We start from the raw sequence: 56,600 nt of genomic DNA, 5'->3' as shown, positions 1-56,600 counted from the left end.
TTCGCGTCCGCGACCAAAGCCGCCGCAGCGGCCTGCTCCGGCGACAGCTGCCGCCCCGATTCACGATCTTGCTTGCGAGGGGTCATATCACCCGATGTCATCACTCACAGTGCCCATCCCGCCGGACCCCGAGGGCCCGGCGTGTCGGGCCGGAAACACCGATCTTGAAACAGTCCCGTAGGTGGAAACCGTCGTGCTGGTGGCGGTTTCCACCTACAGGTCAGGACGCGGGTCGTCAGGGAGCGTGGGGAGTGAGGAAGCGGGTTGCCGGGCTGTGTGGGGTGGCCCCGGCTCGTGGGACGGCGGGATCGTGAGAGCTGGGTCGTGGGGTGGCCGGGCCGTGAGGCGGTCAGCGGCAGAGGGCTGGACGGCGGGCAGCCGGTTGCGGGGCGGGGGCGGGTCAGTACCTCGGATGCCTTCGGCATCACCCCGAATAGGGATAAGCCGGGCGGCTCATGTGTCAGGTAGCCGGCTTCTCGGCGTGGCCGCCGAACTGCTTGCGCATCGCGGAGAGCAGTTTGTCGGCGAACAGGGCCTCGCCGCGTGAGCTGAACCGCTCGTACAGCGAGGCGGTGAGGACGTGGGCGGGGACGCCCTCCTCCACCGCGGCCAGCACCGTCCAGCGGCCCTCACCCGAGTCGGAGACCCGGCCGCTGAACGACTCGAGCTTCGGGTCCTCGACGAGCGCGGCCGCGGTCAGGTCCAGCAGCCAGGAGCTGACCACGCTGCCGCGGCGCCACACCTCGGCCACCGCGGCGGTGTCGATGTCGTACTGGTAGTACTCCGGATGAGCTAGCGGGGTGGTCTCGGCGTCGTGCTCGCCGGTGTGGTCCCGGCCGATGCCGGCCTTCTCCAGGATGGCCATGCCCTCGGCGAAGGCGGCCATCATGCCGTACTCGATACCGTTGTGGACCATCTTGACGAAGTGCCCGGCGCCGTTCGGCCCGCAGTGCAGGTAGCCCTTTTCCGCTCTGCTCGGCTCGCCGACCCGTCCTGGCGTGCGCGGTGCCTGGTCGAACCCGGGGGCGATCGCGGCGAAGATCGGGTCGAGGTGCGACACCACCTCGTTCTCGCCGCCGATCATGAGACAGAATCCGCGTTCGAGCCCGAAGACCCCACCGGACGTGCCGACGTCGACGTAGTGGATGCCCCGGCCGGCGAGTTCCTTCGCCCGGTCGACGTCGTCACGGTAGTAGGAGTTCCCCCCGTCGATGATGATGTCACCGGCGGTGAAGTGCTCGGCGAGTGCGAACACGCTCTGCCCGGTGATCCCGGCGGGGACCATCACCCAGGCGGCGCGGGGGGTGGAGAGCTTCGCCGCGAACTCGGCCAGCGTGGTGGCCCCGGTGGCGCCCTCGGCCTCCAGTTGCCGGATCGCGTCGGCGTTGACGTCGTAGACGACGCAGTCGTGGCCGTGGCGTATCAGCCGGCGCACGAGGTTGGCGCCCATCCGGCCAAGGCCGATCATCCCGAGCTGCACGAGGTCTCCTGTTGGTTGGTTGTCGGTCCGGGGGCGGCAACAGCATGATCATTTTTTGCGCCGTCGGAGATCCGGATCCCCAGGTCCCAGAGCTGACGGTGATATGATCATGTTGTGCTGCCCGAGCATCCCGCCGGATGGGCGAAGCCGGTCCGACGGGTCCGGGCGGGCGGCAAGCCCCCGGCTCACTGGCACGGTGCCGTTGGAGGCCAACGAGCCCTTGGCTATTGTCTCCCGGCATCGGGCCCGCCACCGCGTGACCGGTCACCGACTCGATGATCGTTGTGCCACACACGGATGCGCGTTGCGTCGCCCATGATTCCGATCAGACCGCTACCAACAGAAGTGAATTCTGCGCGTCAAGTAGTCGCGCAGCGTCGGACAGGACCGCGAAGGCCTGGTGCCGGAGAAACCCGACGCCCGCGGGAGCCTGTCGAAGGGGTGAGAGCCGGCGAAGGCCTTGGCGGCAGGAAACCAGGAGCCCGTTGCCGTTGCGGTGCCGTCGAAGCACGGTGCCGTCGAAGTGCGGGGCTGCCGAGGTACAGGCCACGAGGAAGCACGAGGAATGCTGCGCGGCCGAGTTCCGCCGCGAAGGCCGCGGTGGCCGGGAGCCCGAGCCGGCGAACGTCCCGTCGCGGGCTCGGGCTCCCGGCCGCTCGGGCGGCTCAGGCGGATGTGGCGGCCAGCGTGTCCTGGCCCGCGGCCGCGTACTTCTCCTCGTACCTGCGGGCGAGGCCGTCGAGGGCGGTGAGATAGTGCCCGACGTTCTCGCGGGCCTGCTCGGCCGGCGCGTCCAGGCCGGTCAGCTCGAAGAACCTCCAGTGCCGCAGCAGCGGCGTGACCACGTCGTCGTGGTGGTTGCGGAGGTTGTAGATGCCGGCCTTGGCGATCCGCTTCGCCTTGGTCTCGAAGTTCTCGATGCCGGTCCCGGGCATCTGGAACGTCATCAGTTCCTCGGCGATGGCCTGCACCGTCTCGGACGGGGTGATCTCCAGTGCGGCGCTGACCAGGTTGCGGTAGAAGATCATGTGCAGGTTCTCGTCCGCGGCGACCCGGGTGAGGAGCTTCTCGGCGATCGGGTCCTGGGTGAACCGCCCGGTGTTGCGGTGGCTGATCCGGGTGGCGAGTTCCTGGAACGACACGTAGGCGATGGTGCGCAGCGGCGTCTTGTCACCGCTGTCGAACCCCTTCTGCATCTGGTGCATGCGGCCACGCTCGAGRCCGACCGGGTCGACGCCGCGGGTGACCATCAGGTAGTCCCGCATCACGATGCTGTGCCGGCCCTCCTCGGCCGTCCAGCGGTGCACCCAGGCGCCCCACGCGCTGTCCCGGCCGAAGATCGTGGYGATCTCACGGTGGTAGCTGGGGAGGTTGTCCTCGGTGAGCAGGTTGACCTCGAAGGCGATCTGGGCCACGTCGGACAGCCTGGACTGCTCCGGATCCCACGGCAGGGTGTCGAAGTCGCGGCCCTGGCTCCACGGGACGTACTCGTGCGGCATCCACTCGGTGGCGAGGTCGAGATGGCGGTTGAGGTTGGCCGCGGCGACGGGCTCAAGCTCGTGCAACAGGTTGATGTCCGGGGTGGATGTCATGCCTGTCACCCTGGCAGGCCAACTGTGTGCCGGACTACGTCCGGCAGGTGTGGACTCCAGCCTCGTGTTCTGTTCTCCGAGAACAGGACCGGGAGCCTCCGGCGGGCATACGGCAGGAAGTTGGAAGAACGTGCGGGACGACCGGCTACCGGTGCGCGGGGCGGTCGGGCTGTCAGGAGGCCGCGCGGGACGGGGCGCGGGGTCATGCGAGACGCGGCGGAGCGGCCTGCGGCAGTGGGCTCAGGGCAGGGTGAGGCTCAGGACAGGGTGGGGGATGACGGGCCGGCCGGGCCGAGYGCGTCGCGGACGTGGTCGACCAGGCCGGCCGTCTGCGCGGTCGCCCCGGCCTGTTCGAGCTCCTGGCACAGGCGGGCGATGTCCCGGCGTGTCATGCCGGAGTCGATCATCGTGGCGCAGGAGACGGCCTGGTGACCCAGGGCGACGGCCCGGTCGGCGTCGCCGGTGCGGATGTTGGCGATCCCCAGCCTGGTGAGGAACTCGACGCGGTCGCGGGGGACCTCCTCGTCGAGCTCGTCGAGATCGTCGAGGGCGGCCTCGAAGTGCGGTATGGCCGCCTCGGGGCTGCCGCCGGACAGCAGTGCCTCCCCGGCCGAGAACGCGACGTCCTTGCGGCGGGCCCAGTACATGTAGGGCGGGCTGTCCTCGGGACGGACCTTGTCGATCAACGTGTAGGCGAGTTCGGTCTCGGCGGCGGCGTCCTCGCTGCTGCCCGCGCGGCTGTGCGCGACGGCCAGGTCGGCCGCGATCACGGCCCGCTCGATCGCGCTGAGCAGGTAGCGTGCCCCGGCCTGGGCGCRGTGCAGCAGGCTGACCGCGTCCGCGGGCTGCCCGTACCAGGTGACCTGCTCGGCCATGCAGCGCAGGATGTTGGCGCCGAGAGCGGGCGCGTTCGCCTCGTGGGCGGCGCGCAGCGCGATCAGCCAGCAACGCTGGGCCGTGCCGTACTGGCCGATGTCGTACATCGCCCACCCGGCCAGCCGGGCCAGCTCCGCCGCGACCGCGTAGAGCCGGGCCTGGTGGGCGTCGCTGTGGGTACCGACCCGCAGCAGGCGGACGGTGATCGAAAGTTCGGTGCGGGACAGGGCGTACACGTCGTTGCCGCCGAGGACGTCGCTCATCCGCCGCAGGGCGTCGACCCGGTCCTCGAAACCGCACACGAGCGGGTCGTCGACGAGTTGGCCGGTGGGCACGATGCCCTCGTGGTGCGTGCGTGCCGCCAGCCACCGTTGCGCGGCGGAGTCCAGGGACGGCCCGGAGACGGGCAGGAAGCGGTGGGGGCGCCTGGCACGGGTCATCGCCACGAGTTCGCGGGTGAGCCCGTCGTGCGTCCACAGCAGGTCCAGGCCGGTGTTCGCGGGTGCGATCTGCTCGTGGACCGGCTGGCCGGCGGGCTGGTGGCTGACCGGCCGGTGATCAGACTGCCGGTGATCAGACTGCCGGTGGCCGGCGGTGTCGGGGTGGCCGGCGTTGTTCCGGGCGTCGACGGGGTTCCGGGTACGGCCGGCAGTTTCAGGCCGTCGGCGGAGTCCGTCCGGATCCCATCCTGGGTGTGCCTGCGTTGTCACGGCGGGTCTCTCCCGTCTCCGTACGGAACTACTGTCAATCGTAGCCGTGCGAATACAGCGTCCCTTTACGGGGTTGCTGCCCTTCTCCGGGGGGAGCGGGTTTCAGATCTTCGCGTCCGATCCGTTGATCGGACGAAAGATCCGGAACGGCTCCGGGAATCCTGCGGCTCGTTCTGGTCGGCGTGGGATCGGGATGTTGGTCGGCCTGGCGAATCCAGGGTCGCGCACCTACCCCGTGCCGGGCAATCCCGGGGGCTGTGTTATAGGCGGCCACTGGACGGTGTGCGGGCCCGGCGGTGGCCAGGCTGTTCGCCCGCCCGTTGGCCGGGGGCAAGAGCGTACGGATATAGGCGGACCTCCAGAACGAACAGACGCCACGAGCCGATCCGGTGTTCTGCGAGCACAGGGTCCCACTACCCATGGAACCTACCACTTATGCCACGTATGACCAGTGGGCATCCCCACTGGGAGGCGTCACCCGGTGGTGGTGTGGTTACATGTTACGCCCAGTTCGTCCGGGCGAAATCATTTTTTCAGCTTCCGGCCGGCGTCGTCGATTCTTCTCAAAGAATGATTCCGCAGCCGTTCGGTCCTGTTTCTGAGTACGGTTTTTGCGATGTTTTTCGTTTGTTTTTATTCTGTCGACACCGTGTCAGATCACCCCTCCGACCTGCGCGAACAGCACGGAGTAATGCTCTGATATCTGTTGGTAGTCGCAGTGTCGTGCGGTTGACAGCAAGTCGCGAACGTCATTTCTGAGATGTTTCCCAGACGTTTCGCATGCGATTTTCCGGATGGCCTGTGCACCTCATTGGTGCCTCATCCGTACCGCATCGGCGCTCTTGCCCCACCTGGCCCCCACCCGGGCCCCCACCCGGGCCCCCACCCGGGCCCCCACCCGGGCCCCCACCCGGGCCCGTGCCCGGGCTCCGGCCGGCTCGTGGCGGGTCACAGGCCCGGCCGAGGGCCGGTTCGGACCGCCCGAGCAGGGAGCACGGCGGAGAAGGACGAGCGTCAGGAGCGCGCCGGCTCGGACCGCCCGAGCAGGGAGCGCCCGCCGGTCCGGACGTCCGGCGCGCCCAGACGGGCCGCGTCGGCGGTCTGGTCGTCGGCCTGCTGCTGGGACTCCCGCTCGGCCGCCACCCGCGCCTGGTAGTGCCCGATCTCGACGTCGATGGTCTGCCGGTCCCAACCCAGCTCGGGCGCGACGAGTTCGGCGACGTCCGCGGCGGCCTCCAACCCGCGGTCCCAGGTCTCGATCGAGATCCGGGTGCGGCGGGTGAGCACGTCGTCGAGGTGCAGCGCCCCCTCGTGGGAGGCGGCGTACACGGCCTCCGCCGCCAGGTAGGTGTCGGCCCCGCGCACCGGTCGGGCGAGCTCGGGCCGCTGCCGGACGAGCGCCAGGACCTCCTGGGTGAGGGTGCCGTAGCGGGTCAACAGGTGCTCGACCCGGGCCACGTGGATCCCCGCGGAGCGAGCCAGCGCCTCCCGCGCGTTCCACAGCGCCGGGTAGCCGTCGGCGCCGAGCAGGGGAACCCGGTCGGTGCAGGAGGGCGGCACGCTGCGGTTCAGCCCGTGTGCCACCGCGTCGACCGCGTCCCGGGCCATCACCCGGTACGTGGTGTACTTCCCGCCGGCGACCATGGTCAGGCCGGGCAGCGGTGAGACCACCGCGTGCTCCCGGGACAGCTGGGAGGAGTCCTCCGACTCGCCGGACAGCAGCGGCCGCAGCCCCGCATAGACACCGGTGATGTCGTCGGTGGTCAGCGGCGTGCGCAGCACCCGGTTGACGTGGGTGAGCAGGTAGTCGATGTCGGCGCTGCTGGCCGCCGGGTGGGCGAGGTCGAGGTTCCAGTCCGTGTCGGTCGTCCCGACGATCCAGTGGCTGCCCCAGGGGATCACGAACAGCACGCTGCTCTCGGTGCGCAGGATCAGCCCGGTGGTGGCGTGGATCCGGTCCCGGGGCACCAGCAGGTGGATGCCCTTGGAGGGCCGCACCGACAGCTGGCCGCGCCCGCCGGCCATCGCCTGGATGTCGTCGGTCCACACCCCCGCGGCGTTGATGGTCTGCCGGGCGCGGACGTCGATCTGGCCGCCGCCCTCGAGGTCGTGGACCCGCACCCCGGCGACCCGGTCGCCCTCGCGCAGCAGGCCCGTCACCCGGGCGCTGGTGGCGATCAGTGCACCGTAGTGGGCGGCGGTCCGGGCGACGAACATCGTGTGCCGGGCGTCGTCGACCTGGGCGTCCCAGTACTGGATCGCGCCCACCAGGGCGTCCGGGCGCAGCGCGGGGACGGCGCGCAGCGCCGCCCGCCTGGTCAGGTGGCGATGGCGCGGCACCGCCCGGCGGGCACCGCCGAGGGTGTCGTAGAGCACCATCCCGGTGCCGACGTAGGCGCGTTCCCATCCCCGGTGGGTCAGCGGGAACAGGAACGGGACCGGGCGGACGAGGTGCGGGCAGAGCGTGTCCAGCAGCAGCGCCCGCTCCCGCAGCGCCTCACTGACGAGCGCGATGTTGAGCTGTTCGAGGTAGCGCAGACCGCCGTGGATCAGCTTGCTGGACCGGCTGGACGTGCCGGACGCGAGGTCGCGCGCCTCGACCAGCGCCACGGACAGCCCACGGGTGACCGCGTCGAGCGCGACACCGGCGCCGGTGACGCCACCGCCGATGACGACGACGTCGACGACGTCGGATTCCATCTGGAGCAGGGCGTCACCACGGGTGGTGGGATTCAGCCGTGCCGGAGCGATCATCGTGTTCCCCGTCCCCGGAGCGTGGCGGCCAGAGCTGGCGCGGACAGGTCACATCGTGCCTGCCGTGGACGAGGCCCGCATGGTAGCTTGCTCACAGTGATCATTTTCATACGGTAATCGATTGCCTGCGCTCACGGGCCGGCGCCGTGGTCCACGCCACCGGTACTGACGCTGACCTGGACCACCTACTGTCTACTGTGTTCTTCCTACCGTGTTCTTCGCCCGGTGTCCGCCGCCGACGGCTCCCCCTGTCGGCTTCCGCGCCTCGTGGGAGGCCGTCCGATGGACCTCAGCTTCACCCCCGACGAGGAGCGCTTCCGCGCCCAGCTGCGGGCCTGGCTCGCCGACAACGTCCCGCCGCCGTGGCGGTCGCCGTCGTTCTGGGCCAGCCTCCCGGAGGCCGACGCGTTCGAGCTGCGCAGGGACTGGGAGCGGCTGCGCCACCGCGCCGGCTTCGCCGGCATCTCCCTGCCGCGGGAGTACGGCGGCCGCGGCGGGACGCCGGGCATGCAGGCGATCCACGACGAGGAGAGCGCGCGGGCCCGGGCGCCCCACTCGGTCAACCAGATCGGCCTGACCTTCCTGGTGCCCACCGTCATGGCGGTCGGGACCGACGAGCAGAAGCGGGAGATCATCCCGCCGCTGCTGCGCAACGACGTCATCTGGTGCCAGGGCTTCTCCGAGCCCGGCGCGGGCTCGGACCTCGCGGCCCTGCGCACCACCGGCGTGCGCGACGGCGACGAGTTCGTCGTCACCGGCCAGAAGGTCTGGACGACCAACGCCGCGCACGGGGACAGGATCTTCATGCTCGTCCGCACCGAACCCGGGTCGCAGCGGCACCACGGCCTGTCCATGCTGCTCGTCGACATGCGCCAGGACGGGGTCGAGGCCCGGCCGCTGCGCCAGATGAGCGGGGTGAGCGAGTTCGGCGAAGTCTTCTTCACCGACGTCCGGGTGAAGGTGACCGACTGCCTCGGCGGGGTCGGCAACGGCTGGGCCACGGCGATGCTGCTGCTGTCGTTCGAGCGCGGCGCCTCCGGCCTGGCCCAGTACACCGCCTTCCGCCGCCAGTTCGACGAGATCGTGGCGGCGGCTCCCCCCGGCCGGCTCGACGACCCGGTCCTGCGCCAGCGGCTGGCCCAGCGGATCGTCGACCTCGAGTGCCTGCGCTACCACGCCATGCACGTGCTCACCCAGGTCGAGCAGGGGGAGGAGCTCGGCGCCGGGTCGTCGTTGACCAAGCTCCAGTGGTCGCAGACGCACCAGCAGCTGTGGGAGACCTTCGACGACCTGCTCGGYCCGGAGGCCACCCTGGCCCGGCCGGATCCCGACACGGACCTGCGCGCCATGCACCGCGAGGCGATGTGGTCACGTTCGGTCACCATCTGGGGTGGATCGTCCCAGGTGCAGCGCAACATCGTCGCCGAGCGTGTCCTCGGCCTGCCCCGATAGCGTCCCGGGCATGTACTTCGCGCTGACCGAGGAGCAACGGGCGCTCGGCGACACCGTCCGCGACTACCTGGCGGACAGGTTCGACCTGACGGCCGTCCGGGCGGTCTTCGAGGACACCGGCGGCGACGGCCATCCCGCCGAACTGTGGAAGACCGCCGGGGAGCAGGGCTGGCTGGCCGTGCTCGTCCCGCCGGAGCACGACGGGCTCGGCCTCGGCCTGGTGGACGCCCAGGTGGTCGCCCGGGCCTTCGGCGTGGGCGTCGTCCCCGGGCCGTGGCTGCCCACCGTGCTCGCCGGGGAGGCCGTCCGCCTCGCCGGCTCGCCGGAGCAGCGGCGCGCCCTGCTGCCCCGGATCGCCACCGGCGACCTGGTGGCCACGGTGGCGCTGCGTGGCCCCGCCGGCCGATACGACCCGACGGGTGTGCGGGTCACCGCCGACGCGGCGGGCCGGCTCACCGGAACCGCGCTGCCCGTCGAATACGCCGAGGTCGCGCGGACCGTCGTCGTGGCCGCCACCGAGACGTCCGGGCAGACCGGGCTGTACCTGGTGGATCCGCGTTCGCCCGGCGTCACCGTCGACGGGCTGGACAGTTACGACGGCACCGTGCGCACGGCGTCGCTGGCTCTCGACGGGGCGGACGCGCGGCGGCTGCCCGGGTCGTCGGCCGCCGTCCTCACCGAACTGCTGGACCGGGCCGCCGTGCTCACCGCGGCCGACCTGGTCGGCCTCGCCCGTCAGGCGCTCGGGCGCACCGTCGCCTACGACCGTGACCGGGTGCAGTTCGGCCGGCCGGTCGGCTCCTTCCAGGCGCTCAAGCACCATCTCGCCGACCTGCACGTGGCCGTGACCATGGCCGAGCACGCGGTGCTGTACGCGGCGCACGCGCTCGACGTCGGGCTCGCCGACCGCCGGCTCGCGGCCGCCGTGGCCAAGAGCAAGGCCGGTGACGCCGCCCGGGAGGTGACCGGGACGATGATCCAGTATCACGGCGGGATCGGCTACACCTGGGAGCACGAGGCCCACTTCTTCTACAAGCGGGCCAAACGCGAGATCTACAGCTACGGCGACCCGGACCACCACCGCGAGCGCATCGCCGCCCTCACCCTCGGGACGCCATCCGCACCGGCCTAGCCCCGTTCTCCGCACATGCCGCATCGCCGCTGGTCAGAGCGTTGCGCGGGTCGCTACTCTCGGCGATCACCGCAGGTCGGCGCGAGTGATGCGCGGAAGGCGGGCCTAGCCTCCGCCGGCTGTGCCGTCCGTACCGGCTTCGTGATCACGCAGCGCCGGGCCGCGCGTCGAACCGCGCCGGTGCGGGGACGGGCGGCTGCCACGGCTGCCGCGGCGGCCGTTTCATGATCTATGCGACTTTGTCGTTCTGTACGCTTTCAGGTCCTCTGGGCGTACAGAACGACAAACTACTGGCGATCTTCGCCGACGGTCGATGATCGTTGATGTTGTTCGGTGTCGGTGTCGGTGTCGGTGTCGGTGCGGTCCGGCGTGTCAGGTGTCGATCGCGGTGAGGGTCTGGCGGACGAGGGCCTCGGCGGTGGGGAGCGCGGCCTGGCGGTCGGCTGGTACGAGGCCGATGCGGGTGCGGCGGTCGAGCAGGTCGTCGGCGTCCAGGGCGCCCTCGTGGCGCAGGGCGAACAGCAGTTCGGCGCCGGTCACCTCGACGCCGGCACACAGCGGCGCGAGCAGCCCGGGGTCGCCGCGGGCGCCCGCGACCACCGCGGGCGCCTCGGCGCCGTAGCGGGCGACGAGCCTGGGCGGGGCGGCCACGGTGGCGAGCTGTGACCAGCTGGCCGCGCCGACCAGCGGCAGGTAGCGGGTACGGCACGGCCCGGCGTCCAGCTCGCCGGCGCGGACGAGCGTGTCCACGGTGTCGGCGGCCATCCGGCGGTAGGTGGTGAGCTTGCCCCCGACGACGGTGACCATGCCGTCGGACGAGGTGATCACCGCGTGCCGCCGGGACAGGTCCGCGGTGCGCCCGGCCGCGCCCGCCAGCAGCGGCCGCAGCCCCGCGAAGGCGCCCAGGACGTCGGCCCGGCCGACCGGCACCGTGAGCACGCTCGACAGCACGCCGAGCAGGAAGTCCAGCTCGGCGGCGGTCGGCACCGGCACGTCGACGACCGTGTCGACCGGCTCGTCGGTGATCCCGACGTAGACGTGGCCGCCCGGCTGGGGCAGCGCGAACACGTACCGGTTGCGCTCACCGGGCACCGGGATGATGATCGCCGTCCGCAGGCCGTCCAGGGCGCTGCCCGCCACCACGAGGTGGGTGCCGCGGCTGGGGCGCAGCCGCGCGTCGGCGCACAGGTCGCCGGCCCACACGCCGGTGGCGTTCACCACGCTGCGCGATCTCAGTATCACCGGCGAGTTGTTCACGGTGTCGACGGCGGTGGCGCCGCTGCCGTCGGCCTCCCGTACCCGGCAGCGGGTGATGACGCGCGCGCCGTGCCGGGCCGCGGTCCGGGCGATCGCCACGACCAGCCGCGCGTCGTCGACGAGCTGGCCGTCCCAGGTCAGCAGCCCGCCGCGCAGTCCGGGGGCACGCAGGGCCGGCACCATGTGCCGGGCCTCGACGGCGGTCAGCCGCCGTGGCCCGGGCAGCACCGTCCGCGGGGTGCCGGCGGCGCGGCGGAGGATGTCGGCGACACGCAGCCCGGCGCCGGCGGCAAGGGCCGTGGCGGTGGGGAAGCCGTCGGCCAGCGGGAGCAGCATCGGCAGCTGCCGGACCAGGTGGGGCGCGGTGGTGCCCAGCAGGACGGCCCGCTCCCGGGCGCTTTCGTACGCCAGCGCGAGGTCGCCGCCGGCCAGGTAGCGCAGCCCGCCGTGGACGAGCTTGGAGCTCCACCGGCTGGTGCCGAAGGCCAGGTCGTGGGCTTCCACCAGGGCCACGGACAGCCCGCGGCTGGCCGCGTCCAGCGCCACCCCGGCGCCGGTCACCCCGCCACCGATCACCAGTACGTCGACCACGGTGCCGTCGGCGAGCTCGGCGAGGTCCCGCTCGCGCTGCCGCCTGTTCAGCGACGCCATCGGGGATGCCTGGCGGGCGGCCGGCCGACGTGACGCGGTGGTCTGACGTGACTCTGACGTGACGCGGGGGTCTGACGTGACGCGGGGGTCTGACGTGATGCGGTGGTCTGGTGTGATGCGGTGGCCTGGTACGACGGTGAGGAGGGCCCGCCTGGCGCCGCCGTCCGGCCGGCGGCGGATCGTCGGCGGGGTGGCGCGTCCAGCGTGTCACGGTGGTTGTCACGATGGCGCTGTGACGACATCTGTCACAGTGTATGTGGTGACAGCTTCGACAACGAACCGTAGCGGGACGGTCTGGTGGGGCTGGGGCGCCTCCGACGCGCACACCCCCCTGGCCGAGGACATCCGTTCCCTGCTGGAGGCGGCTTTCGCGGTCGCCCGCCAGGACACTCCACCGGTAGGGCTGGACGAGCTGCGCCTGCCGGCGTCGTCACTGTCCGTCGAAGCGAGTGAGGCGCTGGCTGGCGTGGTCGGGCCGGCGTGGGTACGGGTGGACGCCGGCAGCCGCGTCCGGCACTGCCGGGGCCGGTCCACCGCCGACCTGCTGCGCCTGCGGGCCGGCGACGCCCTCGACGCCCCCGACGCCGTCGTCCTGCCGGCGGGCCACGACGAGGTGCTCGCCGTGCTGCGGGTGTGCGCCCGGCTGCGGCTGGCGGTGGTGCCCTTCGGCGGCGGGACGTCGGTGGTCGGCGGCCTGGCCCCGGCAAGGGACGGGTTCGCCGGCGTCGTCGCGCTCGACCTGGCGCGGCTGGACCGGCTCACGGCCGTCGACGCTGAGTCACAGGTCGTCACCTGTGAGCCTGGTCTGCGCGGCCCGGCCCTGGAGGCCGCCCTTGCCGCACACGGCTTCACCCTTGGTCACCGTCCACAGTCGTGGGAGTACGCCAGCGTCGGCGGGTTTGCCGCGACCCGCTCCAGCGGCCAGGCGTCCGCGGGCTATGGCCGCTTCGACAGCCTGGTCGTCGGCCTGCGGATCGCCACCCCGGCCGGCACCTGGGAGCTCGGCCGCGCCCCGGCGTCCGCGGCCGGGCCCGACCTGCGACAGCTCGCGCTCGGCTCCGAAGGGGCCTTCGGGGTGATCACGCAGCTACGGCTGCGGGTCCGGCCGCTGCCCGCGGCGACCCACTACGAGGGCTGGCGGCTGGCTGGCTTTGCCGCGGGGACGGCGGCGCTGCGCGAACTGGCGCAGCGGGACCTGCTTCCCACGGTCGCGCGCCTGTCGGACGAGACCGAGACGGCCGCCGGGCTCGCCGGCGGTGGCATCGGCGCCGACGCGGGCGGCTGCCGCCTGATCGCCGGCTACGAGGGCGAGGCCGACTGGGTCGCCGCACGCCGGGCCGCGGTCGCCGAGGTGCTGGGCGCGGCCGGCGGGGTCCCGCTGGGAGCCGAGGCCGGCACGCAGTGGGTGCGCGGCCGCTTCCACGGCCCGTATCTGCGGGACGCCCTGCTGGACGCCGGCATGTTCGCCGAGACACTGGAGACGGCCGGGTTCTGGTCGGCCCTGCCGGGCCTTTACACCCGGGTACGCGACACCCTCGTCGCCGCCCTGACCGCGGAACAAGCCGTGGGCCAGGCTGCGGACCAGGCGGTGCGACAGGCCGCCGGCCCGCCCGCGGGGGCGACCGCCGGGCCGGCTGGCGAGGCAGCTGCCGGACCGGCCGGCGCGGGGGCGGGCGAGGCCGCCGCCGGGGGAGCGCCCGGCCTGATCATGTGCCATGTCTCACACGTCTACCCGACCGGTGCCTCGCTGTACTTCACCGTCGTGTGCCCAGGCCGTGACGACCCGGTGGCACGGTGGCGCAGGGTGAAGGCCGCCGCCTCGCGCGCGATCGTCGAGACCGGCGGGACGATCACCCACCATCACGCCGTCGGCGTCGACCACCAGCCCTGGCTCACCGCGGAGATCGGTGATCTCGGGGTGGCGGTGCTGCGCGCGGTGAAGCACACCCTCGACCCGGACGGCATCCTCAACCCTGGCGTCCTCGTCCCCCGGGCCACCTGAGCGGCCGGCCCGGCGGGGTCGCCACGGACCCGGTACGCGGCCCCTGGGCCGCTGCCGACCCGAGGGCGGGATCATCACCGGTCCGGCCCCGGTGGCCTGCGGCCCCTGGGCCGCTGCCGACCGCAAGCCCTCCGGGCCGCCGCAGGCACCGCTACGGACATGCGGCCCGCTGGGCCGTTATGAGCTCACGGCCCGCTGGGCCACTATGGGCGCATGCAGCAGGAGCGCGCCGACCCGCGCCGGGAGCGGGCGCTTGTCGTTGTCGGGCCGGGGCAGGCGTTCGGCGTCCAACTTCTGCGCCGGTTCGCCCGGGAGGGCTTCGGGCTCGGGGTGATCGCCCGGTCGGCCGACACGGTCCACCGGGTGACGGCCGACCTCGCCCGGGATCAGATCACCGTCAGTGGTGAGGTCGCGGACGTCACCGCGCCGGGGGCGGTGGCCACGGCGCTGGACAAGCTCGCCGACGAGCTCGGTGGCCTGACCGCCGTGGTCTACAACGCCAAGCTGAGCATCCGGGGCACCGCGCTGTCGGTGTCGGCGGACACGGTCAACCAGACCCTCGCGGTCAACGTCACCGGGGCGCTGACCGTCGTCCAGGCCGCGGTGGCGCTGCTGGCCGAGCGTCCCGGAGCGTGTGTGCTGCTGACCGCGGCCGGGCCGAGAACCGAGCCGGCCGCCGGCCGGTTCGCCCTCGCGATCGGCAAGGCCGGGCTGCTCGCGCTCGGGACGTCGTTGGCGCCGGTGCTGCGTACCCGCGGTATCCGGCTGCGGACCGTGGTGCTCGACGCCCGGGTGGCCCCCGACGGCCGGCTCTCCGCGGACGCGGTGGCCGAGCACTTCTGGAACGCCTACACCGCTGCCCGCGGATCGGTCTTCCGGCTGGGCCCGCCCAGCGTCACCGAGCGGGCGCCGCACCTGTTCGGGGACGGGCATTTCCCCGGATGATCTGACCCATGTCGTGCCAGGATCCGCCATCCATGCGACCATCCTGACCGTGAGCACTGGACACGACAACGACCCGGACGTGGGTAGCGACCCCGAGGAATCGACCCGGCGCCTCCCACCGTCCGCCGCCGCTGCCGGTGCCCAGACGCAGCGGGCCCGCGTCGGCCCGGTCGATCCGCCGCCGCCCGCCGACTCGTTCCGTCCGGCTCCCCAGCCCGGGTGGTCCGGGCCGGGCGCGCCACCCGGTTCGCCGGCGCAGCCGGGCCCGTCGGCGGCACCGGCACAGTCAGCCGCACCGATACCGCCGACCAGCGCGTTCCCGCCGCCCGAGGGCTCGCCGTATGGGAGCCCGCCGTACACGGGGGCGCAGTATGGAGGTCCACCGTATGGAGGCCAGCCCCCGCTCGCGCCCACCGATGTGACGCCGGGCCCGGTAGCCCGTCGCCGGCGGCGGAGATGGCCGATCGTCACGCTGGTCGTGTTGATCATCCTGCTGGTCGTGGCCGACCGCGCGGCGGTGCCGATCGCCGAGAGCCAGATGAAGGCGAAGGCGGAGGCGTCCGTGGCGCAGAGCAGCACCGACCCCGGGGTCAGACCGGCCAGGGTCACCGACGTCTCGATCGGCGGCTTCCCCTTCCTCACCCAGGTCCTCTTCGGCAAGTACGACGACCTGCGGGCGACGGTCACCGACATTCCCACGCCCGGCCCGCGGATCACCGAGGTGAAGGCCAGGCTGCAGGGCGTCCACGTGCCGTTCTGGGACGCCATTCGTGACCAGGTCAAGGACGTGCCGGTCGACAAGGTGACCGCGGACGTGCAGATCACCTATGATGATCTCAATGCCTATCTGGCAACGCAGAACGTGAAGATCACCCCGGTCGACGACGGCCGGGAGGTGCGCATATCCGGCGAGATCGACACCGGGCTCCTCGGTACCCAGGAGCTGAGCGGGACGACCCGTTTCGGGGTCCAGGACAACACGCTGACCCTGATACCCACMGAGATCCTCGGTTTCCGGCTGCCGGGTGTCGCGCTGCCGGGGATCCCGCTGCCGATCAGCAACCTGCCGTTCAACCTGCAGATCGAGAAGGCTGCCACCGGCAAGAACGGTATCTCGGTCACCGCGACGGCGACAAACGTGGTCCTTCCCGCGGAACCCACATCAGCGTCATAACGGACGGCATTTTCATAACGGATGTCGCCCGCGTAGCGGACCGAGTCCTCATAACGGATGGTATTCGCCGTGGCGGATCATGGCGTAACCCGCCGCCGGCCTGGTAGCGTCCCGCGCGGCGGCCGGCCCGGGGCCGGGTCCGTCGGACCGGCACAGCTGAAGGCGGCCGGAAGCTGGAAGAATCTGGTGGCCGATGTCCGTGCCCGGCTGCCGGATCCGCTGTCGGCCGCCGGCTGCGCTGGCTCGTCGTGATCCTTCGCTGTACGTTCGGTCACGGATTTTGGTCGCCATCCACCTACTCTCGGTAGCTAAGAGTATGTGACCCGCTGGTGGCACGCGAAAAGAAAGATCTTTTTCTTTGATCCTCTGTCGCGACGTCGAATCGACGACAGTTGACGGACGTKGGATAGCCCGCGCGTCATCCTCGGCCGGTACTGGATATCGTCACACCGGCAGCCGGCCGTCTACGGACATGACTGGCCACACGCAGTCTGCTCCTCTGCGTCCAGTCCGTGGTGATTGGCACACCCATCGTCGATCGAGGTAGGTGGGCGGCGCTACGATCCGACGACCAGCAAGATCGGAAGATTCATGTCGAAGTCAGTCCGGCGGGACATCCGGCCTGTGTCCCGCCCCAGAGAGCCGATGGCGACGCGAACACGCCTTTCGCGTRCTGCCGGAGGTCACCGTTCCTGGGTCGCCGAAGGGGGAAACACGTGCAGACGACCCTGAGAGTCGTCAGCGGTGCCAACGTGGCCACCGTGCCTGCCGGTCAGCCGTTCGTTGTCGGCCGCGCGCGCACGGCCGATTTCGTGATGCCGGACAGCCGGGTCTCCCGCCGGCACCTGCTGATCGAGCCGGTCGGYGCGGGCTGGGCTGTCCGGGACATCAGCTCGAACGGAACCTGGCTCGACGGTCAGCGGGTACAGAGCGTCGACGTCAACGGCGAGGTCCGGTTCCGGCTCGGTACCCCGACCGGGCCGGAGGTCGTCGTCCTGCTGGAGGCTCCCGTCGGCTACGCCGCCCCCCCGCGTTACCAGGACCCGCACTTCGAGATGCCGACGATGCTGCGTGACTCCGCCAGCTACGAGCCCGGCCCGCAGCTGCCCCGGCAGCCGTCGGGCAACCAGGCCGAGACGAGCAGTCACGATCTTGAGCGTGAGCACGAGCGGCAGACCTCCTACCGGCTGCGCCCGGGCCGGATGTCCATCGGCCGTTCCCGGGACAACGACATCGTCGTGGGCGACCTGCTGGCCTCCCGGCGGCACGCCGAGATCTACCTGGGCCCGGACGGGAACGTGGAGATCGCCGACCTCGAGTCGGCCAACGGGACGTTCGTCAACGGCAAGCGCATCATCCGCGAGCCGGTGCCGGAGGGCGCGGTCATCGCTGTCGGCCATCATGTCTTCCAGCTTGTCGAGAACGAGCTGGTCGAGTACATCGACTCCGGGGACGTCAGCTTCGAGGCCGACGGCCTGAACGTGTGGGCCGGCCAGAAGCAGCTCATGCACGACATGACCTTCCGGCTGCCCGGCCGGGCGCTGCTGGCGGTGGTCGGGCCCAGTGGCGCGGGCAAGTCCACCCTGCTCAACGCCCTCACCGGTTTCCGCCCCGCGGACAAGGGCGCCGTGCGTTACGCCGGGCGGGACATGTACTCCGAGTACGACGAGCTGCGCCGCCGCATCGGTTACGTCCCCCAGGAGGACCTGCTCCACACCACGCTCAGCGTCCGCCGTGCCCTGGAGTACGGCGCCGAGCTGCGCTTCCCGCCGGACACCACCAAGCAGGAGCGCGGCGCCCGGGTGGACGAGGTCCTCGCCGAGCTCGGCCTGACCCAGCACGCCGACACCCAGGTGGCCAGGCTCTCCGGCGGCCAGCGCAAGCGCACCAGCGTCGCCCTGGAACTGCTGACCAAGCCCACCCTGCTCTACCTGGACGAGCCCACCTCCGGCCTCGACCCGGGCATGGACAAGAACGTCATGGAGTCGCTGCGCAAGCTGGCCGACGACGGGCGCACGGTCGTCGTGGTCACCCACAGCGTCGCCCAGCTGGATCTCTGCGACTACGTCCTGGTGCTGGCTCCCGGCGGGTACGTCGCCTATTTCGGCCCGCCGCGCGACGCCCTGTCCTTCTTCAACAAGAGGGACTACCCGGATGTCTTCCTGATGCTGGAGGCCACCCCCGGCGCGGAGTCGGCGGCCCGGTTCCGCCAGTCGCGCTACTACGTCCCCGCGTCGGTCACCGCACCGTCGGCCCGCCCGGCACCGGAGGACCTGCCGAGCATCCGCCAGCAGTCGGTGCTCTCCCAGCTCGTCACGTTAAGTCGGCGCACACTCTCCGTTGTCGCGTCCGACAGATCCTACCTCCGGCTGATCATCGCCTTCCCGTTCCTGCTCGGGCTCATCCCACGGGCCATCCCCGGCGGGTTCGGCCTGCCCGAGGACGGCTCACCGAACTCGGACGCCGGCACGATCCTGCTGGTGATGGTGTTGTGCGCCTGTTTCATGGGCATGGCGAACTCCGTCCGGGAGATCGTCAAGGAACGGGCCATCTACCGGCGGGAACGGGCGATCGGGCTGTCCCGGACCGCCTACATCGGCTCGAAGATCCTCGTACTGACCCTGATCACGACGCTGCAGGCGATCCCGTTCACCCTGATCGGCCTGCTCGGCCGGGAGCCCGACGAAGCGGTCGTGCTGGGCAACCCCCTGGTCGAGTGCCTGATCGCGGTGATCGTGGTGTCGCTGTCGTCGGCCATGCTCGGGCTGCTCATCTCCGCCCTGGTCGACAACGCGGACAAGACCATGCCGCTGCTCGTCCTGCTCACCATGGCGCAGCTGGTGTTCAGCGGCGGCATCCTGCCGGTGCACAGCAAGCCCGGTCTGGAGCAGGTCAGCCTGATCGCGCCGGCCCGCTGGGGCTACGCGGCGCTGTCCTCGGTCGGTGACCTCAACCGGATCAGCCTGGCCGGTGAGCTGCGTCCCGACGGCAAGCTGATCAACAGCAAGGTCGTCGACGACCCGTTCTTCGACCACACCGCGCAGGCGTATGCCATCGACATCGCCGGGGGCGTGGCGATCGGCGTGATCTGTGTCATCGTCACCGCCATCCTGATCCGCCGGATGGACCCGAAGACCGCCAAGCGCAAGCCGTCGTCGTCCTGACCGTCCGCCCGTCACCGTCCTGACCGAGGTCCGGGCAGCTTCCAGGCCGGAGCTGCTCGGACCTCGTGCTGTGTACGGGCCGGATCCGCTCCACGCGGCAGGCAGGCCGAAGGACGTGAGCTCGTGCCGGCCGAGCCGAGCTCACGTGCCACCCGGGCGCCGGGTGGGTGGCCCTTTGTGCCGTCCGCGTCCGGACGGGTGCGGCCGGTCCGGGCCGAAGCGGCCGGCCCGGACCGTACCCGCGCCGCCGAGATGCTTCCGTCCCGGCGCCGGGAGATCAGCCGGAGGTCCAGCGCGGGGTCGCGTCGTCCCCTGGGAACGAGGTCAGCTTGCGGGCGTTGGCGTCGTCAGGGGCGGTCGCGCTCGTCACATAGATCTCGCGGTTGGTGGGGCCGTCACGCTGGCTGGTGAAGGCGATCAGTTTGCCGTCCCCGGCCACGAACGTGGGGTCCTGGTCCCGGCCGGGGGCCTCGGTCAGCCGCAGCGGGGTGGCGCCCGGGCTCGCGTCCATGACGAAGACGTCCGTCTCGGCCAGATTCGGGTCGAAAGCGCGACGGAAGGCGACCTTCTTACCGTCCGGTGACCAGGTCGGATCCGCGTCGAAACCCTCCGTGCCCGGGGTGAGCTGGACGGGCTTCGCGCCGGCGGCGGCCGGGTCGGCGTCGATGGTGAACAGCGCGCCGCCGTCGACGCCGCCCGAGCCGACGAAGAACACGATCCGGTCGCCCGTCGGTGACCAGGACGGGTCGGTGGCGCTGGCCGGCACGTTCAGCCGGCGGACGCTGGAGCCGTCGACGGCGGCGACGTAGAGCCCGGTCAGGCCGTCGTTCGGGCCGCGTACGGCCCTGATGACGACGAACCTCCCGGTCGGGTCGACCGACGCCCGGGCGTCCGGYGCGATCACGAGATCCGCCGCCGGCCCGGAGGTGAACAGCGGCATCGGCGCGCCGCTGCCGTCCGCGGCGATCGCGACCAGGCTGGGGGAGGAGTCGATCACCGTGTAGAGGACGGTCTTGCGCTGCGGCCCGACGATCACCGGGAGCGCGGCCGGCTTCGTGTCGTCGACGGTCAGCCGCTGGGGCTGCCCCGGCCGGCCGTCCGGGCCGACCCGCAGGCTGTAGATCGCCCGCCTGCCCTCCTGCTCGCTGGAGTAGACCAGGGTGTCGTCGTCGAGGCCGACGTCGGACTTCGGCAGGATGTCGACGACCTTCACCCCTTCACCGTCCGCTCCCGAGCCGCCGGAGGCCAGAGCCAGCACCCCGCCGAGCGCCGCCAGCACCGCGACGGCGGCACCGGCGGCCACCAGCGCCATCCGCCGGGCGCTGCGTGGTGCCGGGCCGCTGCCGCGCACGGTGGCCGCCGGTCGCGGCTCCTGGCCGGCGGGCACCGTGGTGCCGTCGCCACCGGCATCGCCGGTGCCAGCGCCGCCGGTGCCGTCGGAGGTGGGTAACTTCCAGCCGTCCAGCACCTGGATGACCGTCGCCTCGGGGTCGATCTCCGCCACCGACGACGACGGTTCGCCGAGCAGGCGCAGCATGAGCTGCTGGGCGGTCGGCCGAGCCGAGGGGGACTTGGCCATCGCGTCCGCGACGATCTCGCGCAGCGGCGGGTCCAGCCCGTCCAGGCGGGGCGCCTCGTTGACCGCGCGGTAGAGCAGGACCTGCGCGGACGCGTCGCCGAAGGGGTAACGGCCGGTTGCGGCGAAGGTGACCAGCCCACCCCAGGAGAAGATGTCGACGGCCGGGGTGATCGTCTCGCCCTGGATCTGCTCGGGCGCCATGAACGCGGGGGTGCCGAGCTGCTGGAGGTTGCCGGTGAGGTTGCTCGCCGAGTCCAGCGCCCGCGCGATCCCGAAGTCGATCACGCGCGGCCCGAAGGGGGAGAGCACCACGTTGGACGGCTTGAGGTCGCGGTGCACGATGCCGGCGCTGTGGATCGCGGTCAGGGCCGCGGCCACGCCGACCGCGAGCTGCTCGAGGTTCGCCGCCGACAGCGGGCCGCTCTCGGTGACGAACCTCGCCAGCGTCCTGCCCTCGATGAACTCGGTGACCAGGTAGGGCCGCGCGGCGTCGGGCGCGGCGTCGAGCACCTCGGCGGTGCACACCCGGGCGACCCGGCGGGCCGTCTCGGCCTCCAGCCGGAACCGGGACCGGAACTCGGCGTCACCGGCCACGTCCGCGCGAATCACCTTGATGGCCACCAGCCGACCGGTCTCGGAGCGCCCGAGGTAGACGGTCCCCATCCCGCCCTCACCGAGCTTGCCCAGCAGGGTGTAGGAGCCGAGCTGGACGGGATCGTCCGGGCCCAGCGCGGTGGTCTGTACGTCCGTGGCCGCGTCCGGCGGCGCCATCGTCTGATCCACCCCCACAGCGGGTTGTATCCCGGGGCGTGCCCGGGGCGTTTCGTTCACGGCTCGTTCACAGCAGTCGGCGGCGCCGGCATCCGGACCGGCTTCCTCAGATGCCCGCGGGTATCCGGTGAAAGCCGTGGTCGTCCCCGGCCGGCCCATCTAAAACTACTCCGCCGGTCGTATCACTGACTCCCGGCTTTCCCCTTTCAGGGGGCATGGCATGCTGCCCGTATGCCGCAGCCGCGACGATTGTTTCCGCTGACCGTCCGTGTGTTGGTTGCCGTGATGGCCGTTGCCTCAATGGTAGCGGTGGGCTGCGGCAGTTCGGATTCACCGGGTGGTTCCGCCAGCAGCCGGCCCGCGTCCGTGCCTACCGCGGACCCCACCACGCCGGTGTGGGGTTTTCTGCGCTCGGACGAGGCCGCTCCCACCATCGGCGCCCCGTGGACGCCCGCGGCCGAGGTCCAGGCCGGTAGCTGGCAGTCGGCCGCGGACACCAGGCAGGCGAAGGCGACGGTGATCCGCCGTGGGACGGGTCGTTACAGCGCGATCTTCCCGGGTATCGGGGTGCCCGGCGGGCGGGGCGCGGCGGTGGTGACCGCGGTCGGTGACGCGCCGGTGCACTGCCATGCCGAGGACTGGGCGCCGTCCGGCCCGGACGAGCAGGTCACCCTGGCCTGCCGGTCGCTCACCGGGGTCTATGTCGACTCCCGGTTCACCGCGCTGTTCACGTTCGCGCCGGCGTCCCATCGCCCGACACCCAGCGAGCCGTACGCCTATTTCCGGGACGACGCGCCAAGCCAGCAGCAGGTCCGTCCGGACAACAGCTACAGTCTCGCCGGCCCCGGCACCATCGAGATCAACTGGCGTGGCATCGGCCACTACTCGATCGACCTGATCGGCAGGCTCTACGCCCGCACCGGCAACAACCTCCAGGTCAACTCGGTCGGTTCCACGACGGTGGGATGCAGCGCRCTCGGCCGGGAGGTGCACGAGGACCGCCAGACCATCTTCGTCGGGTGCGCGAACGGGCAGACGTGGACGGACTCGCCGTTCGTCGTCGTGTACGGCAACCAGCACACGGTGATCCCGGTGGAGAACGCGGCGTTCGGGCATTCCTTCACCGGGCTGGAGGAGGCCGGGACCGGGCGGATCCTGCAGCCGCCGCTGGGGCAGACCGTCGACGTGTGGCCCCGCTACTCCGCCAACAGCGCGAAGCGGACGAACACGATCCGTCACGTCGAGACCGGGGTCTACGAGATCGCCTATCCCGGCGTCGGCCGGGCGCCGGACCACGTCCAGGTCACGCCGTACGGCGAGCCGACCCGCCGCTGCGCGATCGCGGAATGGACGTCACCACCGACCGGGGCGGTCGGGGACGTGCGGACGAAGGTCGTCTGCTTCGACCCCGACGGCAGCCGCGCCGACTCCCAGTTCAGCCTCGCTTACGTCAGCGCCGCGGGTCTGACGCCCTGAAGCCGGGCTCCGACGTCCTTCAGGTGGGCCCTGGAGCCCTACGGGCCGGGGCCTGGCGTCCTGCGGGGCCGGGGCCTGACGTCCTGAAAGACGGCAGGGTCACGCGGACAGGGGCTCGCGCGGGGCGGGCAGGTCGGGCAGGCCGGCGAACTCGGCGATCAGCTCGTAGGAGCGGATCCGCGCGTCGTGCGGGTGGACGTTCGTCACAATCATGATCTCGTCTGCCTCCGTCGCGTCGATCAGGGCGTCCAGGCTGGCGCGAACCGTGTCCGGCGATCCCACGATGTGGGAGGAGGCCGCGCCGTCGGCGGCGGCCCGTTCGGCGGGCGTCCAGGAGTACGCCGCGGCCTGTTCGGGCGTGGGGAAGACGTCCGGGCGGCCCTGGCGCAGCCGCAGCATCGTCAGCCGGGTCGGCCCGGCGAGCCACTGCGCGGTCTCGTCGGTGTCCGCGCAGATGACGGCGACGGCGACCATGGCGTAGGGCCGCTCCCGCCCCGGGGCCGGCCGGAACGCCGAGCGGTACAGCGCCAGCGCCGGCAGGGTGTTCACCGCGCTGAAGTGGTGCGCGAAGGCGAACGGAAGGCCGAGGTAGCCGGCGAGCTGCGCGCTGTACCCGCTGGAGCCGAGCAGCCACACCGGCGGTGTCTCGCCGTGTGGGACGGCGGTCACCGTCCGTAGAGGATGGCTGGCGGGGAAGGAGTTGCCGAGGAAGGCGACGAGCTCGGCGAGCTGCGCGGGGAAGTCGTCGGCGGACACCGGCCCGCTCGAGCGCCGCAACGCCTGCGCGGTCGCGGAGTCGGTACCCGGCGCCCGTCCGATACCGAGGTCCACCCGGCCCGGGAACAGCGCCCCGAGCGTCCCGAACTGCTCGGCGATGATCAGCGGTGCGTGGTTGGGCAGCATGATCCCGCCCGAGCCGACCCGGATGCTCGTGGTGGCCGCGCCGACCTGCCCGATCAGAATGGACGTCGCCGAGCTGGCGATACCGGGCATGCCGTGGTGCTCGGCCAGCCAGTACCGGTGGTAGTTGAGCTCTTCGGCCCGGCGGGCGAGATCGAGGGTGTTGCGCACAGCCTGGGCCGGTGTCGAACCGGACACCACCGGCACCACGTCGAGGACGGACAGGGGCAGGGAGCGGGAGAGGGCCACACGGGAGGTAACTCCCCGGGCTCGTGAGGATCTTCCCGTACGCCGTCGGAAACACCGCCGGGCCGGTAAGGTATGTCTGCCGGCCGTGACATGGCCCCCGGGCTCAACCCTTTGTCGCTGCGAGCGACCGTGCGCCGAGAGGCGACCTGCACGGCCGGCACCTTCTCCCTCTCTGGCCCACTTGCTGGCCCCGCGCACCTCCGACCGGTGCGCGCGGCTGGACGCGTCCGGACGGCTGCGCGCGGCTCAGGCGAACCGCAGGATGTCGTCGACCGGCCTGCGGGGGGTCGCCTTCAACGGTTCGGCGCCGGGCAGCGGATAGCCGGCCCTGATGATCATCTGGATGTGTCCCAGGCCGCCGACCGAATGCCGCAGGAGCTCCCGGGTCACCTCGAGGTCGACGGCCTGGCCCAGCGGTGACGTCGCGATGCCGTCCGCGGTCGCGGTCAGCAGTACCCGTTCCATGGCCTGGCCGGCGCGCAGCCGGTCGGCCGGGGCGTCGGCGTCGGTGCCGACCAGCAGCACGACGGGACGCTCCACCCCGGTCTGTTCCAGATGCAGGCCGGGCTCGCCGACCACGTTGAAGTCACGGACGGCGAACTCGGACTGCCGCGGCTGATCCGAGCCGATCACCACGTTCCGGGGGATACCGTCCCTCGCCTCCGGGGCCGTCCGGCTCCACGACTCCAGCTCCGCCCGGTAGGCCGGGTCGTGGTTCTCCAGCCAGTCCGCGCGGGAGATCAGCACGCTGGTGTCGATACGCAGGTCGGTGTCGTCCACGGACACCAGCCAGGCGTCCTCCGCCTCGGCGGCCAGCCGCAGCGCCCGCAGGTGCTCCGGTTCCAGCGGGCGGGAGGCGAAGGGCCTGCGGTCGGTGCGCCGATGGTGCGCTGCCGCCAGCAGCGCCTCGTCCCGCGGGTCGGCCGGCGCGCTGCCGGTGATCCGGATCAGGGCCAGCGGCCCGGAGCCAAGGTCGTCGTCCCCGGCCGGGAAGAGCGTCACATCGGGGACGAGCCCGGCGGCGTGGACGGCGAGGCGGGCGTGCAGCAGGGCCGCGCCGCAACTGAGCAGAAGCTGCCGGCCGTCCGGGTCGGCGACACGCAGCTGGCGGGAGGTGTCGGCAAAGAGATAAAGATCACGGTCCGCCGCCTGCCAGCGCCACGGCTGGGTGTTGTGGATCGACGGAGCCAGGCCGGCCGCCTCGACGATCCCGCGGGCAAGGTCCCTGAGCAGGGTGTCGGTGCTAGTCACCGCTACGACGGTATGCCCTTGGATCGGTCATGTCCTGATGCCCTCGTTCCATGGTCGTCAGGACGTCGCCGCGCGTATCGTCGGTTCGGTGGAGCCTGTCCGCGTTTTCGTTCTCGATGATCACGAGATCGTCCGGCGCGGGATGCGCGAGCTGCTGGAAAGCCAGGGCGACATCAAGGTCGTGGGGGAGGCCGGTCTCGCGGCCGAGGCCCTGCGGCGCATCCCGGCGCTACGTCCAGACGTCGCCATCCTCGACGCCCGTCTGCCCGACGGCAGCGGCATCGACGTGTGCCGCGACATTCGTTCCGGCACACCGGAGGTGCCCTGCCTGATCCTGACATCCCACGACGACGACGAGGCCCTGTTCGCCGCCATCATGGCGGGCGCGGCCGGTTACGTACTCAAGCAGATCAGAGGCAATGATCTCATCGGCGCTGTCCGCACGGTCGCGTCCGGCCAGTCCATGCTCGATCCCGCTGTCACCCAGCGGGTGCTGACCCGGCTGCGTGACGGGGCGCCGGAGGACCGTCTGCTGTCCACGCTGAGCGAGCGGGAGCGGCAGATCCTCGGCCTCATCGCCGAGGGGCTGACCAACCGTCAGATCGCCAGCAGAATCCATCTGGCCGAGAAGACGGTCAAGAACAACGTCTCGTCCATCCTGGAGAAGCTCGGCCTGACCAGCAGAACCCAGGCCGCGGTCTTCGCCACCAAGCTCGCCGGCTAGCCCGCCCCAAGCCCCTCAGCAAGCCTGCTGCCAAGCCCGCTCAGGCCTGCTGGCGAGCCTGTCAGCAAGCCTGCCGGCCGGCTTGTCGTCACGTCCGCCGTGTTTGCCGGGTTTGCCGGTCGGCCGCACGGCCTGGCGGGGCCTGCGGTCCGGCTCGGCAGGCCGGCCCGGACGCACGGGACCTTCGGTCCCGTGGTCTACCCGAATCGCTCTCGTTCGCGTCGCCGGGCGCTGCGAGCGTGAACGGTGTGGAGACGACATCCGACATCGTGGTGGGGATCGACGCCTCCGCTGACGCGGAGTCGGCCCTGCGCTGGGCCTGCGCCCATGCCGGGCTGACCGGCAGGCGGATACGGGCGGTGCTCGCCTGGGGTCCGGGCGGGCGTCCCCGGGTGGTCGACGACATCTCGCCGTCGGTCGGGGTCGATGATCTGGAGCGTGCGGCATCGCAGGTGCTGCACGACGCGGTCCGGCGGGCGCGCCTCGACGGCCTCGCGGTCGACGTCGTCGAACGCACCGTCTACGACTCGCCGTCGGACGCCCTCGTGGAGGAGTCCCGGGACGCGTTGATGCTCGTCGTCGGTGCCCGGGGGCTTGCCCGGATGCGTCGGATGTTCGTCGGTTCGGTCACCGCGCGGTGCGCGCAGGAAGCAGCTGTTCCTGTGGTCGTCGTGCGTGGGCCGGCGCCGCCACGGCCGGACGACCGTCCGGTCCTGGTCGGTGTCGACGGCTCGGAGGGCTCGCTGGCCGCGTTGCGGTGGGCGGCGGTCCAGGCGGGGCTGCGTCGGGTCCCGCTGCGGGTCGCGCACTGCTGGCTGCMGGAGCCGCCGCTGGACCCCGCCTGCCTGCCCGCGTTCGACCTGGCCGCGTTCGACCTGCCCGCGTTCGACGATGCGGTGTTGGAAAAAGCCGCCCGTCTCACCCTCGACACGGCCCTCGAGCGGGGGCTGGCGGGCCGTACCGATGCGGCCGCCCCCGATATCGCCGTCGAAGCCGTGCTGGTGGYCGGCTCGGCGGCGCACGGTCTGATCATGGCTGCCCAGTCGGCCCAGCTGCTGGTGGTCGGTGCCCGTGGCCGTGGCGGGTTCGGCGGGCTGCTGCTCGGGTCGGTCGGCCACCAGGTCGTCACACACGCTCCGTGCGCGGTCGCCGTTGTCCGTTAGACACGGCTGTCCGTTGGACACGGCCCGGGCCGAGGGCCACGCGATCATTTTTCGCGTGGCCCTCGGCCCGCCCTGCCCAGCCTTCCCGGGCTGCCGGCGGCACGGTCACATGTTCGCGCCGCCGGCAGCCGGAGTTCCCCGGTCGCTGAAAGGAACACCGATGAACCAGGAACACAGATGAGTCAGGACACGATTGCCCGTTGGCAGTTCGCGATCACCACCGTCTACCACTTCCTGTTCGTCCCACTGACGATCGGGCTTTCGCTGCTGGTCGCCGGCATGCAGACCGCATGGGTCCGGACCGGCAGTGTCGAATGGCTCCGCCTGACCCGTTTCTGGGGCAAGCTGATGCTCATCAACTTTGCCATGGGAGTGGTCACAGGAATAGTTCAGGAATTCCAGTTCGGAATGAACTGGTCGGATTACTCGCGCTTTGTCGGGGACGTTTTCGGCCCGCCGCTGGCGATGGAGGCGCTGATCGCGTTCTTCCTGGAGTCGACCTTCCTCGGCCTGTGGATCTTCGGCTGGGACCGGCTGCCCAAGCGCGTCCACCTGGCCACCATCTGGCTGGCCTCGCTCGGCACCGTGATCAGCGCCTACTTCATCCTGGCCGCGAACTCGTGGATGCAGCACCCGGTCGGCTACCGGATCAACCCGGAGACCGGTCGGGCCGAGCTCACCTCGATCTGGAAGGCGCTGACGAACCCGACGCAGATCGTCACCTTCCCGCACGTGCTGTCCGCCTCGCTGCTCACCGCGGGCGCGGTGCTGGTCGGGCTGTCCTGTTGGCACCTGCGCAGGGGGCAGCAGGTCGACCTGCACCGCCGGGCCGTGCGGCTGGGCCTGGTGGTGTGTGCCGTGGCGTCGGTGGGGGTGCTGCTGTCCGGGCACTTCCAGGGCCAGGTCATGACCAGGCARCAGCCGATGAAGATGGCCTCCGCCGAGGCGCTGTGGGACACCGAGAAGAGCGCGGGCTGGTCCCTGTTCGCCTACGGGGACGTCTCCCACGGCGAGAACAAGGTCGACATCAAGATCCCCTACATGCTGTCGTTCATGGCCACGAACTCCTTCACCGCGGAGGTGGAGGGGGTCAACGACCTGCAGGCCGCCGCGGTCGCCAAGTACGGCCCCGGCGACTACACGCCGGTCATGGGCGTCACGTTCTGGAGTTTCCGGATCATGATGGCGCTGGGTGGGGTCTACTTCGCCCTGGCGGCCTTCGGCCTGTGGCGGATGCGCCGCGGCGGGCTGCCCGGCGGACGCCATGTGCTGCTGGCGTTCGTGGGCGCCACCGTGCTGCCGTACGCGGCGAACACCGCCGGCTGGATCTTCACCGAGATGGGGCGCCAGCCGTGGTCGGTGTTCGGCCTGCTGCGCACCTCCGACGCGGTCTCCCCGAACGTCTCCACCACCGCGGTGGTCCTGACACTGGCCGGCTTCACCGTCCTCTACGGCGCGCTTGCCGCGGTCGCGCTGCGCCTGTTCCTGCGGCACGGCACGCACGAGATCCCGGAGCTGAGCCCGACCGTGACCATCGACGGCGAAGCGCGGCCCGGCGAGGCGTTGCCGTCACTGGCCTACTGACATCCCGGGATCAGGAGTAGGGCGATGCTTGAGGAGTTCTGGTTCGTGCTCGTCGCCGTCCTGTGGGTCGGCTTCTTCGTCCTGGAGGGCTTCGACTTCGGTGTCGCGGCCCTGCTACCGGTGATCGGCCGTAACAACGAGACCGACCGCCGGGCGGTGCTCGGTACCATCGGCCCGGTCTGGGACGCGAACGAGGTGTGGCTGCTCACCGCCGGCGGTGCGATGTTCGCCGCTTTTCCGGAATGGTACGCGAGTCTGTTCAGCGGAGCGTACCTGGCGCTTTTCCTCATCCTGGTCTCGCTGATTGTCCGCGGGGTTTCCCTGGAATATCGGGGGAAGGCCACCACGGCGGCCGGGCGGGCCTGGTGCGACCGCGGGATCGTGGTCGGCGGGGCGCTGCCGGCGCTGCTGTTCGGGGTTGCCTGCACCAACATGGTCCGTGGCCTGGAGATGACCCCCGACCATCAGGTGACCAGCGGGTTCTTCGACCTGCTGAACCCGTACGCCCTGCTGGGCGGGGTGACCACGGCGCTGCTGTGCGTCCTGCACGGGGCGGTGTTCCTGTCGCTGAAGACCCGGGGTGAGATCCGGGCCCGGTCCCGCCAGGTCACCCGGGCTCTGATCCCGCCCGCGCTGGCCGCCCTGGCCGGGCTGGCCGGGTGGACGGTCGCGCTGCGCGGTGGGGTGCTCGTGGCCGCGGTGTCGGCGCTGGCGCTGGCCGCGCTCGGCGGCGCGGCGGCGGCCTGGTCCAACGAGCGGGACGGCTGGGCGTTCGCCGGCACGGCCGGCGCCATCGCGCTGATGGTGGCGAGCTGGTTCGTCGCGCTCTACCCGAACGCGCTGCCGGCGCTCGGCGCGCCGGAGAACAGCCTGACCATCAGCGACGCCGCCTCCGGGCACTACACGCTAACGATCATGACGTGGGTGGCGGTGCTGTTCACTCCGGTTGTCCTCGGTTACCAGGCGTGGTCGTACTGGGTGTTCCGACGACGGCTGGTTGGATCTGATGAAGCCGGTTGATCCGCGGCTGCTGCGGGTCACCCCGGCCCTGCGCGGCTACCTGCTGCGGCTGGGGGCGCTCGCGGTCGCCTCGGCCGCCCTGGTGATCGTCCAGGGGACCCTGCTGACCGACGTCGTGGTGACCGGCCAGCGGGTGGCGGTCGGCGCGCTCACCGGGACGGGGGGCGCCGTCGCGCTGCTCGTCATGGTCGCCGCCGCCCGGGCAGTGGTGGTCTGGCTGTCCGAGCGCACCGCCGAGCGCACCTGCCCGGCGGTGTCGGCCGGGCTGCGCCAGGCCATGCTCGGCGCGGTCGTCGAGCGGACGGTCACCGGAGGTGCCGCCGGTACCGGCGGCGACCATCGTGATCGTGACGGGGGAGCGGGGGCGCTCGCGGTCACCGCGGGCGCCGGCCTGGACGGCATGGACGCCTACCTGACCCGTTTCCTGCCGGCGCTGGTCATGGTCGCGGTCGTCCCGCTGTTCGTGCTGGCCCGGATCGCCGGCGCGGATCTCGCCTCGGCGGCGGTCCTGGCCGTGGTGCTGCCGCTGGTACCGATCTTCATGGTGTTGGTGGGGCTGGCCACCCGCAACCGCACCGACCGGCAGCTGGCGGTGCTCAGCCGGCTGTCCGGGCACTTCCTCGACGTCGTCGAGGGCCTGCCGACACTGCGGATCTTCAACCGGGCGCGGCCCCAGGCGTCGGTGATCCGCCGGATCACCGACGCCTACCGGGAGCAGACGATGGCGGCGCTGCGCTGGGCGTTCCTGTCGTCGTTCGTGCTGGAGCTGCTCGCGACGCTGTCGGTCGCGCTGGTGGCGGTGTCGGTGGGGCTGCGGCTGGTCTCGGGCTCGCTCGACCTGCGCGCCGGGCTGCTGGTCCTGCTGCTCGCCCCGGAGGTGTACCTGCCGCTGCGGCAGGTGGGGGCGCAGTACCACGCGACCGTGTCCGGGCTGACCGCCGCCGCCGCCGCGCTCGACGTGCTCGACGCCACGCCGCCGCCGCGGCCGGGCTCGCGCCCGGCCCCCACCCGGTTCGACACCCTGCGGCTGGACGGCGTCGACCTGCGCGGCGCCGGGCGGGTCGACCTGACCATCCGCCAGGGTGAGATCGTCGCGCTGGTCGGCCCGAGTGGCGCGGGCAAGAGCACCGTGCTGGCGCTGCTGCGCGGGGCGCTGCGCCCCGCGCACGGCCGGGTGCTGGTGGACGGCGTCGACCTCGCCGGGGTCGACCCGGCCGGCTGGCAGGCCCGGGTCGGCTGGCTGCCGCAGCGGCCGCACGCCGTCTGCGGCGGCACGGTCGCCGACGAGGCGCGGCTGGGACGTCCCGGCGCGCCGGCCGCCGAGGTCGCCGCCGCGCTCGCCGCGGCCGGCGCGCCACCGGCGGAGCAGCGCGCCGGCGAGGACGGCGGTGAGCTGTCCGCGGGTGAGCTGCGCCGGGTCGGGCTCGCCAGGGTGCTCCTGCGGGACGCGCCGCTGGTGCTGCTCGACGAGCCCGGGGAGAGCCTGGACGCCGCCGCCGAGGAGCGGGTCGCCGCGGCCGTCGCGGCGCTGCGGGGCCGTGCGACGGTGGTGCTCGTCGCGCATTCGGCCGCTCTCGCCGACGTCGCCGACCGGGTCGTCACGATCGCGGCGGGCCGGGTGGCCGCCGACGGCCCGACCGCCGACTGGACAGCCACCGACGGTCTGGACAGCGACCACCCGGTGGCTGGCCGCACGGAGCCGCCGCCCAGCCCGGCGCACCCGCCGGCTCCGGCCGCCCTGACGCTTCCGCCCGCTCCCCGCCCGGCTGTGCCCGTCCCACCGCCGGCGGTGCCTCTCCGGCCGGCCGTCACATCCGTCCCACCGGTGAGCGCATCCGTCCGGCGGCCGGGAGACACACCGCTGGAAGACACACCGGAAGACATCTCCGTCTCGCTGGCGGGCGTGCGCTCCCGGTCCCGGCACCGGTCCCGCTCCCAGTCTCCGCCGGCCAGCGCCCACCGGCGGGCACTGGAGCTGTTCGTCTCGGCCCGGCGACGGTTCGCCCTCGGCATCCTCGCCGGGGCCGCCGCGCTGGGGTGCGGCATCGGGCTGACCGCCGCATCGGCATGGCTGATCGTCCGGGCGTCGCAGCAGCCGCCGGTGCTGACCCTGATGGTCGCGATCGTCGCCGTCCGGGCGTTCGGGCTCGGCCGGCCGGTCTTCCGCTATGTCGAACGTCTCGTCACTCATGACGCGGCCCTGCGCGGCCTGGCCAGGCTGCGCGCGGAGGTGTTCGCCCGGCTCGTGCCGCTGGCCCCCGCCGCCCTCGGGACCCACCGCCGCGGGGATCTGCTGCGCAGGTTCACCGCGGACGTGGACGGGGTCGGCGAGTCGCTGCTGCGCGGGGTGGCCCCCACCGCGTCCGCGGCGCTCGCCTGCGCCGGCGCCGTGATCGTGGTTGCCGTCGTGTCGCCGCCCGCGGGGGGCGTCCTGGCGGTCGGGCTCGCGGTGGCCGCGGTGCTGGCCGGGCCGGTGACCGGCCGCCGTACCCAGGAGATGGTCACGGCCACCGCCGCGGCGCGGGCCCGGCGGGACGTCGAGATCGTCGCCGTGCTGGACGGGCTGGACGAGATCGTGGCGTTCGGCGCGGCGCCCGCCCGGCTCGCCCGGGTACACCGCCGGGACGGCGAGATAGCCCGGCTGGCGGCGTCCTGGCGCGGGTCACCGGCGTGGGGGAGCGCGGCCGCGATGTTCGCCGCGGGCCTGACCCTCGCGGCGGTCAGCGCCGTCGGGGTGGCGGCGGTGGGACAGCAGGCGCTGTCCGGGGTGATGCTCGGGGTGGTCGTGCTGACCACGGTCGCCGCCTTCGAGCCGTTGGCGGGGCTCACCACCGCGTTCGCCGCCCTCGCCGAGGCCCGGGCGTCGGCGACCCGGGTGTTCGCCGTCCTCGACCGCGAGCCGCTGGTGGGCGAGCCGGCCCATCCGAGGCCGCTGCCCGACGGGCCGCTTGAGGTCCGGATGCGCGATGTCGTGCTGCGGTACGCCCCGGACGGTCCGCCGGTGCTCGACGGCTTCGACATCCACCTGCCCGCCGGCGCCCGGGTCGCGCTCGTCGGCGCCAGCGGCGCGGGCAAGAGCACCGTCGCCGACCTACTGCTGCGCCTGCGCGACCCGCAGGCGGGCCGGGTCCTCGTCGGCGGTGTCGATCTGCGCGACGTCGCCACCGACGAGCTGTACCGGCGCGTCACCGGCATGACCCAGGACGCGCACGTGTTCGACGCGACGCTGCGGGAGAACCTGCTGATCGCCCGTACCGACGCGACCGAGGCCGAGCTCACCGACGTCCTCGGGCGGGTCGGGCTCGGCGGCTGGGTCGCCGGCCTGCCGGACGGCCTGGCCACCCGGGTCGGCGCGGACGGGGAGCGGATGTCCGGCGGGCAGCGCCAGCGGCTGCTGCTCGCCCGCGCTCTGCTGGCCGACCCCGCGGTGCTCGTTCTGGACGAACCCACCGCCCATCTCGACCCGGTGACCGAGGCCGCGGTGATGCGCACGATCCTGGACGTCACCCGGGGCCGGACGGTGCTGCTGATCAGCCATCGCACGGTCGGCTTCGAGGAGTTGGACGCGGTGGTGGAGCTGGCGGGCAGCACACGGGTGCCCGCCCTGCGCTCAGCCGCCTGACGAGCGCGGACACCTGCTCTGCGTTCAGCCGCCCGACGGCTCAGCCGCCCGACGGCGGCTGAGCGCCATCCGACGGCTGCGTGCCGCTCGACGGTTCCGTGTCACTCGAACGGCCTGTGCCGCTCGGGCGACACGGGCCATCGGCGGGATGCGGCCCGTCCGGCCCATCCGGTGTGTCCGACTTATTCGCTGTATTCGCTGTATTCGCTGTGTCCAGCGCGCGGGTCCGGGCGGACCAGGACAGCCGGGTACCGGCGGCGGCGGGGGAGAACACGATGAACCTGCCACCGAGCTCCTCCGCCCGGCTGCGCATGTTGGCCAGCCCGCTGGAGCTGTCCCGGCCCTCCGGGTTCACCCCACCGACCCCGTTGTCGATGACGTCCAGCCGTACCTGGCCGTCGGTGGACCAGACGGTCACGTACACCTGGGTTGCCGACGCGTGCCGGGCGACGTTCGACAGGGCCTCGCGCAGCACCGCCACCAGATGCTCGCCGACGATGTTGCACACGCTGGAGTCCAGCGCGCCTTCGAAGCGCAGGTGCGGCGCGAACCCGAGGGAGACGGTCGCGTCGTCGACGATGTCGAGGATCTGCCCGCGCAGGCTCGGAACGTTGTCGCGCCCGCGGCGGCGCAGTTGGAAGATCGTCGTGCGGATCTGGCCGATGGTCTCGTCCAGGTCGTCGATGTAGGAGGTCAGCCGGTCCCCCTGCTGCGCCTCGCCGGTGCGCGAGACCAGGCCCTGCAGCCCGATCGCCGTAGCGAAGATCCGTTGGATGACGTGGTCGTGCAGGTCGCGGGCGATGCGGTCGCGCTCCTCCAGGAGGGCGATGCGGTCGCGGTCGGCGCGGGCCTGGGCCAGCTCGAGCGCCAGCGCTATGTGCCCGGCGAAACCCGACGCCATGTCGATGTCGGCGTCGGTGAAAAGCCGGCCCTCGGCCCGCCGGCCGAGCACGAGCGCCCCGACACTCTCCCCTGAGGCGATCAGCGGAATCACCATTGACGGGCCGTTCTGGCCGGCCAGCGGATCCGAGGCGGAAACGACCGCGCCGACCAGCCCGTCCGGATATTCGCCGGTGGCGACCTCCACGACGAGTTCCTCGGCCGACCCACGGGGGAGCAGCACAGCGGAGAAGTCGGCGACGGCGATTTCCTGGGTCCGGCGCGCAATGAGTTCCAGCGGGTTCGGCCCCTCGGCCAGCAGATACCGGGTGATGTCGGTGGACGCCTGCAACCAGCGTTGCCGGCGCTGCGCCTCCTCGAAAAGCCGCGCGTTCTCGATGGCGAYGCCGGCGCTCGCGGCCAGCGCCTGGACGAGTTCCTCGTCCTCGGCGGTGAAACGGGACGCGTTCTGTTTGTCCGTCAGGTAGAGGTTGCCGAACACCTTGGTCCCGATCCGGATCGGGACGCCGAGGAAGCTGTGCATGGGCGGATGCCCGGCGGGGAAGCCGTCCGCCCGGTGGTCGGTGGTGATGTCGTCGAGCCGCAGCGGGTAGGGCTCCCGGATGAGCAGGCCGAGGATGCCCTTGCCCCGCGGCAGGTCACCGATCCGGCGGACCATGCTCTCGTCGAAGCCGACATGGATGAACTGTTCGAGGTTCTGGTCGCGTGCGATCACGCCGAGCGCGCCGTAACGGGCGTCCACAAGATCGCATGCGGCTTCCACGATGCGGGTCAGCACGACGGGCAGGCTCAGGTCCGAGGCAACCATGYGGCTCGCCCGCAACAGACCACGCAGGCGACTCTGGGTGACGATCAGATCCTTGGCCTGGTCGACCCGATGGGTAACGAAGTCATCACCATATGGTTGTACGGCATTCCCGCCGCCAGTCTCTGCATCCATGACGATCTCAACGTATTACGCCCGACGGCCCCGCAGATCTCCCCGTCGGGCAACATCGCGCGAATCATCCCGAGCGGCCCGATCGGCATCTTGTCGCGACCGGTACGACCTGCCGCTCCGCCAGCCCACCGTGATTCTTTTCACCGCCGAATGATTTCCCTGCGCCTGCTCCAGGACAGGAGCTATATGCGTCGGTCAGCCGGGTTCCAACAGGCCGCGGTTCCTTCCCGTGATTGTGCCAACAATCCCGTCCGCGACACCAGAAAGATCTTGTTCGTCTGTTATGCGCAGGTACTGGAAGTGCCTGAGCGGACTCGGGAGATTATCCGATTCGGTGTCGGAGATGAGCACGGGAAGGACCGCGCGGTCCGATTGGTCGTCCAGCGTCTGGCGCATGAACCGATTGATTTCGTGGTTCTGGGAACGGTCTACGTACCGGTCGACCAGTATGACGAGGTGTCGTGACCGGGCCAGCAGAGTGTCCAGCGCGCGTGACCGCTCCACACCGGTAGCGAGCTGTCGTGCCTGCTCCGACGGCCCGAGCACCCGCAGACCCCGGCGGGTCAGCAGAGCCTCCAGCGACCTCGCGAGCTGTCCGCTTTCAAAGATGTCATGACTGATGAAGACGTCGAAGTCGTAGTCGTCGCCGCGTGAGCGCAGCCCCTGCCGGGTGGCGGCGGCCACGAACGAGTCCCTGCTCTCCACGAGCAGGTCGCTGCGGTCCAGCCGGTGGGCGATCGTGGCCGCGAGGGTCTCCAGCGAGTATCCGATCTTCTCCGGGGTCGGGTCCTCCTCCTCGAGCGCCGGCAGGTCCTCGCCGAAGCTCCAGTAGGAGACGTAGGGGATCGTGAGCAGGCCGAGCAGCCGCTCGACCGGCACCCCCTCCAGCGGCACCTTCTCCACGGCCCAGTTCCGGAAGAGCGGGGCGAGATCCCGGCCGAACCGTTCCTGCCAGTCCCGGGCCCGGCGGTACTCCTCCCGGGAGTCGAAACGCGCGGGGACGGGGAGGGTCAGCAGCAGGGAACGGTCGTAGGGCAGGTCGTCGCGGGCCTTTTCGGCGCGTTCCACGACGTCCAGGACCCCGCGCAGGCTCTGCTCGTTGGCGGTGAAGARCACGACCAGGATGTCGGGGAGCTGCGCCGTGCAGATCCCGCTGATGTCGGTGATCCCGGTCCGGCTGTCGATCAGGACGAAGTCGTAGTCCGCCACCCAGCGTTCCCGGCAGTCCTCCAGGAAGGCGCCGAGGTCCTTCCCGCCGTACAGCCCGGCCCAGTCGATCGTCTGCGCCCGGGGGACGTAGGAGGAGCGGTCGGCCGGGCCGGCGGGCAGCAGGTCCAGAGGTATGTCCCGCCCCGGCAGGGATATCCGGCTGACGTAGTCGGCGACCCGCGGGTCACGGCCCCGCGCGAAATCGTCGATGAAATCGACCAGGCCGGTCCCGGGCGGTTCAGGCAGCCAGCGGCTGAAATAGAACGGGATGCCCGGCGCGTCGATGTCCCAGTCGATGCACAGCGTCCGGTAGCCCCACGAGGTGAGCAGCGCCGCGGTGTTGGCCAGGGCGAAGGTGCGCCCGACACCGCCCTTGTAGGAGTAGAAGGTCACCACTGTGCCGCTCGTGCGCGCGCTGCTTCCCGTACGCTCACCGCGCACTGTTCTCACCACTCACCGCGTTCACAGTCTCGGGACGTCCGCGCGGTGGRCCGGTTCGGGCTCGGGGCGCAGGATCGGGAGGTTCGGGCGCCATTCCGGCACCACGTCCAGCCTGGCCGCCAGCTCCTCCGCGATCTCCGCCACCTTCCTCTCGAACCCGACGTAGGCGGGCGTCTGTTCGAAGGAGCTCGAGGAGACGTTCCACTCCTTCATGTCCCAGTGTTCGGACCGCTGCGCGTCCGCGGGGAAACGGTGACCGTCCTTGAGCCGTATGGGATATACCAGGCGACACCCGTTCAGCGGCTTGTCCAGCCCGAACACCACCTCACGTTGCCGCATGCTGCGCCATTCCGCGACGCACCAGTGCGAGCCGAAATAGGACGGGGTCCAGACCGCCACCAGCAGGCGTGACCGGCTGTGGGCCTCGGCGAGCACGTCCGGCCAGTAGTCCCCGACGGGGATCCGGTCGACATCGATGAAAATCTCGGGTTTGCGGTCCAACTCGTCGGTCAGGCACTTCACCAGCATCTGGTGGAAGTGGTTGCGCACCCATGGCAGGACCGTACCCGCCCGCCGATAGCTCAGGAACACATCGAACCGGTAGCCCGACATGCTTCAACGGCCTCCCCCAGGACCGGTCCCGCCACTGACCACGGTGTACGGACAGGGACGCGCCGGACAGCCGATGCGGAACGACAGACACGACATGTGAGACATAGCACATGTCGCCCTCAGCTTACCGGTCATGCCGACACAAGCCATCACCCGCACCGCAGGCCACCGATATCAGCTCACCGACACCGGAGCGTGCCCTGGAACGGCTGTGAGCCGATCGGCAGGTTCGGAATGAGTGGTTTGGGACGGTTCACATCAGTCCGCGAGTCGCCATCTGGCGTACCGGCGTGCCACCCGTGCCCGGGCAGCCGAGGCTCCCGGCCYGCCGGTCACCGTCCGGTAGGTCCACAGGCCGGCGACGAAGGCGGCGAAGGCGGTGAGCGCGTCGTCCGCTGCCGTCCAGCACGCTCGTGCTGCCGCCCACGTCTCGGCGTCCCGCGGAGAATGTCCCACCTCGACGAGCCGGACAATCATGAACGCGGAGTCGACCCACTCGGCACCCGCGGCGGGCCACCCCCAGTCGATCACGTGAATCGACCCGTCGGCTCCGATCACGAACTGGCCGCCGTGTAGATCGGTGTGGACGAGCCGATCGCCCGCCACCGCCTCGGGCGCCAGCGCCGTCCATCGGTCCATGACGCCGACGTCCCAGCCGTTCACCACGTCCGGAGCGATCTCGCGCAGGCGGCTCCACCAGTCCCGCACGGTCCACCGCTGGTGCAGCCCGGGAACCCCGGGCGCGGGCAGACCGCCGAGCCGGTCCAGGGTGCGCCCGACCGTTGGAAGATCAGCCGAACCGGGTGTGAGGTCGGCGGACCGGCCAGGCAGGTACTCGAACCCGACGACCAGCCAGTCGTTGTCCGCGGTGACGTCCTCCGCGAAGGTCACGGCCGGCGCGATGCCAGCGGCAAGCGTCCCGGCCGTGACCTCGTTGCGCAGCCAGCGCATCCGCCTGCCGATCCCACGGACCGCCTTCACGAACACCGGCCCGTCCCGGCCGTACACGACGGCCGCCAGATCGTTGTTCCGCCCGCCGTCGACGGCGGTCACCGAGCCCACCGGGCCGAGGTGACGCCCGACCGCCTCGCGCACCGGATCGGGAAGCGAATCCCAGAGGTCCGCCATGCCGGTCCCTTCCTGGATCACCGCGGGATCCGCGATCCCTGATTCTCGTCACCGTCCTTACCGGACGCCGAGCAGTTCCCCTCATCGGCGCAGGAGCCGCACCTCCCCGTGCCCGTCGGAGGCCACAGGTCCATGTCGACGGCATAGCCGGCATCCGTGATCGCGGCCAGGGTACGGGCCCGGACATCCATCTGCCGGACCGGCTCGTTCGCCGCGTCGTTGGGGACGTGGTGGATGAACCGGCCCGCGACCTGGTCACAGAACGCGGCGTACTCGCGGGTGTCGAGCACGAACACGTGCCACCCGATGTCGACCAGCCGGCTCGGGGCCAGACCGACACCCGGGTTCCGCGCGCTGGCAGCCAGGAACGCCAGCGTCTGATCGACGATCCGGACGGCGAGGTCGCGGCCTCCCGCGACCTCGACCGCCACCCGGTCGACCAGCCGGTCGAACACGTCCGGGCGGACCAGGAACCGGGCCGTCATCGCTGCTTCCGGGGCAGCCACAGCAGCCATACCGTGAGCTCCTCACAGGAGAAGGGGTGGAACCCCTGCCCGGCGGTTCCGGACAGGGACGTCGCCACGGGACGATCTTGTCGACGTCGGGTGGGGATGGTGCACGCGCCGGCCCGCGGTTACACCCACGTCAGCATCGGGGGTGGGCGTGCCGCGGGCCGGYGCGCGATCAGACAGGCCCCCTGCCTCTGCTCACCAGACGGACGGCAGAGGGCCTGCGTCTTTAGGTCCCCATACGGGGAGAGCGGAACGGGAAGGTGATAGGGACCACGCGGCCGTCGAGCCCGCAGCTTGTCGCGTGGTGCTCCGCGGCGGCCACGGTCGGAAACGGCAGGCGGACCTCGACCGGCTGCTGATCAGTCCCGTAGACGACGACGGCGTACGGCACCGCGTCCGCCGGCACGTCGGCCCGGGGTCGGGTCCGGATCGTGCAGGTCCCGGTACGTGTCACGACATCCCCCAATCGCCTGTTAGTTGCGCGGCCGGCCGGATTATGGTGCCGTCGGGCTGGCGCGGTGGCAGGACGTGACGGAGGTCCGGGAGTATCACGACCAAGTCCGCGTGCTGTCCGCACGGCTCGCGCTTCCGGGAGGGTCGAGATGACGCTGGAGTTCGGCGAGCCCRCATCCATCGTCGTGCCGACGGTGGTCACGGACCGGCTGATCCTGCGCTGCTGGCGGCCGGCGGACATCGACCCGTACGCGGCGATGAACGCCGACGAAGAGACCATGCGCTACCTCAACGGCCCGTTCGACCGGGCAGGCACCGAGCGGCTGGTCACCCATCTGGCCGGCATGTGGGTGCTGCTCGGCTACGGCATGTGGGCGGTCGAGGACAAGGCCACTGGCGAGTTCCTCGGCCGGGCCGGGCTGTACTACGCCGACGGTTGGCCCGGGGTCGAGGTCGCCGTCTCCATCCGCCGGGACCGCTGGCGACAGGGCCTCGGCACCGAGGCGATCCGGACCGCGCTCGACTACGGTTTCGCCGCGCTCGGTGAAGACGAGCTGGTCACCGTCACTGACCAGGGCAACATCGGGGCGAACGGAATCGCCCGGAAACTCGGGATGAGCTTCCGGAAGATCGCCACGGTCGGCCCGTGGCGGGACAACAACGTCTACGCCATCAGTCGGGAGACGTGGGCGGCGCGTACCGTCTGATCAGGGCAGGGCTGGGACGCGTTCGAGGGTGCCCTGGATTGGCTGTGGGTTGATCAGCAGGTTCAGGATCGGGCAGGTGCGTTCCACCGCCTCGCGCAGCCCGCTGATCTCCTCGTCGGACGCGGGGGAGGACAGCCGTACGGCGTAGCGCAGATCGTGCGGGTAGACCGGCAGGTCCTCGTAGCCGGGCTCGCCGGCGCGCGGGTCGAAGGTGGCGGTGACGTCGATGTCGAGGGAGTCCAGGGGGACGCCGAGCGTGGCCGCCTGGATCAGGTAGGTGTGGGTCAGGCAGCTGCCCAGCACGCCGAGCTGGATCTCCGGCGAGGTCGGGCCCAGGTTGTGCCCGGCCAGATCCGGCCCGCTGTCACTGATGATCTGGAACTCGCGGGCCCGGATGCGGCGCACGCCGGTGCGCCCCTCCGCGGTGACGGTCGCCGAGACGGTCAGCGGTTTGACGTCGCCGGCGGCCACCCGCTCCCGATGGGCGAGGAGAGCGTCGCGTTTGCCGATCAGGTATTCGCTCAGACCGCTCACCGGGCCGTCCTCTCGTCGTCGCTCCGTCGTCGGCAAGTATGCCGGTCCGTGGCCTGCCGAACCCCGTGGCGCCCCGTGGCCGCACAGCTGTGTGGGTGACGCGGGACGGGAACCGCGTCACCCACACAGTGCGCCACCCGGCGCGCTCAGTCGAACAGGTCCGGCTGTTCGGCGGTGATGATGTCCCAGTAGGGGGCGAAACTGAGGCCACCGAAGGAACGGCTGCGGCCCAGCGGCGCGGCGACCTCGTGCCGGACAAGCTTCGGGCGGCCGGCGGCTTCGGCGAGAAGCTGCGCGTGCGCACTCTGGTCGGCGGTGACGAACAGCCACGCGGCCTCCTCCACGGACCGTCCGACGGTGAGGAAGCCGTGGTTCTGCAGGATCACGAGCTTGTTCGGCCCCAGCGCCTCGGCGATGTTGCGTCCTTCCGCCGTGTCGAGGACCACACCGTTGAAGTCGGCGTAGAGCGAGTGGCTGCCGTAGAACGTGAGGGCGTCCTGGGTGATCGGGTCGAGCAGCCGGCCGAGGGACGACCATGCCTTACCGGCCAACGCGTGCGCGTGCGCCGCGGCGACGACRTCCGGACGGGCGGCGTGTACCTGGGAGTGGATGGCGAACGCGGCCGTGTTGACGGGGCGGTCGCCGATGACGATGTCGCCGTTGTGGTTGACCAGCAGCAGGTCGGAGACCTTGATCTGGGCGAACGGCACGGCGAGCGGGTTGACCCAGAAGTGGTCGGGCAGCTCCGGGTCACGCGCCGTGATGTGGCCGGCGATGCCGTGGTCGTAGCCGAACCTCGCGAACAGCCGGAAGGCGGCGGCCAGCCGCTGCTTGCGGTGCAGCCGTATCTCCTCGACGGAGCCCTCGGGCTCGGGGTGCTTCGGGACGCTCTGGTCGGCCACGCGCAGCGGGGTCTGCCGGAACTGCTCGCGGATGCTGGGGGCGAGGCTGGTGCTTGTGGACATGCCCTGATCTCCTTGACGTGACCTCGGACCTTGACGTGACCCCGGAAAGGATCGCGGAAAGGATCGCGGAAAGGATCGTTGTCGTGGCACGCGCACCGCCCGCCGCCGTTTCCGCGTGCCCCTTGCTCATCCGAGCGGCAGATCGTGTTGCAGGGACTCCAGGAACACCAGCGTGCTGGYGGCCACCGTCCGGTAGCCGGGCCCGGTGATCACATCGTGCTGGCCGGGCACCACGGTGAGCCGCGCCCGGGGGGCGGTACGGATGATCATCTGGGTGAGCGGCAGCGGGCTCACCTGGTCGTCCACCCCGTGGACGAGCAGGATGGGCAGATCGGGCAGGGCCCGCGGGACCGGGTACACCGGGGCGTAGGCACCGCCGACGCCGCTGGTGCCCGTGGCATCCTCGCCGCTCCTGGCGCCGCCGTCGGCGGTGAGGGGACGTTGGAGCAGCGGCAGCCCGAGCAGGACCACGCCGTCCGGGCGCAGCGCCGGGGAGCCCGCCAGGGTCAGCGCGCGCAGCCCGCCRATGTCCGAGCCCAGCAGGACGAAGGATGCGCCGGGAATACGTGCTTCGGCCAGCGTCGACACACTGCTGCCGGGCTCCTCCGAGACGGTGGTGGTGTAGCCGTCGAGGGCCAGCCGCAGCCGGAGCCCCTCGAAGGAGGCGACCGTCTCGTCCCGGCCGGTCAGGATGAGGACGGATCCCCGGCTGGGAGGCACACCGGGCGGCGCCTCGAGCGTGGTGGTCAGTGACGCGGCGTTACCGGCTGTATGTCCATGGATGCCGGTGGGCGGCCGTCTCGACGCGAATGTCGCGGGCGGCGCGGAGGTCATTGTGCATCTCCTGTCGTCGGATGGGAGCTGTCGCGATGGCCGGCGTGGATGCGTGYCGTTGTTTTTCTTCCGCGTCCCACAGGGGATGGAAACGAAACGTGCGGGAAACACGTGCTTTCGTCCTACGGAAGAAGAGCGACAGTCCGTGAGCGGGTCAGGCAGCGTGCGGGTGCACGCGGTTATCGACGGAAGGAAGGAAGACCCGGACAGGCTGCTGACGCGACCCGCAGCAGATCAATGTGACCGCGGGTCACAAGCCGGGACTCGGTATGCACGCCGTCCACAATGCGTGTGATGTGGGGTTGATGTCAATACTCGCCCCGGTCGGGCGGGGGACACCGATGGCACGCCGATGGCACACCGACGGCACACCGGGAGCGCCCGGGCATCAGGAACGTCGGACATCGGAAACATCGGACAGCAGGGACATCGCGTGTCGGCCGTCACCAGGGCGCTGGCCGCGTGCGACGACGTCTTCGGGACCTGTTACGACGTCAGCACCATCGCGTCACCAGGGCGCTGGCCGCGTGCGACGGCCACCGACCGCCTGACGCGCCGGGCGGCCTGATGCGCTGGGCAGCCTGGTGCACCGGGCGGCCTGACGCGCCGATGGACCGTGGGTTCCCGGTGGGCCATGCTCCTACGTCGTGGCTACTTTCAGCGGTCGCTACTACCGGTGGTCATCACTCCGGTGAACGCCGCCGCTGGCCGCGCCCACCCGGATGGGCGCGGCCGCCACATGCGACGACCGCACGGGACGGAAGGACGGCGATGGGCGATTTCGTCGGGGCGATCGACCAGGGCACCACAAGCACCCGTTTCATGATTTTCGATCATGATGGCAACGAGGTCGCCCGCCGCCAGCTCGAACACGCCCAGATCCTGCCGCGCGCGGGCTGGGTCGAGCACGACCCGGTGGAGATCTGGGAGCGCACGGCCGCCGTCGTCGCGGCGGCCCTGACCGACGCCGGCCTCGGCGCCGCGGACCTGGCCGCGCTCGGCGTCACCAACCAGCGCGAGACCACGATCGTGTGGGACCCGCGCACCGGCCGGCCCTACCACAACGCGATCGTCTGGCAGGACACCCGCACCGACCGGATCGTGGCCGCGCTGGAGCGCGACGGCCGCGGCCAGGTGATCCGGCGCCGGTCCGGCCTGCCACCGGCGACCTACTTCTCCGCAGGCAAGATCGCGTGGATTCTCGACAACGTCGACGGGGTCCGCGCCGCGGCCGAACGGGGTGAGGCCGTCTTCGGCACCGTGGACAGCTGGCTGCTGTGGAACCTCACCGGCGGGCCGCGCGGCGGGCTGCACGTGACGGACGTCACCAATGCCAGCCGCACCATGCTGATGGACCTGCACACCCTCGACTGGGGCGACGAACTGTTGGAGTTCTTCGGCGTCCCGCGGGCGATACTCCCGGCGATCCGGCCGTCGTCCGACCCGACCGGCTACGGCTCGACCACCGTCTCCGGGCCGCTGCGCGGCGAGGTCGCGCTGACCGCCGACCTCGGCGACCAGCACGCCGCCACCGTCGGGCAGGTCTGCTTCGACCCCGGGCAGGCCAAGAACACCTACGGCACCGGCAACTTCCTCCTGCTGAACACCGGGTCGCGGGCGGTGCCCTCCCAGCACGGGCTGCTCACGACGGTCGGCTACCGCTTCGGTGACGACGACCCGGTGTACGCGCTGGAAGGCTCGATCGCCGTCACCGGGTCGGCCGTGCAGTGGCTGCGCGACCAGCTCGGYATCATCAGCAGCGCGGCCGAGAGCGAAACACTGGCCGCGACGGTTTCCGACAGCGGCGGGATCTACTTCGTCCCGGCCTTCTCCGGGCTGTTCGCGCCGTACTGGCGTTCCGACGCGCGGGGCGCCGTCGTCGGGCTGTCACGCTTCCACACCGGCGCCCATCTGGCCCGCGCCGCGCTCGAGGCGATCTGCTACCAGAGCCGGGACGTGGCCGAGGCGATGCGGCTGGACTCGGGCGTGGCCCTGGACGTCCTGCGGGTCGACGGCGGCGTGACCGCCAACGACCTGTGCATGCAGACGCAGGCGGACATCCTGGGCGTCCCCGTCAGCCGTCCGGTGGTCGCCGAGACGACGGCGCTCGGCGCCGCGTATGCCGCCGGCCTTGCCGTGGGTTTCTGGAAGGACACCGGTGAGCTGTCCACGCACTGGCGGGAGGAGCGCCGCTTCGAGCCCCGCTGGTCGGCGGACCGGCGCGAAAGCGGCTACGCGGGCTGGCGCAAGGCCGTCGAACGCACCCTGAACTGGGTGGACGTGGACCCCGACCCTGAGCCCGGCCACGGGTGAGCCGGGTGCGAACGGACATGCACCGGTGCGCACCGAGGTGAACGTGTGGCATGGGCCGGCATGAGCCGGTGTGGACGGCTCCTGGTTGCGCGTCGAACATTTTTCCAGCAGTCGGGAACAGCCTGTGATTTCACTGGTTCCGGCCACGACAGAATAGCCGGAACAATCGCGCCGGCGGCTTCGGTGTGCGGTGGGCGACATACGGGCTCGCGGTTGCTTTGCCGTTGTCTCGGACGGGTAGAGCATACCTCGCGGGAAACCGGCCGCCGTTGGGGGTACGGCGGGTAACGGATGGCGCCTGGGTGGGTGCCCTCCGTTCGAAACACGGCCGTTACCATGTTACCTCGCTGCCGTGCGTCGCTTGTTGTTTCCGTCACGCAGCGGCATCCTCGGGATCTGTCGCGGGCCGCATGCTAACGTCGATCATGCGTTACCGCCCGGTGCGGTCAACCGGCCGATAATACAAGGCCATCTCGCCGGCTATCTCTCGTGTACACCCATTTTTCTCCAAGTATTACTCGCGGAGGACCCGTGGCGAAGTCGAAATGGCAGAAGCAACTCAAGAAATACGACAGGCGGCTRCTTGAGGGTCAGTCCTTCGGCGAGGAACAGAAGACCGACTACCCGTTCGGCTGGTATTTCGCCAGGTACAGTGAGGATCTCGAACCGGGCCAGGTGCTGCCCGTCGAGTTCATGTCCCACCAGTTCGCGCTCTTCCGCGGGAAGAGCGGCCGGGTCGGCATGGTGGACAGCCAGTGCTGCCACATGGGTGCTGACCTCGGCCGCTGCGGCACCGTGGTCGATGACCGGATCAAGTGCGGCTACCACGCCTGGGAGTTCCGGACCGACGGCGGCTGCGAGGTCATCCCCGGGCTGGACCAGGCGAAGATCCCCCCGCGGGCCGGCCAGCGCGCGATCCCCGTCCGGGAGCACGCCGGGAACATCTGGTTCTGGTACGGCCCCGAACCGGTCGGTGAGTTCGTCGAGGTGCCCTACGCCGACTCCAAGAAGTACCTGAACCTCAAGGGCCAGATCTACACCGCCCGGGGCACGCTGCTGCCGGTCGCGGAACACGTTTCCGACATCTACCACTTCCCGGTCGCACACAAGGGCGTAGGAAAGCTGGAGTACGCCATCCTGGCGAACAAGGAAGACCGCCTGGAATACCAGTTGCGGCCTGCCGACGCGACCGGCATGAAGAAGGTCCAGCGCTGGTTCAAGCCGTACGCGTTCATCGAGATGATCGGGCCGTCCGCGTCACTCTACCGGACGCAGAAGGACGCCACGGTCGACCGCTCCGGCCCGCTGCTGACAATTGTTCTCGGCGGCACCCCCGTCCGGGACGACCTGATGTTCTTTGGCTACCGGGTCATTGTCCGCAAAATAGGCCCCGGCCCGCTGTTCGCGCCGCTCAACCACCTGATCGCGCGCATGATGTGGCTGACGGTCCGGCGGAACGTCTACGCCGACATCGACGTGCTGCGTTGGCTGCGGCATCCCGAGAAAACCCTCTGGGTGAAGCCGGACGGCCCGTCCGTCCGCGAGTTCCGTGCCTTCTTCCAGCGCCGTATCGCGCCGGGCTGGCGTTTCGGCGACCCAGCGCCGGAGGAATCCGCCGTCAGCGCGTAGCACCGTCGGCCGCGTGGACGGCGCCCGCGACGCCCGTGGGCCAGGCGGCCCGGTGGCCGGCACCGGTTGAACGTCGGGTCCCTGCTGGGAGCGACCGGACGTCCAACCGGTGCCGGCGAGGCCCGAGACGACTCGGGCCCGTGGCAGCGCGGGATCCCGGCAGGCCGCTACGCTCCGCGAGCACCGGCTACGAGCGCCATGTGTGCAGGTCCGGCAGCCTTTTTGCGGGACCACCCGGCGACCGAGCATGATCCACCTGCGCTGTAGAGTCGCTGGCCACGCACACATGGGGGGACCACGTGTTGGCCTTTTGTATATTACTGGCATTAATCATTATGATTGTCGGACTTGTCGGGCTGGTGCGCGGTCACCTGCACCAGGCACGAATCCGCAACCGCCGGAGCGCTGGAATCGTCACCGGGGCGAGCTTCCTGGGGCTTCTCGTCCTCACGGCGCTGGCTCCGAAAAGCGATCAGGCGGCGGTGTCGACGTCGGCCGCTCCGAGTGCGGTCGTGAGCCCATCGCCCACGTCCGCGCCGTCGGCTGTCGGCACTCCGCTGTCCGCGGCCGAGCCGCTGGCGGTCGCCGGTCAGCCGACACAACCGCCCGTGCCCGTCGTGACGGCATCTGACGCTCCTGCCTCTCCTGGCATTCCCGTCGCCACGATCGCGACGTCACGATCCGTCCCACCGCCAGCCGCACCCGCGCGGACGCCCGCACGGGCCGCCGCAGCCCCGGCGCGACCGGCACCCACCACCGCACCGGCCGCGCCTCCCGCTGTCTGCAACCCGGCCTATCCGGACGTGTGCCTGAAGGACGGGATCGGCGACTACGACTGCGCGGGCGGCTCCGGGAACGGCCCTCACTACGTCACCGGGCCGATCCGGGTGCTCTCCCYGGACCCGTTCCGTCTCGACAGCGATCACGACGGCTTCGGTTGCGAGAAGCCCTGAGGCCGATGTGGCCAAGTTGGTCCGGTCGGGGCCTACCCGTGGGCCCCGACCCCGCCCGAGCCTGGTACATTCGGACCCGTCGCAGCGCACAGCACGCGACACGCGCCGCTAGCTCAATTGGCAGAGCAGCAGACTCTTAATCTGCGGGTTCGGGGTTCAAGTCCCTGGCGGCGCACCCATCCTGACCAGTGGTTATTACTCTCAGTGATAACCTTCTGAAGATCAATGTACCCAACGGTGTACCCATCTGGAATCGATCACTGTTGGTCGGTGTCGGTGGGGTCGGGGCTTCCGGCTTCGTCCGCGCTGTCGTCCTCGTCGTCCGTGGGCCTGCCGCCGGTGAGCAGGTGGTCCAGGCGGCCCACGGCGTCCCGTTGGGTCTCGGGCATGACATGGGTGTACGTGTTCATGGTCAGTTGGATGGTCGAATGTCCGAGTAGTTCCATGACCGTGCGCGCGGGCACCCCTTCGGAGAACAGCATCGACGCGAACGCATGGCGAAGATCATGCAGGCGGAGCCARGGGAGCCCGGCCTTTTCCCGAAGCTGATCGAACCGGCGGTTGACGTTCCGTGGTTCCAACGGGGTACCGATCGACGAGGTGAACACGAGGCCCGTCTCAGTCCAGCCGTCTCCGCGTTCGAACCGCTCGCCTGCCTGCAGCACTCGGTGTTGGCGCAGGAGCTCCACCAGTCGAGCCGGAATCGGCAGCTTCCGGTGTGAGCGGACGGTCTTCGCMGGTACGAACGTCAGGGAGCCGTCGACCCGCTGGAGGCTCTGGCGGACGTGGAGGACGGCGCCGTCAAGGTCGACGTCGGTCCAGCGCAGGCCGAGGATCTCCCCGCGGCGCAGGCCGAGCATCAGGGCGCAGGCGAAGAGCGCTTCCAGACGGTCACCGCGCAGAACCTCGATCAGGCGCCGTGCCTCCTCGGGACGCAGCGCCCGGACGTCCTTGTGTGGGACGGATGGTGCACGTACCGCCTTCGCGACGTTGCGTGGCACGAGATCGAGCCGTTCGGCTTCGGCGAGCGCGTTACGGATCAGGCTATGCACGTGGCGGACGCTTACCGGGGACAGTCCGGCCGCCTTCGCCGCCGCGACAAGACGTCGGACGTCGAGGGGAGTGAGTTTGTCGAGCTGGATCCGGCCGATCGTCGGCACGATGTGCGTGTTGATGAGCCAGCGGTAGGTACGCAGCGTCGCGGGTCGTGTCCCGTCACCGCGCTTGATCTCCATCCATTCACCGAGCCACACCGTGACTGTTCGACGCTCCGCGGTGACGTTGACGCCCAGCTCCGCGGCCTTCTGAACTTCCTTGAGCTTGCTTCGGCATTCTTTTTCCGTCTTGCCGTAGACGGTCTTGCGGACCCGCTTCCCGTCGATCCAGCCGAGGTCGACGCGACCGACCCACAGGCCGTCACTGGCCCGCTGGAACAACGCCCCGTCCCCGTGGCTGCGCCGACGACCCCGGCGAGCGGGGGCATTTCGCGCCTGGCGCTCCGAGCTCTGGGCATCAGAGCAGGTCGGTTCGTCGTCGGCTGCTCCGGTCGGATCCTGCCGCTTGCCGGACATGATGAAGATCACTCCTTGCCGAAGAAATGATGCGAAAAACAGGAGAACGCCGGGAGGTTGCGTCCGGCGGTTCGCCGCTCCCGCTCCTCTGGGGCGAAGGAGGGTCCGTCGGGAGCCCGGCCGCGTCCAGGGCGCTACCGCGTCACTACGTGATCGGCTCCGCCGACCCTGGACCCGTCCGCGCTCCCGACGGGTGTAACGCCCAGCAGAGGAACGGGAAAGAAAGGGGGGAAGGACCGCGACTCCTGGTCAGCGGGGCTGAGGCTGCGCGGGAACCGTCCGATACGGGCGGAGGTCGGGCAGCCAGCCGCCGGCCGGACCAGGTCGGCGCGGCGGAAGCGTTGCCGGAAGCGTGCTGCCGGGGATCGCGCGGAACACCAGCACCACGTCGACGTCTCCGAGGGCTTCGACGAACACCGCGTCGGTGGGGATCGCGACCGCGATCCGGGCGATGTCGAACGGGTCGGCGCCCGGTTTGACGGTCATCTCGTAGAAGCCGTGGCCGGGGGCGTCGAGGCGGACGAAGGGCTGTCCGTCGGAGGGGTCGCGCGGCGGGTCGAGGTCAGGCGGAATGATGGGCACAGGTCTGCGCTCCTTGTATGAGAAGGGGTGCGGATCAAGGTCCCGGTGTGGTGTTGGCGCACCCGCCGGGACCGCCTTACAGATCTTTTGTGTCTGTACGGCCGGAGGCCCACGGGCCGCATCGCCGCGTGTGCTGCACTGCCGAAACTCGGCTGTCCGGTTCGGCGCGGACCGGCATGTGATCATGCGGCGGCCTCCGTGCCCGGGGCGCCGCGGAGCCGGTCGACGTAGGCGACGAGCGCCACCCGTGGGATCCGCCGCGACCGTCCGATGCGGACGGATTCGATCTGCCCCGCCGCCATCAGTTCGTAGACGGTGGACCGGCCGACACCGAGGACCGCGGCGGCTTCGGCCGCGGTCAGGAGGAGCTTGTTCATACGTCCTCGCCGGAATCGTCGTAAGACTCGGAGATCATGCGGCATCGCGGAGTAGAGGGTCGGTTGCCGACACCGGGTCGGGCTGTCCGCGGGCGGCACGGGCGGCATCCAGTTGGGCGCGCCACCGGTGCCGGTCCGCGACCGCACGCAGGAGGAGATGCTCACGCCGCGGGGTGGCCGGATCCCCGGGTCGGAGGAGCTGCCAGACCACCCGGTTGGCGCCGCCGTCCTGGCCGCCGGTGTCGGTGTGGCCGAGGACCGCGAGCTGTTGCCGGACCCAGACTTTCCGATCTTCTTTGTGGTCGGCGAGGGTCTTGCCCGACCATTTCCGGCTGACGAGCACCCGTCGGCCGCCGAAGCCGAGGGTTTCCCGCCGGTGGGCCTTGCCCCGGCASCGKCCCGGTACCAGCCCGGCCCGTGGGTTCTTCGGCTGGACGCCGTAGAGCAGCCAATTTGCACAGCCCGGCGCGCACGGTTCGTACCGCAGGGCGTCGGCGAGCCGGTCCACATGCTGTCGCTGCGCGTCCGTGGTCGCCGCGTGGCAGGCGTCCAGACTCTTGGTCAAATATTTCGTCAGGTAGCCGATCAGCCGGCCGGTATTCGCGTTGTTCGCGGTCACCCCGTCCGCGCGGACCTGCACCCCGAACCGGACCACATGCGCAGGCTCCGCATCCTCCCCGAGCGCATCCAACGCCGCATCCCAGGTCGGCAACGCCGCGCCGCTGTCCGGGTCGAGGTAGCCGCCGGCCCGCTCCTCCCAGACCGGTAGCCGGCCCGGGGCGTAGACCGGCCGGTCACATGCCGGCCACCACACCTGGTGGTACGTCGCCGCCGCCACCTGCCGCAGCAGCACCCGTGGGATCGTGCCGCGGATCGCCGCGTGCAGGTGCGGCGCCAGGCGCCGTTGCGGTTCCAGGGCGGCGAAGTACTGCACGTCCCAGCCGACCGCGCGGCGGAGGTTCTGCCAGAACCGATCCACCAGCTTGGGGAAGTGGATGGCGTCGCGGGCCGCCCGCCGGTAGTCGTACGACGTCGGGTCCACCGGGGTGCCGTCGCTGGTCACCCGGCCGTAGCTGTCGCAGGTCAACGTCAGGAACATCGACGGCCGCCACACCGTCCCGTCGGGTGCGGTGAACGTCCGGCCCACGGTACGCCGATCCACCGGCAGCCGGGGCAGGTCGGGAGCGTCCTGCCGGCGCCGGGTCGATCGGGTCCGCCGGGGCCGCTCCCGGTCCTCCGGCGCGGTCGTCCCGCGCACACCAAGGTCGGTCAACGCGGCGTCCACCTGGGAGATCAGATCGTCCGCTTCGGTGATCTGCTCCACGTCGTGGCTGGTGACGGCGTCGGTGCGGACGGCTTCGAGATCGGCGCGAAGCTGGACGAGGGTTTTCGCGTCGTCGGTGGGCGGGTCGGGGTCGGGGAGCGGTTCGTCGTCGAGGTGCCAGCCGGCCTTGCACTGCGCCATCCGCAGGCGCCGTGCCCGGTCCGCGCACGGCGGGCACTTCGACGCCAACGTGGCCCCGCACGGCACAGGGACGGTTTCCGTCTCGCCGGTGGTCAGGTCGATTCTCCGCATGGCCAGCGGGCGGAGGCACACCCCGTTGTCGACCGCGACCGCCTCGAGAACCTGCCGGGCCAGCGGCAGCCGCAGCCGCGCCGCCCGACTCCCCACCGCCGGGCCGGTGGCCGCGACGGGGCCGATCGGACCGTCCGGATGCGCCGGCAGCCGGCCGGCGGGGTCCGTTCCGTGCTTCATGCGGCCCGCTCCTCCTGATCATGATCATGGTTGTGGTCCGGGCCGTGATCGTCGGCCGGGTCGGGGTCGGGCGGGTGGCCGGGGGGCGGTTCCCGGCAGCCACACACCCGCCCCCGCCCGACCGGCACCCGGCAACCGGTATCGGTGCGGTGCGCCGCCCACAGGTGCCGGCACCAGGAGCACAGCGGCAGCACGAACACCGGGGCGTAGCCKTCCGGTCCGCTCATGCCGCCCAGCCGTTGATGTCCGGGGTCCACCCTGTGCCGGGATCGTCCAGACCGAGCACCGTGCCGGTCACCGGCGGCCGGTAGCGGTGCGCCATCCGGCCGATCTCGGCGTCGTCGACCCAGGCGGCCCGCACCCGCACCGGGTCGGCCTGCCCGTCGGCGAGCACATAGCCGACCCCAGGCAGCCCGTCGGGAATCTCCTCGGCCCGTGCCCCGCGATCCCGGGCACCGTCGCCCAAGACCAGGTCGACTTGGTCGGGTTCGGTCAGCCGCAGCGCGACCCGGACCGGGAACAGGTCCCGGAACGGCAGCACCTCTTTCCGCGGGTCCTGTACCGCCCCGATGACCACCACCCCGGGCGCCCGGCCCTGCGACAGCAACAGYGGCAACGAGGCGGCCAGCCGCCGCTTGAGCTCCCGGTCGGTGACGTAGGCGGTCAGGGCGGCGAGCTCGTCGACGATCACGACGATCAGCGGTTCGTCGGTGGTCGGGGTGTGCAGCCGGGTAACCCCGCGGAGCCGCCCGGCCCGGCCGCGCATGACCGCCACGGCGTCGTCGAGCAGGTCGGCGATGCCGGCGGTGTCGGTGGCGAACCGGGTGAACATGTCCCGGCCGAACGCGAGTTCCATCCCGCCCTTGGGATCGGCGACCCACAGTTCGACCAGGCCGGCGCGCACCGCCGGRCCGAGCCCGCGGATCGTCGCCCACAGCACCGAGCTCTTGCCCGCCCCGGTGGCCCCGGCCACCAGCACATGGGCGCCGCGGACCGGTAGCCGCCAGGGCTGGCCGTCCTCCTGCCGGCCGATCGGGATCCCGGCCAGGTTCACCGGCGTGCCGTCATCCCAACCGTCGTCGTCCCCGCCGTCGCCATCCGCGTCCGGACCCTCCAGGTCCGCCGGGGGGATGAGTTCGGCCAGCGGGTCACGGTGGGTGAAGTCCAGCCAGAGGTACCCCACCCGATCAGCGCGGATCCGACAGGTCTGCGCGCGGAACGCCTGCCGCAGCGCTTCGGCCTGCTCCGCCCACTGCTGCGGGGTCTGTCCGTAKAGCAGTTCGACCCGTAGCCGGTCGGCCCACCGGTCGGAACGGATCGTGCGGATGCGGGGGAAGGTCTCGGCGAAGGCGACCCGGTCGCCGTTGGACACCGGCACCCGGATCGCCAGCCCGGTATGGACCATCACCGGCCGCCACCGCCACCGGTAGACGGCCARCAGCCGCAGCCGGCCCCGCAGCCACCCGGTCAGCCAGGCGAACGACCGGCGATGCGCCAGCCGCCACCCCACCGCCAGCACCACGACGGCGAGGAGCACCAGGCCCAGCCCGGCCAGCCCCCACCGCTCCCGGATCACCAGCACCGTCAACAGCAGACCCACCAGCACCGGATGCCGCAGCACAAAGAGCAGCAGCCGGGCGCACATCCGCCCGGCCAGCCCGACCAGCACCACCCACAGCGGCACGTCGACTCTCGGATGCCGGGTCGGCACGTCGGGAAACGGCCGGGAGCCGTTGATTCTGGCCATGACAGATCACACCCACCCTGCATCGCACGAAAAAGAAACGGAAAGAAAGAGGAATCGGCGGACCGGAACCGGCGGAGCGCAAAGAAAGCTCAGACGGCCGTCCCGGTACCCGGGAGAGGCGTGCTCAGGCCGCTGTCGTGGTATCGCTCGTCGAATCGTCGGCGGTGCGGCCTGCCAGCAGCCGTTCGCATGCGCTCAGATAGTCGGTGGCGGCCCGCACCAGCGCCCGCGCGAACACGAGATGATCCGCGGTCACCGTGCCGCCCGACACGGACAGGGACAGGTCGATGTGGCCGGCGTCGACGGTGAGGATCGGCCGCTCGTGCGGGTAGGTGTGGCAGCGCGCCGACCCGTCCGCGCCCACGGCCAGGCCGACATGCCCCCACGACCCGACCGGCATCCGCCCGCCATCGGTGTCCGGGCTGGCTGTTGGCTCGGTCATGCCGCCGCTCCCGTCGAGCCCCGACCACCGGCTGTCGCCCGGACCGGTCGCATACCGGTTGCCCGCAACGCGAATTCCTGCCGCGGCTGGTCACCGTTCGTGCGCACCCACGGGGTGAGCGTCAGTCCGTCGAACTCCACCGGCCGAAATGGCGTGCCCGGCATCGGCTCCGGCGGCACCGGCCGAACAGGGGATGAGATCTTCACCTTCACTTCCGCCGACCCCGCCCGCGCCTGGGGATCGGCGTCCACCACCCGGGCCACCCATACCAACTCGCCGGTGACCTTGTCCCGTTCCTGCACATCCGGAAGGCCCGCCTTCGCCTTCTCATAGTCGCTGGCCGCCTCCACCCCGAGCACATACGCGCCGTGCGGAAACACATCCCCGAACGCCACCGGAATCCGTCGCGGTATCGCCATCGCCGTTTCACCTCGCCCTGCGTCATCAGCGTGCCGGCCGCTGCCGGCCGTCGGTCGTTGCAGGACATACAGTGCACCGCGCGTGAACCGCTCATCAACCATTATGTGCCCGTAGCATGTGAGGTTCACATAAGCGTGCAGCAAAGACCATGCGTCCGGCAGCGGGTCCCGCTGGGATATATGTGTACCTCACATGCCCTACTGTTTGCTTGACAGCTAAAATCGGCGGCATGGAGGAGCAGGAAGAAAGATCGCCCGTCTACACGGCGCGGGGCGCGATCGGGGGTGAGGACTGGGCCGCGGTCGCCGACGCGGTCAACCAGCGGATGGCAGCCCGCCGCATCGGACAGCAGGAACTCGCCGACATCTCCGGCGTGTCCGTGTCCACCGTGCGCCAGATCCAGCATGGCGGTAAGGGTCGGCGGGTCCAGAACAAGACGCTGACAGCGCTTGCCCGCGCGCTCGACTGGCCCGGCGATCACCTGATTCGGGTGCTGGTCGGTGACCAGGCACCGGACGTCCCTGCCGGGGCAACCATGCGGGAGATCCTCGCCGGGATCGACCGCATCGAACAGCAGCTTGCGGACATGAGCCACCGCATGGCCGCCGTCGAGGAACTCGTCACCGCCCAGGGGGCCGGCAGATAAAAGGGCCAGGATCCCCCGATGGCGTTATACCGCCCGGGATCCTGGCCCTTTGCACCCGTGCCGTGAGGGCAGCCCCTAACCGCTCAGTCCGGCGCGGGTAGCTCCCCGGACAGCAGCCGGTCGAATGGTCGGAACACCAGTATTACTTCCACATCGCCGAACGCTTCGGCGAACCYGAGCCCGTCCGGAAGCGCTGCCCAGGCCCGCATCACGTCCACCGGACGATCCGCCGGATAGATCGTGACTGCGCAGTCACCGCCATCCGGATCAGGCCCGGTCACCGGCAACGGACAGCCAGATGTGGTCTCCGGCGGATCGCTCTCCCGGTCGCCGGTCATCGACCGTTGGCCCGCCGCATGGACCGGGCCAGCGCCGCATCCAGCAGCAGCCGCCCTGCCGTCGGCGCCGTGACGCTGTCCACAAAGAAGAACAACGGCGTCACCTGAAAGTCGGACCAGCCGCTTTCCACCGCGAACAGTTCCRCCGACGCGGGCGAATCGAACGCGATCGTGGTGTCGCGGACCCGCCGTTCCTCACCCGGCTCGAACCGCACCACCCCGTACAGGACAGGCATCCGCACATCCGTGGCCCCACCGTCCACCGTGTTCTTCCTGGTTACCGTCACCGGTCGCATCCCGTCCCGCTCTCGTTATCCGCTGGTTGGATGCCGGCCCGGTCCCACGGAGACCACCGCTCGACATGGGACGGGGCCGGCTGCGCCTCAGCCTCACGGCGCCGCACGAGCCCACGGAAGATGCCATTCCCATGTAACTCTCGCCTGCGCCCGACGGACAACCCGTCAACGACAGCCACACGCCCCCGCAATAGGTGAGCTTTCCCTACTAGGACTTGATTAGGTCTGTCTGTGGTTGTACTGACTGTCGTCTTCATGTGTGTGGCGGTGGTTGGTGTGAGACAGGACGAGATGGCCCGGGTGCGGCCGGTGATCGAACGGTTCGCGGGTGAGATGTTCGCGGACCTGCCGCGGCGGGACCAGCGGGGCAAGGGTGAGCTGTATGTCCGGGGGCTGTTGACCGACGGCAAGCGCAAGAGCATGGTCCCGATGGCCGCCCGCCTCGGGGTGGATCCTCAGCAGCTGCAGCAGTTCGTGACCAGTTCGACCTGGGACTACACCCAGGTGCGGCGGCGGCTGGCCGGCTGGGCGGCCGGGTTCCTCGACCCGGTCGCGCTGGTGGTGGACGACACCGGCTTCCCGAAGGACGGGTCGGCCTCGCCGGGGGTGGCCCGGATGTACTCCGGCTCCCTGGGGAAGGTCGGGAACTGTCAGATCGGGGTGTCGGTGCATACGGTCACCGACTGGGCGTCGGCCGCGGTGGACTGGCGGCTGTTCCTGCCGGCCTCCTGGGACGACACCGCCCTGTCCGACCCGCGGGACAGCGC

47 protein-coding genes and 1 tRNA gene are annotated in these 56,600 nt (G+C 71.0%); 20 read left to right on the top strand and 28 right to left on the bottom strand.

Annotation, left to right across the window (positions count from 1 at the left end; all coding sequences use genetic code 11):
- Window positions 1-460: 460 nt before the first annotated feature.
- From gnd to BL254_RS20810, 4 genes are all read right to left on the bottom strand, one after another.
- Complete coding sequence (gene gnd, locus BL254_RS20825) at window positions 461-1,480, bottom strand: phosphogluconate dehydrogenase (NAD(+)-dependent, decarboxylating) (protein ID WP_047224733.1); 1,020 nt, start codon at window positions 1,478-1,480, stop codon at window positions 461-463.
- Between the two features lie 665 nt (window positions 1,481-2,145).
- The gene (locus BL254_RS20820) at window positions 2,146-3,072 is read right to left on the bottom strand and encodes an acyl-ACP desaturase (protein WP_076844679.1); all 927 of its coding nucleotides are present in this window, start codon (window positions 3,070-3,072) and stop codon (window positions 2,146-2,148) included.
- 257 nt (window positions 3,073-3,329) lie between these two features.
- Entirely contained in the window at window positions 3,330-4,658 is a 1,329-nt protein-coding gene (locus tag BL254_RS20815) for a hypothetical protein (RefSeq protein ID WP_076844677.1), read from the bottom strand.
- A 1,014-nt stretch (window positions 4,659-5,672) separates the two neighbouring features.
- Window positions 5,673-7,412: a glycerol-3-phosphate dehydrogenase/oxidase gene (locus tag BL254_RS20810; RefSeq protein ID WP_047224735.1), complete on the bottom strand. Its 1,740-nt coding sequence runs from the start codon at window positions 7,410-7,412 to the stop codon at window positions 5,673-5,675.
- Window positions 7,413-7,694: 282 nt separating this feature from the next.
- On the opposite strand from BL254_RS20810, the gene BL254_RS20805 reads away from it, so the two are divergent.
- Window positions 7,695-8,864: an acyl-CoA dehydrogenase family protein gene (locus BL254_RS20805; protein WP_047224736.1), complete on the top strand. Its 1,170-nt coding sequence runs from the start codon at window positions 7,695-7,697 to the stop codon at window positions 8,862-8,864.
- 10 nt (window positions 8,865-8,874) lie between these two features.
- The gene (locus BL254_RS20800) at window positions 8,875-9,996 is read left to right on the top strand and encodes an acyl-CoA dehydrogenase family protein (protein WP_076844688.1); all 1,122 of its coding nucleotides are present in this window, start codon (window positions 8,875-8,877) and stop codon (window positions 9,994-9,996) included.
- 372 nt (window positions 9,997-10,368) lie between these two features.
- On the opposite strand, the gene BL254_RS20795 is transcribed toward BL254_RS20800, so the two are convergent.
- Complete coding sequence (locus tag BL254_RS20795; protein ID WP_047224737.1) at window positions 10,369-11,904, bottom strand: glycerol-3-phosphate dehydrogenase/oxidase; 1,536 nt, start codon at window positions 11,902-11,904, stop codon at window positions 10,369-10,371.
- 250 nt (window positions 11,905-12,154) lie between these two features.
- Here BL254_RS20795 and BL254_RS20790 point away from each other — a divergent pair, with 250 nt between their 5' ends.
- The 4 genes from BL254_RS20790 (at window position 12,155) to BL254_RS20770 (ending at window position 19,189) form a co-directional block, all read left to right on the top strand.
- Window positions 12,155-13,906 (top strand): FAD-binding oxidoreductase, encoded by a 1,752-nt coding sequence (locus BL254_RS20790; RefSeq protein WP_047224738.1) that lies wholly within the window; start codon window positions 12,155-12,157, stop codon window positions 13,904-13,906.
- 213 nt (window positions 13,907-14,119) lie between these two features.
- A complete protein-coding gene (locus BL254_RS20785; protein WP_047224739.1) occupies window positions 14,120-14,851 on the top strand; it encodes an SDR family oxidoreductase in 732 nt (243 codons plus the stop codon).
- 13 nt (window positions 14,852-14,864) lie between these two features.
- The gene (locus BL254_RS29130) at window positions 14,865-16,025 is read left to right on the top strand and encodes a DUF2993 domain-containing protein (protein ID WP_052914900.1); all 1,161 of its coding nucleotides are present in this window, start codon (window positions 14,865-14,867) and stop codon (window positions 16,023-16,025) included.
- A 716-nt stretch (window positions 16,026-16,741) separates the two neighbouring features.
- Window positions 16,742-19,189: an FHA domain-containing protein gene (locus tag BL254_RS20770; protein ID WP_076844674.1), complete on the top strand. Its 2,448-nt coding sequence runs from the start codon at window positions 16,742-16,744 to the stop codon at window positions 19,187-19,189.
- Window positions 19,190-19,466: 277 nt separating this feature from the next.
- On the opposite strand, the gene BL254_RS20765 is transcribed toward BL254_RS20770, so the two are convergent.
- Complete coding sequence (locus BL254_RS20765) at window positions 19,467-21,539, bottom strand: protein kinase domain-containing protein (RefSeq protein ID WP_047224760.1); 2,073 nt, start codon at window positions 21,537-21,539, stop codon at window positions 19,467-19,469.
- A gap of 366 nt (window positions 21,540-21,905) precedes the next feature.
- On the opposite strand from BL254_RS20765, the gene BL254_RS20760 reads away from it, so the two are divergent.
- The gene (locus BL254_RS20760) at window positions 21,906-23,015 is read left to right on the top strand and encodes a hypothetical protein (protein ID WP_052914901.1); all 1,110 of its coding nucleotides are present in this window, start codon (window positions 21,906-21,908) and stop codon (window positions 23,013-23,015) included.
- Between the two features lie 99 nt (window positions 23,016-23,114).
- Here BL254_RS20760 and BL254_RS20755 read toward each other — a convergent pair whose 3' ends face one another.
- Complete coding sequence (locus tag BL254_RS20755; RefSeq protein WP_047224742.1) at window positions 23,115-24,164, bottom strand: LLM class flavin-dependent oxidoreductase; 1,050 nt, start codon at window positions 24,162-24,164, stop codon at window positions 23,115-23,117.
- Window positions 24,165-24,410: 246 nt separating this feature from the next.
- Window positions 24,411-25,415 (bottom strand): Acg family FMN-binding oxidoreductase, encoded by a 1,005-nt coding sequence (locus BL254_RS20750; protein WP_047224743.1) that lies wholly within the window; start codon window positions 25,413-25,415, stop codon window positions 24,411-24,413.
- Between the two features lie 37 nt (window positions 25,416-25,452).
- Between BL254_RS20750 and BL254_RS20745 the strand changes: the two genes are divergently transcribed.
- The 5 genes from BL254_RS20745 (at window position 25,453) to cydD (ending at window position 33,528) form a co-directional block, all read left to right on the top strand.
- A complete protein-coding gene (locus BL254_RS20745) occupies window positions 25,453-26,139 on the top strand; it encodes a response regulator transcription factor (RefSeq protein WP_047224744.1) in 687 nt (228 codons plus the stop codon).
- Between the two features lie 248 nt (window positions 26,140-26,387).
- Window positions 26,388-27,302 (top strand): universal stress protein, encoded by a 915-nt coding sequence (locus BL254_RS20740; RefSeq protein ID WP_076844672.1) that lies wholly within the window; start codon window positions 26,388-26,390, stop codon window positions 27,300-27,302.
- Between the two features lie 177 nt (window positions 27,303-27,479).
- A complete protein-coding gene (locus BL254_RS20735; protein WP_047224746.1) occupies window positions 27,480-28,886 on the top strand; it encodes a cytochrome ubiquinol oxidase subunit I in 1,407 nt (468 codons plus the stop codon).
- A 24-nt stretch (window positions 28,887-28,910) separates the two neighbouring features.
- On the top strand, window positions 28,911-29,906 hold the full coding sequence (cydB, locus tag BL254_RS20730) for a cytochrome d ubiquinol oxidase subunit II (RefSeq protein ID WP_047224747.1): 996 nt from the start codon (window positions 28,911-28,913) through the stop codon (window positions 29,904-29,906).
- A complete protein-coding gene (gene cydD / locus BL254_RS20725) occupies window positions 29,893-33,528 on the top strand; it encodes a thiol reductant ABC exporter subunit CydD (protein ID WP_076844670.1) in 3,636 nt (1,211 codons plus the stop codon). The genes cydB and cydD overlap by 14 nt, the downstream gene beginning before the upstream one ends.
- Before the next feature lie 40 nt (window positions 33,529-33,568).
- Here the strand turns inward: cydD and BL254_RS20720 are convergent, their stop codons facing one another.
- From BL254_RS20720 to BL254_RS20695, 6 genes are all read right to left on the bottom strand, one after another.
- Window positions 33,569-35,368: a GAF domain-containing sensor histidine kinase gene (locus BL254_RS20720; protein ID WP_076844668.1), complete on the bottom strand. Its 1,800-nt coding sequence runs from the start codon at window positions 35,366-35,368 to the stop codon at window positions 33,569-33,571.
- A gap of 195 nt (window positions 35,369-35,563) precedes the next feature.
- Window positions 35,564-37,018 carry a tyrosine-protein kinase family protein gene (locus BL254_RS20715; RefSeq protein WP_139342423.1) on the bottom strand — a complete coding sequence of 485 codons (1,455 nt, stop codon included), beginning with the start codon at window positions 37,016-37,018 and terminating at the stop codon, window positions 35,564-35,566.
- Between the two features lie 21 nt (window positions 37,019-37,039).
- The gene (locus BL254_RS20710; RefSeq protein WP_076844665.1) at window positions 37,040-37,630 is read right to left on the bottom strand and encodes a toll/interleukin-1 receptor domain-containing protein; all 591 of its coding nucleotides are present in this window, start codon (window positions 37,628-37,630) and stop codon (window positions 37,040-37,042) included.
- 258 nt (window positions 37,631-37,888) lie between these two features.
- Window positions 37,889-38,779 carry a hypothetical protein gene (locus BL254_RS20705; RefSeq protein ID WP_254858350.1) on the bottom strand — a complete coding sequence of 297 codons (891 nt, stop codon included), beginning with the start codon at window positions 38,777-38,779 and terminating at the stop codon, window positions 37,889-37,891.
- A complete protein-coding gene (locus tag BL254_RS20700) occupies window positions 38,776-39,273 on the bottom strand; it encodes a hypothetical protein (RefSeq protein WP_047224750.1) in 498 nt (165 codons plus the stop codon). The genes BL254_RS20705 and BL254_RS20700 overlap by 4 nt, the downstream gene beginning before the upstream one ends.
- Window positions 39,274-39,496: 223 nt before the next feature.
- A complete protein-coding gene (locus BL254_RS20695; protein ID WP_047224751.1) occupies window positions 39,497-39,724 on the bottom strand; it encodes a hypothetical protein in 228 nt (75 codons plus the stop codon).
- Between the two features lie 148 nt (window positions 39,725-39,872).
- On the opposite strand from BL254_RS20695, the gene BL254_RS20690 reads away from it, so the two are divergent.
- A complete protein-coding gene (locus tag BL254_RS20690) occupies window positions 39,873-40,430 on the top strand; it encodes a GNAT family N-acetyltransferase (protein ID WP_076844663.1) in 558 nt (185 codons plus the stop codon).
- Here BL254_RS20690 and BL254_RS20685 read toward each other — a convergent pair whose 3' ends face one another.
- The 4 genes from BL254_RS20685 to BL254_RS29635 form a co-directional block, all read right to left on the bottom strand.
- Entirely contained in the window at window positions 40,431-40,964 is a 534-nt protein-coding gene (locus tag BL254_RS20685) for an OsmC family protein (protein WP_047224753.1), read from the bottom strand.
- Between the two features lie 146 nt (window positions 40,965-41,110).
- Window positions 41,111-41,929: a class II aldolase/adducin family protein gene (locus BL254_RS20680; RefSeq protein WP_200902536.1), complete on the bottom strand. Its 819-nt coding sequence runs from the start codon at window positions 41,927-41,929 to the stop codon at window positions 41,111-41,113.
- Window positions 41,930-42,055: 126 nt separating this feature from the next.
- Window positions 42,056-42,763, bottom strand: coding sequence for an alpha/beta hydrolase (locus tag BL254_RS20675; RefSeq protein ID WP_076844661.1), 708 nt, complete (start codon window positions 42,761-42,763; stop codon window positions 42,056-42,058).
- Window positions 42,764-42,942: 179 nt separating this feature from the next.
- Window positions 42,943-43,038, bottom strand: coding sequence for a putative leader peptide (locus BL254_RS29635; protein ID WP_371391077.1), 96 nt, complete (start codon window positions 43,036-43,038; stop codon window positions 42,943-42,945).
- A gap of 158 nt (window positions 43,039-43,196) precedes the next feature.
- Between BL254_RS29635 and BL254_RS29025 the strand changes: the two genes are divergently transcribed.
- From BL254_RS29025 to BL254_RS20655, 5 genes are all read left to right on the top strand, one after another.
- Complete coding sequence (locus BL254_RS29025; RefSeq protein WP_256386268.1) at window positions 43,197-43,331, top strand: hypothetical protein; 135 nt, start codon at window positions 43,197-43,199, stop codon at window positions 43,329-43,331.
- A gap of 203 nt (window positions 43,332-43,534) precedes the next feature.
- Window positions 43,535-45,076 (top strand): glycerol kinase GlpK, encoded by a 1,542-nt coding sequence (gene glpK, locus BL254_RS20670; protein WP_047224754.1) that lies wholly within the window; start codon window positions 43,535-43,537, stop codon window positions 45,074-45,076.
- Between the two features lie 531 nt (window positions 45,077-45,607).
- Window positions 45,608-46,705 (top strand): Rieske (2Fe-2S) protein, encoded by a 1,098-nt coding sequence (locus tag BL254_RS20665; RefSeq protein ID WP_052914905.1) that lies wholly within the window; start codon window positions 45,608-45,610, stop codon window positions 46,703-46,705.
- A gap of 335 nt (window positions 46,706-47,040) precedes the next feature.
- The gene (locus BL254_RS27895) at window positions 47,041-47,658 is read left to right on the top strand and encodes a hypothetical protein (protein WP_076844659.1); all 618 of its coding nucleotides are present in this window, start codon (window positions 47,041-47,043) and stop codon (window positions 47,656-47,658) included.
- Between the two features lie 102 nt (window positions 47,659-47,760).
- Window positions 47,761-47,833 (top strand) — tRNA-Lys (locus BL254_RS20655).
- 82 nt (window positions 47,834-47,915) lie between these two features.
- Here BL254_RS20655 and BL254_RS20650 read toward each other — a convergent pair.
- The 8 genes from BL254_RS20650 to BL254_RS20615 form a co-directional block, all read right to left on the bottom strand.
- Complete coding sequence (locus BL254_RS20650) at window positions 47,916-49,229, bottom strand: site-specific integrase (RefSeq protein WP_083731264.1); 1,314 nt, start codon at window positions 49,227-49,229, stop codon at window positions 47,916-47,918.
- A gap of 249 nt (window positions 49,230-49,478) precedes the next feature.
- Window positions 49,479-49,811: a hypothetical protein gene (locus tag BL254_RS20645; RefSeq protein ID WP_047224755.1), complete on the bottom strand. Its 333-nt coding sequence runs from the start codon at window positions 49,809-49,811 to the stop codon at window positions 49,479-49,481.
- A 182-nt stretch (window positions 49,812-49,993) separates the two neighbouring features.
- Window positions 49,994-50,188 (bottom strand): helix-turn-helix domain-containing protein, encoded by a 195-nt coding sequence (locus tag BL254_RS20640; protein ID WP_047224756.1) that lies wholly within the window; start codon window positions 50,186-50,188, stop codon window positions 49,994-49,996.
- A 34-nt stretch (window positions 50,189-50,222) separates the two neighbouring features.
- Window positions 50,223-51,944 (bottom strand): replication initiator, encoded by a 1,722-nt coding sequence (locus BL254_RS20635; protein WP_254858348.1) that lies wholly within the window; start codon window positions 51,942-51,944, stop codon window positions 50,223-50,225.
- Window positions 51,941-52,171 (bottom strand): hypothetical protein, encoded by a 231-nt coding sequence (locus tag BL254_RS26470; RefSeq protein WP_076844657.1) that lies wholly within the window; start codon window positions 52,169-52,171, stop codon window positions 51,941-51,943. Before BL254_RS26470 ends, BL254_RS20635 begins: the two co-directional genes overlap by 4 nt.
- Window positions 52,168-53,691, bottom strand: coding sequence for an FtsK/SpoIIIE domain-containing protein (locus BL254_RS20625; RefSeq protein WP_076844655.1), 1,524 nt, complete (start codon window positions 53,689-53,691; stop codon window positions 52,168-52,170). Before BL254_RS20625 ends, BL254_RS26470 begins: the two co-directional genes overlap by 4 nt.
- A gap of 124 nt (window positions 53,692-53,815) precedes the next feature.
- On the bottom strand, window positions 53,816-54,133 hold the full coding sequence (locus tag BL254_RS20620; protein WP_235433863.1) for a hypothetical protein: 318 nt from the start codon (window positions 54,131-54,133) through the stop codon (window positions 53,816-53,818).
- The gene (locus BL254_RS20615; RefSeq protein ID WP_047225299.1) at window positions 54,130-54,552 is read right to left on the bottom strand and encodes a hypothetical protein; all 423 of its coding nucleotides are present in this window, start codon (window positions 54,550-54,552) and stop codon (window positions 54,130-54,132) included. Before BL254_RS20615 ends, BL254_RS20620 begins: the two co-directional genes overlap by 4 nt.
- Before the next feature lie 230 nt (window positions 54,553-54,782).
- Between BL254_RS20615 and BL254_RS20610 the strand changes: the two genes are divergently transcribed.
- Window positions 54,783-55,199 carry a helix-turn-helix transcriptional regulator gene (locus tag BL254_RS20610; protein WP_047225300.1) on the top strand — a complete coding sequence of 139 codons (417 nt, stop codon included), beginning with the start codon at window positions 54,783-54,785 and terminating at the stop codon, window positions 55,197-55,199.
- An 83-nt stretch (window positions 55,200-55,282) separates the two neighbouring features.
- On the opposite strand, the gene BL254_RS29020 is transcribed toward BL254_RS20610, so the two are convergent.
- Together BL254_RS29020 and BL254_RS20600 are read right to left on the bottom strand one after the other, a co-directional pair.
- On the bottom strand, window positions 55,283-55,417 hold the full coding sequence (locus BL254_RS29020; protein WP_256386267.1) for a hypothetical protein: 135 nt from the start codon (window positions 55,415-55,417) through the stop codon (window positions 55,283-55,285).
- A gap of 116 nt (window positions 55,418-55,533) precedes the next feature.
- Window positions 55,534-55,824 carry a hypothetical protein gene (locus tag BL254_RS20600; RefSeq protein WP_175648436.1) on the bottom strand — a complete coding sequence of 97 codons (291 nt, stop codon included), beginning with the start codon at window positions 55,822-55,824 and terminating at the stop codon, window positions 55,534-55,536.
- Window positions 55,825-56,124: 300 nt separating this feature from the next.
- Between BL254_RS20600 and BL254_RS20595 the strand changes: the two genes are divergently transcribed.
- Window positions 56,125-56,600 (top strand): IS701 family transposase (locus BL254_RS20595; RefSeq protein WP_371391089.1); only part of this gene is annotated, 476 nt, incomplete at its 3' end.

Origin of the sequence: Protofrankia sp. BMG5.30, from assembly GCF_001983005.1 — a bacterium.
In the GTDB taxonomy this organism is placed as follows: Bacteria; Actinomycetota; Actinomycetes; order Frankiales; family Frankiaceae; genus Protofrankia; species Protofrankia coriariae.
This window is presented reverse-complemented; position numbering and strand designations above follow the sequence as displayed.

Bases quoted from the DNA above. Each gene is read 5' to 3' on its own strand.
- BL254_RS20810 (WP_047224735.1), bottom strand. From the start codon at position 7,412: ATGATCGCTCCGGCACGGCTGAATCCCACCACCCGTGGTGACGCCCTG.
- BL254_RS20800 (WP_076844688.1), top strand. From the start codon at position 8,875: ATGTACTTCGCGCTGACCGAGGAGCAACGGGCGCTCGGCGACACCGTC.
- BL254_RS20795 (WP_047224737.1), bottom strand. From the start codon at position 11,904: ATGGCGTCGCTGAACAGGCGGCAGCGCGAGCGGGACCTCGCCGAGCTC.
- BL254_RS20785 (WP_047224739.1), top strand. From the start codon at position 14,120: ATGCAGCAGGAGCGCGCCGACCCGCGCCGGGAGCGGGCGCTTGTCGTT.
- BL254_RS20745 (WP_047224744.1), top strand. From the start codon at position 25,453: ATGCCCTCGTTCCATGGTCGTCAGGACGTCGCCGCGCGTATCGTCGGT.
- cydB (WP_047224747.1), top strand. From the start codon at position 28,911: ATGCTTGAGGAGTTCTGGTTCGTGCTCGTCGCCGTCCTGTGGGTCGGC.
- cydD (WP_076844670.1), top strand. From the start codon at position 29,893: ATGAAGCCGGTTGATCCGCGGCTGCTGCGGGTCACCCCGGCCCTGCGC.
- BL254_RS20700 (WP_047224750.1), bottom strand. From the start codon at position 39,273: ATGGCTGCTGTGGCTGCCCCGGAAGCAGCGATGACGGCCCGGTTCCTG.
- BL254_RS20640 (WP_047224756.1), bottom strand. From the start codon at position 50,188: ATGAACAAGCTCCTCCTGACCGCGGCCGAAGCCGCCGCGGTCCTCGGT.
- BL254_RS20620 (WP_235433863.1), bottom strand. From the start codon at position 54,133: ATGACCGAGCCAACAGCCAGCCCGGACACCGATGGCGGGCGGATGCCG.
- BL254_RS20615 (WP_047225299.1), bottom strand. From the start codon at position 54,552: ATGGCGATACCGCGACGGATTCCGGTGGCGTTCGGGGATGTGTTTCCG.
- BL254_RS20610 (WP_047225300.1), top strand. From the start codon at position 54,783: ATGGAGGAGCAGGAAGAAAGATCGCCCGTCTACACGGCGCGGGGCGCG.